The following is a 51,387-nucleotide window of genomic DNA, read 5'->3' on the forward strand; positions in this document are numbered from 1 at the left end:
ATAGTAAAAGAATTATTCGTATGGTTGAAAAACCAAAACGTGAAGAAGCTCCATCTAATTTATCTATTGTTGGTCGTTATGTTTTATCTGAAAAGATTTGGGATGCATTAGCCAAAACAGCGCCAGGTGCTGGGGATGAAATACAATTAACCGATGCTATTGCATTAATGATGGAAAATAATGAGCCAGTAGAGGCCTACCACTTATGTGGTAAAAGTCATGACTGTGGAAATAAATTAGGTTATATGAAAGCGTTCGTTGAATATGGAATGCAGCATGATGCACTGGGAGATGAGTTTACCCAGTGGCTGAAGAAATTATCAGTATCATTGAATTCAGCAAAATAAAATTTCGCAATAAATTTTATTAAAGGCTAACTTAATTTGTTAGCCTTTTTTTATACGTAGAGAAATAAATTATTAACAAAAATACCAGGTATAAAGAGGAGCGCTCTGACTTGAGCTGTTCAGTCTGTACACGTTATAAGTGGTGAGAGTACAAAAATTAGCATACAACTTCATTACATAAATAGAATCACTGAAAAATATTTAAGTTTATCTAATTAAGCTTACATATCTTTACTGCTATGCTTTTATTTATCATGATTATTTGGTAGATGGCGTAATACGTCGTAACAGCTTAAAACAGAACAGTTAATTGAAGTAGGGAGCGGCAGTTATGCGGTTTTAGTGCTAAAGACTGTAGCTATAATAGATAAGGGCTTTTTCTTAGTGCAGGTTAATATAAATAATATATAAAGGATTAAATAAAAACACCCTTATAAAAGGGTGTTTAAAATACATGTTGAGGCTATTAGATTAAGAAATCATCCAAAGATTTGCCTTGTTCTTCAATGGCAACCTTGATTACTGCTGGAGTACGGCCTTGGCCTGTCCAAGTTTTGGTTTCGCCATTTTCATCAACATATTTATATTTAGCTGGACGTGCAGCGCGTTTAGCACGAGTGCTAGTGCTTTTACCTGAATCCATTGTTTGCAGAAGGTCATTTAAATCTACGCCTTGCTCAAGGATCATTTCACGAACTTTTTCCAATTTACGGTTACGTTCTTCTAATTCCGCGCGAGCTTGGCTTTCTTCATCACGACGTTCTTCAACAACGACGGTTAATTTTTCCAGCATTTCTTCTAAAGATTCTAAAGTTACTTCGCGAGCTTGAGCACGAAGAGTACGGATGTTATTTAACGCTTTTAATGATTCGCTCATTTTCCTGGTCTCAAATTATTTGTTGGCATGTGTACAGTAATAATAGAATGCTATTTTAAATTCTGCAATAGCTAAATTACATCCTTAGTTTAAAAGTAATCTTTAACGAATGCAATTTTTTTACAAAAGAAAAATAAACTTTTCGTAGATATATATATAGCTATTATCAATAACTGAACTAAACGAAAAATAGGAATAAGCTAAAATCTTAGTGATTAAATAATTCAAAAAAGAAGAGGAGGGTCTCATTTTACTTTTACTCGGAATGAATTGAAGGGATAGACTCGCTTAAATTTTCTTTTTTTGATGATGTTTTTTAGCGGAATGTGCTTTAGTTGAAACTGTTTATAGTTAATATCAAATTGGTTTTTTTGCCCGCAAGCTAAGCAATATTTGCAATAAGGTATAAGCAATAAGGTATAAACTGAACTGGGAAAAGTTCAATTTTCAATAAGTAAACAGCATCTACACCATTATTGTTAATCCTAAAGCTAGTTTTATGGTAAAATTATTACGTATATTAATTTTGAGGGAACAGCCAAATGGCTCAGCTTTACTTTTATTATTCAGCTATGAATGCGGGAAAATCAACGTCATTATTGCAATCATCGTATAACTATAATGAAAGAGGGATGCGTACGGTTATTTTTACAGCAGAGATAGATAACCGTTTTGAACAAGGAAAAGTCTCATCGCGCATAGGCTTATCAGCGGAAGCGTTATTATACTCAACAACAACAAATATGGCTGAACTGATAAAAAAAGAAAATAGTGAACAAAAAGTCCATTGTGTTCTTATTGATGAATGCCAATTCCTAACAAAAAAACAAGTTGAAGAATTATGTGACATAGTTGATAACGAGGATATTCCAGTTTTATGCTATGGGTTGCGTACCGATTTTGCAGGGCAATTATTTGAGGGCAGCCAATACTTGCTTGCTTGGGCTGATAAATTAGTTGAGCTAAAAACAGTTTGTTATTGCGGACGTAAGGCGAGTAAGGTATTGCGTATAGGAAGTGATGGGGTGCCTGTATATGAAGGCCTACAAGTCGATATAGGCGGTAATGAAAAGTATATCTCTGTTTGTCGTAAACACTATTCAGAAGCAATAAAACAGGCTCAGTTGATGAATGAAGGTGTTATACCTAAGAAACCACTCCATTTTAGGTAAACAGAAATAATCTAGTGTAGAGAATAAAACAGGATTCAGTTATCGGATATTATGGCTATTAATGATATAACTCAGTGAGTTAAATCATTTTATATGATATTGATTTCTACATTTTTATAGCAATTGATTTTAAATAACGAAACAAAAGGCACTGCAATTATTGCAGTGCCTTTATTTTTAAATTATGTGCTAAACATTATTTCTTAGTGTTTTTCTTTTCTGCTTCTTTTTTTACGGTTGATTTTTTCTGAGGGGCTTTTTTTTCCTCTTTTTCAATCACAAGCGCGTCTTGGTGCTCAACAAATTCGCGACCATAATAAGAATCCAGTAATAGCTGTTTAATTTCAGAAATTAAAGGATAACGAGGGTTAGCTCCTGTACATTGGTCATCAAACGCATCTTCAGAAAGTTTATCTACGCGAGCTAAGAAGTCAGCTTCAGTAACACCAGTCTCACGAATAGATTTAGGAATACCTAAATCGGCTTTCATTTCCTCCAACCATGTGAGTAATTTTTCAATTTTCGCAGCAGTACGATCTCCGACGTTAGTGAGTCCCAAATGATCCGCAATTTCTGCATATTGGCGGCGCGCATGAGGGCGGTCGTACTGGCTAAATGCAGTTTGTTTTGTTGGGTTATCATTAGCATTGAAACGGATAACGTTACAAATTAATAGAGCATTAGCGAGACCATGAGGAATATGGAATTCTGAGCCAAGTTTGTGTGCCATTGAATGACATACACCTAGGAATGCGTTTGCAAATGCAATACCGGCAAGTGTCGCACCGTTGTGTACGCGTTCTCTGGCTACAGGATTTTTAGCACCTTCATGGTAACTTGCTGGTAAATAATCTTTTAATAAGCTTAGTGCTTTAAGTGCTTGACCATCAGTAAACTCGTTAGCTAAAACAGAAACATAAGCTTCTAACGCATGGGTGACAGCATCTAAACCACCGAAAGCAGTTAAAGATTTAGGCATATTCATGACTAAGTTGGCATCAACAATGGCCATATTTGGCGTTAATGCATAATCTGCTAATGGATATTTTTGGCCCGTTTTATCATCAGTCACTACAGCAAATGGGGTGACCTCAGAACCTGTACCTGAAGTTGTTGTGATAGCAACTAATTTAGCCTTAACGCCCATTTTAGGGAAGCGGTGGATACGTTTACGTATATCCATGAAACGTAATGCTAATTCCTCAAAATGAGTCTCTGGGTGTTCATACATGACCCACATGATTTTAGCCGCATCCATTGGTGAACCACCACCTAATGCAATGATCACATCAGGTTGGAATGCTTGCATTTGTGCTGCGCCTTTACGGACAACAGTTAATGTTGGGTCTGCCTCAACTTCAAAGAAAACGTCAGTTTCAATGTGATGTTTTTTGAGAACGTTAACCACTTCATCAACATAACCATTATTGAACAGATAGCCATCGGTTACGATAAAGGCGCGTTTTGCACCATCAGTTGCAATCTCTTCAAGGGCGATAGGTAGACAACCACGGCGGAAGTAGATTGAGTTCGGAAGTTTATGCCACAACATATTTTCAGCTCTCTTCGCCACAGTTTTGGTATTGATTAGGTGTTTTGGACCCACGTTTTCAGAGATGGAGTTACCACCCCAAGAACCACAACCTAGAGTAAGAGAAGGGGCTAATTTAAAGTTATAAAGGTCTCCGATACCACCTTGAGATGCTGGCGTATTGATTAAAATACGCGCTGTTTTCATTTTTTGGCCAAAATAGTTAACGCGTTCGTGTTGGTTATCTTGGTCAGTGTATAAACAAGAGGTATGACCGATCCCGCCCATTTCGACAAGTTGTTCTGCTTTGGCAACCGCGTCTTCAAAGTTTTTACCACGGTACATTGCTAATAATGGTGAAAGTTTTTCATGTGCGAACGGTTCTGACTCATCGATGCTTTTTACTTCACCAATTAATATTTTAGTGGTCTTTGGCACGGTAATACCGGCCATTTCAGCAATTTTATAAGCAGGTTGGCCAACAATAGCGGCATTTAAGTTACCATTTTTTAAAATGATATCTTGAACCGCTTTAAGCTCTTTTCCTTGTAGCAGGTAACCACCATGACTTGAAAAACGCTCGCGAACTTGATTGTAGATTTCATCAACGACTACAACGGATTGTTCAGATGCACAAATAACTCCGTTATCGAATGTTTTTGACATCAAGATAGACGCGACAGCACGCTTAATATCTGCGGTTTCATCAATAACGACAGGGGTGTTACCAGCACCAACACCAATTGCAGGTTTTCCAGAACTATAAGCAGCTTTGACCATGCCTGGTCCACCGGTCGCTAAAATCAGGTTAATATCAGGGTGGTGCATTAAAGCGTTGGATAGCTCAACAGAAGGGGAATCAATCCAACCAATAATATCTTTCGGTGCACCAGCTGCAATTGCAGCATCAAGCACAATTTGTGCCGCGCGGTTGGTAGCAATTTTAGCGCGAGGATGAGGGGAGAATATAATAGCATTGCGCGTTTTTAAGCTAATAAGTGATTTAAAAATCGCGGTTGAAGTTGGGTTAGTTGTTGGCACAATACCACAGATAATACCAATTGGCTCAGCAATGGTGATTGTCCCAAATGTTGGGTCTTCAGATAGCGTGCCGCAGGTCTTTTCGTCTTTATAAGCATTGTAGATGTACTCTGAAGCGAAGTGGTTTTTAATCACTTTATCTTCAACAATACCCATTCCAGATTCTTCGACAGCAAGTTTTGCTAGAGGGATACGTGCATCAGCAGCAGCGAGAGCCGCGGCTCTAAAGATTTCATCAACTTTTTCTTGGGAAAAAGTTGCGAATTCACGTTGAGCTTTTTTGACACGAGCAACGAGTTCATTGAGTTCGGTAACGTTAGTTACGGACATATAGATTACTCCTGATAAATGTTAAACTTTTTAAGCCAATGAGCAATGCATCGATAGAACAAGGAAATGCTTAAAGATAAAAGTATAGATGTTATCTATAATAACGCTGCTCATGATCGCCTATTGGCTTAAAAACCTTATTCCGTACTGAGTTAATATCCTAATTAGCTCTGTCTATCAGTTAAGAGTAGATTAACAAAACGGTAATTAAATAAAGTGATCTAGGTCACGAAAATGTCAAGCTGACTCCTTTCAGCACGTGTATTTATGCACAAGTTGAATAAATGTTGTTCATCTATTACTTAATTTAATATTATCAAAACAACTTGTGCAGATAATTTATGTATATCTAACTAAATACTAAGCAAATTTAGCAAGTTAAAGAAAATATTGTTTTGCTCAAGGAAATTAATGACATCGGTGGTAAAATTATAAAAGATATCAATAAATCTCTAAAGAGAACTGCTTAAGGAAATGAATGGGTGAGTAGCGCATTACTTGATTTATCGGGATATATTAAATTTTTTATTGGTTTGTTTGCACTCGTAAACCCAGTTGGCATATTGCCTGTGTTTATTAGTATGACAAACTATCAAAGTAATGCGGGGAGAAATAAAACCAATACTATTGCAAATACATCAGTTGCTATCATTTTATGTACATCACTATTAATTGGTGACTCAATATTGCAATTGTTTGGTATCTCAATTGATTCTTTCCGTATTGCTGGTGGGATCTTGATCGTCACAATAGCGATGTCAATGATCAGCGGTAAAATTGGGGAAGACAAACAAAATAAACAAGAAAAAACAGAAACTGCGGTTAGAGATAGCATTGGTGTTGTGCCTTTGGCTTTACCCCTAATGGCAGGGCCTGGTGCAATAAGTTCTTGTATTGTTTGGTCATCTCGCTGGCATGGGTGGCAAAACTTTTTAGGCTTAGCGTTGACGAGTATCGCATTTGCCTTTTGTTGTTGGTTATTATTCCGCTCAGCGTCTTTATTGGTTCGTTACTTAGGTCAAACAGGGATCAACGTAGTAACGCGTATCATGGGTCTATTACTGATGTCATTGGGTATAGAGTTTATTGTGACAGGTGTTAAGGCCATATTCCCGGGCCTATTGTAATCTAATCTCTTTTCTTTTGATGGCTGCAAACTATATCTATTTGCAGCCATACCTACCGCTAATTACCTCATATTACACACATCAATTTTGCTATACAGATAGCACATTGCTCTTTCTTAAATGGCTTAATAAAACTTTAGCTATTAATAATCACACATAAAAAAAATGATACCTGTAATTATATGTGGCATTTTTTGCTAAAACAGGGATAAAAAGTAAGGAATTGTGAGCTACGTAAATTTATTCACTATTCTAATTGGTGTTTGTTAATGATATGTTTGGAAATCAGCTTAGAGGTTATTTTGTAGTGGATAGTTAACTTAAGTTTAGTGTATTGAAATGTAAGAAAAATTAAATTTTCACTTCTATTTTTTTTAAATTTACTTAAAATTTTTAACTGGTCAATGTTAATTAATTGTTTTAATTGTTTGAGTTCATGAAGTGGATTGCCCATAAGGAAATAGCGGTACCAGGGCTTAAATATCAGCGTAAAGATGGCTGCAAATGAGGTTATAGCGCTATTGATGAATCATGAGGGATAGAATGTTCAAATCAACACTTGGTTTTGGTGTACTTTCTTTATTAGTTGTTACATTACAGGCTAGTGCCACGGAAAAAGTAAAACAGGTTATTACAATTAACAATGGCTCAGAAGTGACATCACTAGACCCCCACAAAGTGGAAGGGGTTCCAGAAGGCAATGTGATATTAAATTTATTAGAAGGTTTAGTGTATACCGATGTAGACGGTAAAGCAGTTCCTGGGGTTGCTAAAAGTTGGAGTAATGAAAATTTCACTACGTGGACTTTTACTTTGCGGGAAGATGCAAAGTGGAGTGATGGGACACCTGTAACCGCTGAAGATTTTGTGTATAGCTGGCAACGTTTATCTGACCCAAATACTGGCTCCCCATACTCCAGTTATTTACAAAATGCGTATATTTTAAATGCAGATGCGATTTTAGCGGGAAAAATGCCGGCAACAGCGCTGGGTGTGAAAGCACTTGACCCGCAACATTTACAAGTTACGTTGAGCCACCCAGTGCCTTATTTCGTTGATATGCTTTCTCATACGTCTATGAAGCCCGTGAATAAGTCAGCAATTCAACGACATGGTGATAAATGGACCCAACCCAAGAATTTTATTGGAAATGGGGCATACGTATTGGATAACTGGGTAGTAAATGAACGTATTGTTATCAAACGAAATCCATTTTATTGGGATAACCCAAATAGCCGTATTGAGCAAGCGACCTTTTTAGCGATTAGCTCCGAAGTGAGTGATATTAACCGTTACCGTAGTGGTGAAATTGATATTTCTAACTCTGCAATCCCACCTGTTTTATATAAAAAAATGCAGCAAGAGAGGCCGAATGAATTGTATGTTCGGCCTTATTTGTGCACGTTCTATTATGAGATAAATAATCAAAAAGCCCCGTTTAATGACCCAAGAGTGCGTGAAGCAATAAAGTTAGGATTAGATAGAGAAACAATAACCAATAAAATTATCGCTCAAGGGCAAAAAGTCGCTTATGGCTTTACGCCAAGTTTTATTAATAATGGTAATTTTGCCTTACCGGAATGGGCAAATTTATCAGCAGAACAACGTTATCAACGTGCTAAAGATTTGCTTGCTGAGGCCGGATATACTAAAGAAAACCCATTGAAATTTGCTTTACTGTACAACACATCAGATCAAAATAAGCAGCAAGCTATTGTTGCGGCGTCCATGTGGCAGAAAAATATTGGTGCGCAAGTGACGCTGCAAAACCAAGAATGGAAAACATCATTACAAAGCCGCCATGAAGGAAATTATGATGTTGCCAGAGCAACGTGGTGTGCCGATTACAACGAGCCAACCGCATTTTTGAACATGATGCTGTCTCAAAATAGTAATAATACCACTTTTTATAATAATCCAGCGTTTGATGCCTTGCTTGAGCAAGCGCTAACAGCACCGGACTCTTCATCTCGCCATACAATTTACCAGCAAGCGGAAGCCTTGCTAGACAATGATTCGGCTATTGTTCCTGTTTATTATCGCGTCAGTGCTCGAATGATAAAACCGAGTGTTCGTGGATTTAAAGGTAATGACCCTCTTGATTATACGGATATTAAACGGTTATATATAAGTGAACCTAATTAATAATATCTAAATAATTATAAAAAGTGTTCATCTACTGGGTGAACATGTATCAACACACAATCATAATAATTATGTATGGGAGTAACCGATAAGATGAGTAAGTTAATCAATAAATCGATTATTGCGCTTAGCGTAACGGCTGGGCTGGCAATGGGCTCTATAGCAACAAGTTTTGCAGCAACGGTTCCTGCGGGCGTTGAACTGGCTGAGAAGCAAGTGATGGTTCGCAACAACGGTTCTGAGCCGCAATCGTTAGACCCTCATAAAATAGAAGGGGTGCCGGAATCTGCTTTAGCAAGAGACCTTTTCGAAGGGATCACAATAGTGGGGCCTGATGGCGAAATTTTACCTGGCTCGGCAACAAGCTGGGAAAATAAAGATTTTACAGAATGGACATTTAAAATTCGCGATGGCGCGAAATGGTCTAATGGTGACCCTGTCACGGCAGATGATTTTGTGTATAGTTGGCGACGATTGGCTGACCCTGATACTGCATCGCCTTATGCAAGCTATTTACAATATGCCCATATTAGTAATATTGACGATGTTATCGCTGGGAAGAAAAAACCTGAAGAACTTGGTATTAAAGCTCTTGATGACAAAACTTTAGTTATTACACTGAGTGAAGCCGTTCCTTATATTCCTAAATTATTAGCTCACTCATCCATGTCGCCAGTCAATAAAAAAGTCATTGAGCAACATGGTACTAAGTGGACGCAACCACAGAACTTTGTAGGTAATGGAGCATATAAATTAAAGGATTGGACGGTAAACGAACGTATTGTATTAGAGCGTAGCCCAAGCTATTGGGATAATGCGAATACCATTATTGACCAAGTGACTTTTTTACCGATTTCTTCAGAAGTCACTGATGTAAACCGCTACCGCAGTGGCGAAATTGATATGACATACAGTAACTTACCTATTGAGCAGTTCAAAAGTTTACAACAAAACATGCCGAATGAGTTACGTGTGAACCCATATCTATGTATTTATTATTATGAAATTAATAATGAAAAACCGCCATTTAATGACCCTCGTGTTCGTGAAGCATTAAAACTATCTATGGATAGAGATACGATTACGTATAAAGTCAAAGCCCAAGGGGATATTCCTGCGTATGGGTTCACTCCACCATTTACCAGTGGAATGAAAACAGAAAAACCGGATTGGTATGCGAATATGACCCAAGAGCAGCGTAATGAAAAAGCGAAACAGCTGCTAGAAGAGGCGGGATATAACAAAGCCAACCCTCTAAAATTCAATTTATTGTATAATACTTCAGACTTACATAAGCGTATTGCCATCGCCGCTTCTTCTATGTGGAAGAAAAATATTGGCGCAGAAGTGAAACTAGAAAATCAAGAATGGAAAACATTCTTAGATAGCCGACATCAAGGTAACTATGATGTGGCCCGCGCAGGCTGGTGTGCGGATTATAACGAACCTTCATCTTTCCTCAATATGTTACTTTCCTACAGCAGTAATAATACTGTTCATTATAAAAATACAGATTTTGATGCAGTGATGAAAAAAACATTGCAAGTCAAAACGGATGATGAACGTGCTGAACTCTATCAACAAGCCGAAAAATTACTCGATAAAGACTCAGGTATTGTTCCTCTTTACTACTATGTTAATACGCGTTTAGTGAAACCTTATGTGGGGGGGTATAGTGGCAAAGATCCATTAGATAACCTGCATACTAAAGATCTGTACATTATTAAACACTAATATAGTTGTTCTGGCTCCATTTATTGGAGCCAGATGTTCGCCTATTTAGGCAATAGAAGTAGGAAAGAGCGATGTTGAAATTTATTATTCGTCGGTTGTTAGAAGCCATTCCGACTCTTTTGGTTCTGATTACCATTTCATTTTTTATGATGCGATTAGCCCCAGGGAGCCCGTTTACGGGTGAACGGAAATTGCCACCGGAAGTGATGGCAAATATTGAAGCTAAATATCATTTAAATGATCCCATGTATAAGCAGTATTTTAATTATTTAATTCAGCTTTCCAAAGGTGACTTTGGCCCATCATTTAAATACAAGGACTACAGTGTTAATGATTTAGTGGCTAAAGCATTTCCTGTTTCTGCAAAATTAGGGGCAACGGCATTCATTGTTGCTGTTCTATTTGGGGTCTCTGCTGGGGTGATAGCCGCACTCAACCAAAATACCAAATGGGACTTTACAGTCATGGGGTTTGCCATGACGGGGGTTGTTATCCCAAGCTTTGTTGTGGCACCTTTATTGGTGCTGATTTTTGCCATTCATTTGAAATGGTTCCCTGGTGGTGGGTGGGATGGTGGAAACCTAAAACACATGGTACTACCAATGGTTGCACTTTCACTTGCTTATATTGCAAGTATTTCCCGTATTACACGCGGTTCGATGATCGAAATTATGCATTCTAATTTTATTCGTACTGCACGTGCTAAAGGGTTACCACTAAGAACTATCATTTTACGCCATGCGCTTAAACCAGCGTTGCTTCCTGTGCTTTCCTATATGGGTCCCGCTTTTGTGGGGATTATTACTGGCTCGATGGTAATTGAAACTATTTTTGGGTTACCGGGGATCGGTCAGCTCTTTGTTAACGGCGCACTTAATCGTGATTACTCACTGGTATTGAGTTTAACAATTTTAGTTGGGGTACTGACAATTACGTTTAATGCGATTGTCGATGTTTTGTACGCAGTTATTGACCCTAAAATTCGTTATTAAGTCGGAGAAACACGATGCTATCGAACCAAAAAAATAGTGAAGCTCTGGCAAACTTTTCAGAGCAGCTAGATATTGAAGGGCGCAGTTTATGGCAAGATGCAAGGCGCCGTTTTATGCACAACCGTGCGGCAATATTTAGCTTATGCGTATTGTTGTTAATTACTCTATTTGTGATTTTTGCTCCTATGATGTCGCCTTTTTTGTACGACGACACCGATTGGGAAATGATGTCAATGCCACCGGATATGGCAACCGGGCATTATTTTGGTACGGATGCTTCAGGCCGAGACCTATTAGTACGTGTCGCGATAGGTGGGCGAATTTCCTTAATGGTGGGGGTTGCCGCTGCTTTAGTCGCAGTCGTGGTAGGCACTTTATACGGTTCATTAGCGGGTTATGTGGGTGGAAAAGTGGATTCCATCATGATGCGTATATTAGAAATTTTAAATTCCTTCCCATTTATGTTTTTTGTGATCCTCCTTGTCACGTTGTTTGGGACCAATATTTTACTGATATTTGTGGCGATAGGAATGGTGTCTTGGTTGGATATGGCGCGTATTGTTCGCGGACAAACACTCGGATTAAAGCGTAAGGAATTTATTGAGGCAGCGCTTGTTTGTGGTGTTAGTACGCGGCAGATTATTCTACGTCATATTGTACCTAACGTTTTAGGTGTAGTAGTCGTTTACGCGTCATTATTAGTTCCAAGTATGATTTTGTTTGAATCATTCTTAAGCTTTTTAGGTTTAGGCACACAAGAGCCGTTAAGTAGTTGGGGGGCGTTATTAAGTGATGGGGCGAACTCAATGGAAGTGACGCCGTGGTTGCTACTGATACCAGCCGGTTTCTTAGTCATTACGCTATTTTGTTTTAACTTCATCGGTGACGGGCTACGAGATGCGCTCGACCCGAAAGATCGCTAGAGGGAATAATATGTTAAATAACTCAATGAAAAGCCCTCTGTTATCCGTGAAAGATCTCAGTGTGACATTTGCAACTCAAGATGGTGAGGTTACCGCCGTAAACAAATTGAACTTTGAATTAAGTGCGGGGGAAACGCTTGGCATAGTTGGTGAATCAGGCTCAGGAAAATCACAAACTGCTTTCGCACTCATGGGCTTACTCGCCAAAAATGGCAGAATTAATGGCTCTGCCATGTTTAATGGCCGTGAGATTTTGAATTTAAGAGAAAAAGAATTAAACCGTATGCGAGCGGAAGAGATTTCAATGATTTTTCAAGACCCAATGACATCATTGAACCCTTATTTGAAAATTGGTACACAGCTGTCGGAAGTTCTCATGTTACATAAAGGCATGAGTAAAAGAGAAGCTTTCGAAGAATCAGTTCGTATGTTAGATGCCGTTAAAATGCCTGAAGCACGTAAGCGTATGAATATGTATCCACATGAGTTTTCAGGAGGAATGAGACAACGCGTCATGATTGCAATGGCCCTGTTATGCCAACCAAAGCTGTTAATTGCTGACGAACCCACGACAGCACTTGATGTGACTGTACAAGCGCAAATCATGACGTTGCTCAATGAGTTAAAACAAGAGTTTGATACTGCAATTATTTTGATCACCCACGACCTTGGGGTCGTCGCAGGGGTATGTGATAAAGTCCTAGTGATGTATGCAGGACGCACGATGGAGTACGGTACTGCGAAGGATATCTTTTATCATCCATCTCATCCATATTCACTTGGCTTGTTAGCTGCTGTTCCGCGCCTCGATGGTGATGACGAAAGTTTAGCTACCATTCCCGGCAATCCGCCTAATTTATTACGTTTACCCAAAGGCTGCCCATTTTCACCTCGTTGCCAATATGCAGTTCAGCAATGTGTTGACCAAGAACCTGCATTAACCACATTTGGTCAAACGCGGTTACGTGCCTGCTTTAAGCCACTGGAGGAATTGGTATGAGTACCCATGAAAATAGGCCAGTTTTACTCGAAGTGAATGGCCTTAAAGTCCATTTTGAGATTCGAGATAAAAAACAGTGGTTTTGGCAACCAAACAAAAGTCTTAAAGCGGTAGATGGCGTAACACTTCGTTTATATGAAGGTGAAACATTAGGTGTAGTCGGGGAATCAGGATGCGGTAAATCCACTTTTGCTCGAGCACTTATTGGGTTAGTTAAAGCGACGGATGGTACGGTAAGTTGGCTTGGGCAGAATTTATTAGGTAAAACTGATAAAGAGTGGCGCAGTGTGCGCAGTGATATTCAAATGATTTTCCAAGATCCACTGGCTTCGCTTAATCCGCGAATGACCATCGGTGACATTATCGCTGAGCCATTAAAAACCTATCATCCTAAAATGCCACCATCACAAATCACAGAAAAAGTGAAAAAAATGATGATGCGGGTTGGCTTATTACCAAATTTGATTAACCGTTACCCCCATGAGTTTTCGGGAGGGCAATGCCAGCGTATTGGTATCGCAAGAGCATTGATTTTAGAACCTAAACTCGTGATTTGCGATGAGCCAGTTTCTGCATTAGACGTGTCAATTCAAGCACAAGTTGTTAATTTATTGCAAGAATTACAACGTGAAATGAAATTATCGCTAATCTTTATCGCGCACGATTTGGCGGTTGTTAAGCATATTTCTGACCGTGTCTTAGTGATGTACTTGGGGCATGCCGTAGAGCTTGGTACCTATGATGAGGTATACAATAATCCCTTACATCCTTATACACGCGCATTGATGTCAGCAGTGCCCGTTCCTGATCCCGATAAAGAAAAAAATAAGGTAATAGAACTTTTAGAGGGTGAATTGCCATCACCCATTAACCCACCTTCAGGTTGCGTATTTAGAACCCGTTGCCCATTAGCGGATGAAGAGTGTGCAAAAACAAGGCCATTATTAGAAGGGAGTTTCAAACATGCGGTGTCTTGTTTGAAAATTGACCCATTGTGATTGTTTTCTCATGATGGGCGAAAGGGAATGGTGTCTAGGGGGCTTCTACTTTAATTAATCCAAAAGGGACGAAAAAGGGACGAAATGTCCCTTTTAATCAACTATTTCTTCCAAAAAATATGGTGAAACGGTTTAGAAGGGTGGCGGCTAATTAATACGCGAGCAAAAATATCGTCTAATTCGGCGTCAGGGCTTTGAGCTAACCCAATAACCACTTCACTTAATTGGTTTAAATTAAGCTCTTCAGTAATCATCTCTTGCCAATTAAGGGTAACAGGAACAATTTCTGCGGCACCTAACTCTTCAAACTGCAAAGCAAAAATTAATTGGTCAGCGGGCTCTAAATTATCCATTGCCCCTTCAAGAAAAAGGTCATAAGCCATTTCAATGATGTCATCTTCATCGATTAAAGGTGTATTTTGTATTTCAGTCATGACCTTTCCTAATTAACTTAATTTATAACAATGGGCTAAAGAAGTAGCAAATGCGTTCAACGACACGGTTCCAGAACGGACGTTGTTCCCATTCTTCAATTTCTAAACGAGTTGAACGCGCAATATAATCATACTGAACTAGCGTGAGATCGCTACCAAAACTTTTATCATCAATGACCACTGTTATTTCAAAATTGAGCCATAAACTGCGCATATCAAGATTTACTGAACCAACAAGGCTAAGCTCGCCATCAACCAAAACACTCTTCGTGTGTAATAAACCATCTTCAAATTGATAAATCTTAACACCAGCAGCTAATAATTCACTGTAAAATGAGCGGCTTGCCCAGCGAACAAGGAATGAGTCATTCTGCCTTGGCATAATAATACTGACGTCGACACCTCGCATTGCTGCTGTACAAATTGCATGCAAAAGGTCATCACTAGGCACAAAATAAGGGGTGGTCATGATCAGTTGTTTGCGCGCAGAGAACATCGCGGTCATCAGTGACTGTTGAATCAACTCATCAGGGAAGCCCGGTCCTGAGGCGATAATTTGTGTTGTATGCCCATTCGCTTGTTCAAAAGGCATAATATTACTGTCAGGCGGTGGTGGGAGTACGCGTTGGCCGGTTTCCATTTCCCAGTCAAAAGCATACACGATACCTAATGTGGTACTCACAGGGCCTTCCATACGTACTAAAATGTCAACCCATTCACCAACCCCTGAATCTTGTTTAAAATAACGAGGGTCAACCATATTCATACTGCCTGTATATGAAATATAGTTATCGATAACCACTATTTTACGATGTTGACGTAAATCCATTCGACGCAAGAAGAAACGCATCAAATTAACTTTTAATGATTCTACAAACTCAATACCTGCAGCACGCATTTTTTCGGGGTAATCGCTACGGAAAAAATGCCAACTTCCCGCGGAGTCCACCATAATCCGGCACTTAACACCGCGTTTAGCGGCATTAAGTAAGGCTTCGGTAACACCGTCGACTAAACCACCCGGTTGCCAAATATAGAAGACCATTTCAATCGAGTGCTGGGCATTGTTGATGTCGTTGACTATCGCTTTTAATGAGTCTTCACAGGTAGTTAAAAGTTGAATTCTATTACCTTTAACACCAGCAATACCCTGGCGCTTTTCAACTAACTGAAATAATGGTTCAGCGACGGGGCTATTATCAGTGGCGAAGATATGTTTTGAAGTTCGTAAGTTTTCTAACCATGTCGCGACGGAAGGCCACATATCATGAGCTTTATCGACTCGACGTTTACCGAGGTGAAGTTCACCGAAGGCGACATAGGCAATAATCCCGACTAATGGCAGAATATAAATGATCAGGAGCCATGTCATGGCTGAGGTGACCGGCCTTCTTTTGACTAAAATGCGGACTGTAATTGCTGCAATAATTAGCCAATATAGGAAGAACAGAAGCCAACTCATAAGTGTATAGACGGTTGCCATAACGGGTCAGATGCCTCACTGATAAGAAAAAGGTTCAAAAAAAGATAGTTTAGCTAAAAAAACTGTTAGTAAAATATCAACTTAATAGAATTTAGCAAAATTCTGCAGTAAAAGCTTCGTGAAATAGAGTAATTTGTTAGGAAAAATAGTTTTGTTAATTGATTTTATCATCATGAAATTAAAGGCAGTGCACCGAAATGACATAAAAAGTTCCTCTTGGTTCTTTTTTTCAAAGGAATATAATATTTTTTTCTAATAATTTTTAGACGATAAAAGGACACAATTAAATGAGACGTAGTAGGCATGAAGTAGGGCGTTGGCGTATGTTAAGACAATCCCTACGTCGCCGTAGACGCTGGCTAGAAGGGCATTCAAGGCGAAACATGCGCATCTATGCAATGCGTAAAATTGACATTTACCATCGTCGGCATTCCCTGCTTTTTACCCAATGGATTGAGTAAGGTTATTACAGCGTACACTCACATTTTTCACTTTGTATGACAAACCTTATTGAATATGATTGCTATTTGCATTTAAACTATCAGTCATATTCTTTTTTGGTAGACAGGTGTAGGGTAGAAATTGCATATGCGTTGGATGCGTTGGACTTTAATTATCGTCGTTTCATTATCTATTCATGCGGGTCTTGCAATGGCATGGATTTTTAATCAACCTAACTTGGTCAGAGACCCTGAACCATTGACGATTTCTATGATTGCTTTTGCCGCCCCTGAACCTGCTTCTGAGCCCGTTGAGCAGGTTGAAACACCGGTAGAGCCAGAACCAGAGCCCGTTATAGAACCTGAACCCGAACCGGTAGTTGAACCTGTTATTGCATTACCTAAGAAGAAACCTGAGGTAAAGAAAAAGCCTAAGCCAAAACAGGAAGAAAAGAAAAAAATTAAAGAAGATGTTAAGCCAGTTGAAAAGCAATTGGCGATGAATAATCTTAAATCAGACGTTACTGCGCCGAAAACGAATAACAGTCCAATTAAAACTGCAAACAATACAGGGGCAAGTAATAGTCAATCGACTAAGAAGGGCGGCCCGAGGGCTCTGCATAAACAAGCTCCTTCCTATCCTGAACGCGCGCGTCGCTTAGGTAAAGAAGGATATGTGAAAGTTCGTTATGATATTGATGATGGTGGACGAGTGACAAATATTGAATTTGTCGAAGCCTCACCTAAAGGTTTATTCGAGCGGGATGTTAAACGTGCAATGAACCGTTGGACTTTTGAAAAGCAACCTGCAAAAGGCTACGTGACTGAAATTTATTTCAAATTAGATGGCACTGTTAGCCAAGTCTAATGGTTAACATTAGGTTGTATAAAAAAGCACCACAGCAATGATGGTGCTTTTTAGTTTTTACATAATGAGTGGAGCAAAAAACTTATGCTTCGTTAGTTTTTTGATCTGAACTCGCTAACTGAAAATGTTGTTTTTCTTTGGGTAATGAACGTGAGGTACTATCATCATTAACTGCGACATAAGTAAATACCGCATCAGTAGCACGATAACGTTGCCCAACAGGCTCCGTTGCGACTTTTTTTACCCAAACTTCAATATTAATGGTAATTGAGCTTTTTCCTGTTTTTAAGCAACGTGCATAGCAGCAAACAACATCACCAACTGCAACGGGCTTTTGAAACTTAATGCCATTAACTGCCACAGTAACAACTCGTCCGAGCGCTATTTCTTTTGCTAAGATAGCCCCACCAATGTCCATTTGTGACATTAACCAGCCACCAAAAATATCACCATTCGCATTAGTATCTGCGGGCATGGCTAATGTACGTAAAACCAACTCACCGTTCGGCAATTGCATATCTGACTCTTATTAAAAGGGTTATTACTTTTGATTTTGCATTTATAACAAATTACATATGCAATAGTAAACCTGAACCATACAGTTATTGATTGATAATAGCTATTTGATTGAATTGCTGCAAAAATAAGACAAATATGGTACCCATTATTAATAAACAGCGTCTAATTCTTGGTAAAAAGATCAACTTTTGCAAAGAAAAAGCAAGAAGTGTTTTTTATATTTAGTCAGTTGATTGAATTGGCTATAATCAATAATATAAATTTTATTGATTAATTTAGAGGTATGAAATGAGATTGTTACTGGCAATATTATTACCTTGGTTGCAATTTTTTACGATAGGGCGCCCCTTTGCTGGGGTCATTTGCTTAATTCTACAGATCACGTTAATTGGTTGGCTACCCGCTGCCATATGGTCGGTATACGCATTATCACAGTACAATACAGATAAAAAAATTGAAAAAGCATTTGGTGACAAGCGCTATTAATAAGAAAAAAAACCTGCTAATCGATAGACAATTAGCAGGTTTTTAACTCTAATTTTTAATTATTCTTCGTGTTTTTCTGCAGGCTCTTTAACCATATTTTTAAAAATATAGACCACACTCAGTACTGTAAATATTAATGTTCCCGCTGTCAGACCAAAGACTTTGAAATTCACCCAAATATCTTGCGCCATCCAGAAAGCAACATAAATGTTTAGTAATGCGCAGAAAATAAAGAATATTGCCCATGCACTATTGAGTTTGTTCCAATAACTATCTGCTAATTTTATTTCTTGATTACTGCCTAACATGCGCTGAATTAGGGGCTTTTCAGTAAACCATTGGCTAAAGAGTAATGCGCCAGCAAACGCAGCATAGATGATAGTGACTTTCCATTTAATAAATGCATCACTGTGGAAAATAAGGGTTAACGCAGCAAAACTCATCACAATTGCACAGGTGATTTTTGCAACTTTCTCAACTTTTTTATAAATAAGGTAGGTTGCTAATAACGCTAAGGGAGTGGTAACCATTAGTGCGCCACTCGCATAGAAAATATCGTATCTTTTATAGACTATAAAAAAGATTACCAAAGGAATAAAATCAATAAGTTGTTTCATAACAGTGAATACAGCGCCTCAACGTAAAGATAATGGAGTAGTTTAACCGATTTTGGCTTTAATTGTTAAAAGTTTGCACCTTTTTACCAATAAACATGTTTTGTTACCAATCATATTTGCACTATTTTACGATTATTTGACTTACTTCTAGATAAACTTTATTAGTTCGGATATAAGTAATACATAAAATAATTTAACTTGCTAATTTATAGGTACTTTTCTCCCATGATAAAGGCAAAGCTATTTGTCTGGATGCCAGGTTTAAAAACGCTATTTAACTATCAACGTACAGACTTAGGCCCTGATATTAAAGCGGGTTTGTCTGTCGCTGCAGTTGCTTTGCCAGTGGCTATTGCCTATGCCGAATTAATGGGGGTGAATGCCATTGTCGGATTATACTCATGTATTTTACCGATGTTTTTCTATGCGTTATTTGGGACGTCAAAACAATTGATTATTGGGCCTGATGCCGCAACATGTGCTGTAATTGCAGCCGCAGTCGCACCACTCGCAATGGGGGATGAAACCGTTCGTTGGCAACTGATTATTGTCATGAGTTTTATGACTGGGGTTTGGTGCTTGATTGCAGCAAAGTTTCGTTTAGGTACCTTTGCTGATTTTTTATCGAGACCGATATTGCAAGGTTTATTAAATGGGGTTGCTCTTACGATTATAGTCAGCCAAATCAGTAAAATATTTGGTATTACGACTTTACCTTCAGGGTTTATTGAACGCTTAATAGCGTTTCCATTAGTGCTAATGGAAACGCATATTCCGACATTATTAGTGGCTATTGCAACATTGGTAATCACCTTAGTGATTAAGCGAGTAAGGAGTAAGTGGCCGTCCCTATTAATTGCAATGGTTTTGGCTACAGCAGCCAGTATTCTATTTAATCTTGAGCAATATGGCATTAGCACGGTTGGGGATTTAGGTGAAGGACTTCCTTATATACCTATGCCAGATTTTCCACCAGGGTTACTCAGAGATCTTGTCATTCCATCATTAAACTTAGCAGTGATTAGCTTTGTAAGCTTTATGATGACAGCGCGAAGTTTTGCAAGCAAAAATGGCTATACCGTGGATGCAGACCAAGAATTAAGAGCGTTAGGGATGGCAAATATTGCTTCTGCTTTTGGTCAAGGTTTTGCAGTGAGTGCTGCGAGCAGCCGTACAGCAGTTAATGATATGATGGGAGGGAAAACACAGTTGGTTTCCCTCGTTGCCGCGGTGACCATCTTAGCTGTTTTACTTTTTTCTATGAATTTATTGGAATATATCCCTATGCCTGCTTTAGGGATGGTTTTAATTATTTCAACTTATTCCTTGCTCAGTTTCCGCAGTATTTTATCAATGCGTAAACGCAATAGAGAAGCTTTTTTCTTATGTGTTTTTACTTTATGCGCAGTGTTGGTAGTTGGTTTGATTAGTGGGGTAGGTTTAGCCGTTTTATTAGGTTTATTACAGTTTATCCGAATTATATTTAGGCCAACAGATCAACTATTAGGCGTTGATGAGCATGGTATGTTGCACTCGATGACATCAGAGAATGATATTCAAGAAGTTGATGGCGTCCTAATTTATCGTTTCAATTCTCCGCTTACCTATTTTAATGTGAATTACTTTAAAGAACGGTTAAATAAACATTTAGATAATCAACGTAAAAGACCCGCTTGGGTGATTGTTGATGCTGCTGTCAGCTTTACGCATAATGATGTGAGCGTATTTTCCACATTGAATGATATTGTGACATCTTTGAAGGCGAAAGGGGTGACTTTGGTATTAGCTGGGCGTAGAACTTCTCTTAATCGTTGGTTAGAACAAAATAAAATCAACCGTTCAGATGATGATTTATTGGTGGTACCGGATATTTATTTTGCGATCCGTTTAATTCAAAGTAAGCAGCAAATTCAAATGAAATGTGTGGAAGAAAGAAAGACACAAGAGAGTGGGAAGGACCCAGGCTCATTAGAATATGATTGCGAAAATCGAATAGGACCAACGAATATTAACTCAGATAAAGTTTAAAAATAACGTAAATAAAAAGGTATCAAATGATACCTTTTTATCAGCGAGATCAATTTTTTGTGATTAGCATATATAAACGATAAAAGTAAATTAAAGCAAATGCGGCTACAACATTATTGAGTAAAAAGGAGATACCATTAATCGCAATATGATTCATATTAAGGTTACCCAATAGAACACTGATAAGCATTTGAACGGCCATCCAAATTAAAATCATCGGTAAAGCGACACGCCAATTTGCATAAGCCAATTTCCAGCTTTTTCCCATCGCACTAAATGGGTTGGTGTTTTCTGTCATTAAAATTGCTGGCGCTAAGGAAAAACCAATGGCTAGCACGATACCAGGTAGAACCATAATTGTGATGCCTAATTGGATAAGCAGCGAGCAAACGACCAACAGAAGAAACATAGAAGGCGCTTTGTTCAGTGATGATGTTATCGCTTGAAGCCCTGTCATATCTTCGCCACGAGACATCCCTGAGATATAGGATAATGTGCCACAAATAAGGAACAAACTGCCAAGAGTGACTGAGAGAATCAATCCAAAAGAAACGCGCAAAATACTACTTTTATCTTCTTCAGATAGATTTAGAATCCAGTCTTGTAACCCCGAATTACCAGATTCAATCATTTTACTTTGTGCTTGAGCAAGAACACCTATCATCTGTTCACTAGGGATCATCATCGCATAGATGACAAGGCTTACCACGGTGGCTAAGAGCACAATGGTGAGGAGGCCACTCAATTGGTTTTTAAAGAAATTGATACTATCACTGATGAGTGAGTTGGCCGAAATGGACATGACACTGCTCCTATCTACAAACGGGATCAAAATTTTAATCTAATTGTAACTGAGTATCACGCCTAGAGGTAGAGAAAGATAAGAAAATTCGGGAGGTTAAGAAAAATATATTGCTCATGATGATCGAATGTAATTAACCCAAGAAATGAATTTATATAAATTGTATTTTTTATGCATGTTTAAGTTTTGAAATAAATATCTATATTTAGAAATCAAATTTTTATTTTGTTAGTTACTTTATAAAAATTGATTTAAATCAAAAATAAAAAAACAATAAATGAAATAATAAATCCATATTTATTGGTTTACCTATAAATTAGTAAAAGATGTGATCTTGATTTGAACATCAATTTAAATAATACGGTATATTTTCCTAAAATAAAAACATAGGAATGGGATTGATAATGAAAAAACTCACTGCGCTTGTATTAGCTGCTGCAACTTTAGCTCCAGCAGTTTCTATTGCTCATGAAGCTGGCGACTTTATTTTCCGTACAGGTACTGCAACGGTACGTCCAAATGCGGGTTCTGAAAATGTATTAGGTTTAGGTTCATTTGATGTTAATAACAATACTCAATTAGGTTTAACGTTTGGGTATATGATCACTGATAATATCGGAGTGGAATTATTAGCAGCAACTCCGTTTGAACATAAAGTTGGCGTAGGGCCTTTAGGTACAATTGCAACTGTTAAACATTTACCACCAACTTTAATGGCGCAATATTATTTTGGTAGTAAAGAAGATAAATTACGTCCTTATTTAGGTGCTGGTGTTAACTACACCTTCTTCTTTGATGAGAAATTTAACTCAACAGGGAAAACTAACGGTTTATCAGATCTTGATTTATCAAGCTCTTGGGGCTTTGCGGCGCAAGCAGGTATGGACTACATGCTGACTGATAACTGGATGTTAAACGCCTCTGTTTGGTGGATGAATATTGAAACAGATGTGAAATTTAAAGCGGGTAATGACACACACAAAATCGATACTCGTTTAGACCCATTTGTATTTATGTTCGGTGCGGGTTACCGTTTCTAAGAATTTGATAGGATGCAATACAGGTAATACCTGAATTCTGAAGGACTAGAGAGAAGTAGGAAATCCGAGAATATTCGTATTCTCGGATTTTTCAATTACCATTAAGCTTGAACATATATTTAACAAATGGTCATCATAAAGAAACAAATCATGATAATGATATTTATAATATATTAATTAGTGTTATAGAGTGATAATAAAGTAAAGGTACTTATTGATTATCTTTATTTAGGGTAATTAATAAAAAAATAAAAATATTAAGACTAATTACCTTGAAATAAAAAAGCCGAATACAGTGGCGTATTCAGCTTTAAGATATTATTCAAATTTACAATATTAAATTACCAAAACCATTGCACGTTTAACCCAGCATTGACGCTACTGGTTTCATATTCATCCGGCTTATAAAGTGGGGCACCTAAGAATAAGTCATAACTAAATATATTAACATTACCTCTCATGCCTATAGCCATTCCTAATAATTGGTCATCAGAATAGAGACCTAACGGATAAACACCGCCGAATACACGTCCATAGTCAAGAGCATAGTATGGATAGATGGAGAAGCCAGGAATATAAAAGTTAAACTCATTGCGTAAGTAAAAACCTTTGTCACCTATTAGGGAAAATTCTTCGTCAAAACCACGAACCGTCCAACGGTTACCTAACGAAAATTGATCTTGAATGGTTAAGCGGTCTCGTGAGTATTGTATAAACAGTTGTGGATTATAACTCATAATAAAATTGTCAAAGGCGAAGGGGAACATTCCTGAAATATCGGCAGTATAAACACGGCTCATTTTGCTGACATCACCATATTTCATATCCCAGCTTTCTTCGGCACCAAACCAAGGTACATTACGTTGGTAATATATTGAAGCATCGATAGTTGAATTATTGATGTTTTGACGGTGGCTAACACCGAGCTTAAGGCTGGTAAGGTCACGTTGTTGGGAAAGTAGGGCGACATCCTCTAATTTATATTTTGATTTTCTTTTAATTAATTGAATTGATGCAGTGTCTTTGAACGTTTGCCCACGCAAGAAAACATTACTCGCCGTAGCATTATAATATTTACTATCACCATAATACTTATAGCTAAATACGGAGTCATTAATAGTTTGTTTATAGTCGCTTTTGCTTGCATACAATGAAAAAAGCCAGTAGTTGTAGGGTACGGCATAATAAATTGCAGTATTACTGGTGCTGTAGCGGGCTTGGTTTTTTAAATTTTTTCCTGCTGAAACATATATTGTGTCGTTTAAACTCGTTAAATTGTTAGCATACAAAGTCACTCCGACTTGATCTTTACCCGTTTGGCGGCTTCCTGAGTTATTGTAATATCCACCTACGTTAAAGTGAGATGATTTTTCTCTTTGTATGGAAATATCAGATGTGGAAAACTCTTTACCCGGTGCTAGCTCTATATTCACTTTAGCACCAGGTATCCGCTCAAGGTTCTCTAAGCCTTGTTCGATGTCACGAATATTCAGAATATCCCCTTCTTTAGCAGGCATAATCGCACCTAATGTAATATAGGTGTCGCTACCTTCTGCAAGTTTTACATTCGCAACTTTACCTGGAATAATCTGAAGCGTTAAAATACCCTCACTGATGTTTTGTTCTGGAATATTAACTCGTGTTGTGACATAGCCTGATTTAATTATTTTATCTTGTAAGCCCTTTGCTAAAGTTTCAACGCCATTAATACCAATGCATACACCAACAACTTGGTTTGCATAAGCTTCTAGAGGTCGCATAGAAGGGAGTTTAGGCTCAGAGAGTAAGATAACCTGTTTCATTTGAAAACAATCTTTCTCATCATCAAAAACTAAAATATTATTTGAACGCTCTCTAGTTTTACCTAAGGCATCTTTAGCTTCTAATTGAGTCTGTTGTTGGCGAGAACGATCTTGGCTAGCTTGGTTATTAATTTGTTGGTCAATAATTTGTGCGGTATTAGCTGATGCAGCTAAAGGCAAAGAAGTTAAAGTTGATAATAAAAAAATAAATCGAAAATTCATGTGCACCACATTAATTTTAATAAAGATTAAAGTTATTTTTATGATATAAAGACTAATAAATTGCCGATATAATTATTTATTAATTAAATACATCAGAATTTTCTTGTTTAATCTCCATCAGTCCTTTGTTTTGAAATGAGTACATGTATATCCCTATAACAAACCTATTGTTAATTTTCTTATTTTATATAATTTAATTATGCGTTAAATTTATAATAAATAAAAATTAATTAAATTGATTGAGTTAGTGTAAATGCTTTTGGGGATTACTACTGAAAATATAACTAATATAATTTAATCTTTGGTGGTTTGATTAATTCTTAATGAAATCAATGCCTAGTAAATACTCTAAATTAGATTAAATAAGTTTTTTTACTTAGAGTTAAACTATTTTGTCTTGCTTTAAAAATAAGTAAACATTAGAAAGCTTTAAGGTTTGTCAATGATATTAAAATAATGGTGTATACTATTTTAATATCACTCCATATTGGCGTAATAAAATAAGGAGGCTAGTAGCCTCCTTATTTGACCTAATTAATAATAATAAGGTGTATTTAAAACAATCATTGAACCTAGGATTTGTCCAGTAGGGCTATTGTAAATTATAGGACTTGTAATCGTAGTTTTGTTCATTGAACTTAAGCGTCCAGTGTTATTATCTACGCGAGTAAAGGCATCAATGTTTAAATCTTTGCCAGCATGAATTGAACCTGATTTGGTATTATCTAGCTTATTAAGATCTAAATTGACATCATTAGCACCTTGAATTTTTCCGCTACGGTTATCAAGGTCATTTCTTAGTGTAATATTAATATCGCCTTTATTTCCAGCCTTTTCCTGTGCATCTGAAACAATCACACCAGAGTTGTTATTTATGCCATTTGCTTTGATAGTAATAGAACCATCTTTGGTATAAATACCACCCGTTTGGCCGGAAACACCGTATTTGCTAGCATAAGCATTAAAACCGCTAGCATAGCTGTTATCTACAGTTGTTGCATTAACTACGACATTAGAATCAGCAGAAATTAAACCTCTGAGGTTGTTTAAGTAAGTTGCTTTAATGTCTATATTATTTCCTTTGATAAAACCATATTGGTTGTTAAGGGAATACACATCAAACTTGGACTTACCTGCACCAGAAATTAGTGAACCTTGGTTATTAACAACATGAGCATTAATATTTAAGGCTTTTCCACTATCAATTGAAGAATAACCATTATTTACTAGGTTACTTCCCAAGGTGATATTGATTGGGCCATTGTTAGATTTAATCAATGAGTTACTATTTTGTAACGTAATAGTATCTATATCGATTCTTCTTTTTGCTGAAATTTGAGAGTTATTATTATTAGTGACAGTATTACGAGCATTTATTGTAATATCACGACCTAATAATGTTGAGTTATCGTTTGCTAGGGTGGTTGTTTCTATAGTTAAACTACCATTACCACCTGCTCGAATTCCTCGTTCGTCTGCATTAACAACATTACTACGTAAGGTATAGTTATTATCAATCTTGCCTGTTGCACGGATTGCAATATTTCCACTATTAGTTTTGATTGAACCATTAGTATTAACAACATTTGCAGTTGAGATATTCATGTCTTTTTGAGCATGGACAATACCATTTCGGTTATCAATACTCGAAGCTGAAGCGAGTTTGAGATTACCGCCATTAGACTTAATCTGTCCATTCACATTACTTAGAACTAATCTTTGAGAATCAATATCAACATCGCCATTAGCTATAATAGTGGAATTATTATATAACCCATTGGTTTTTATATTGATGTTTCCATTGGCATTTACTTTTCCGCGTTGGTTATACACTAAGCCAGTTGAATCAATATTAACTCCACCGATTCCGGCAGCTAGGTTTCCGTTATTGGAAACACCAGTTCCACTTTCAGTTGAAATTAAGGTAATTTTGTCAGCATACATACCACCCATGGCGGCTACATCGACACCAATTCGAGTTGCATTTCCAACGCCTTGAACTTTAGTCACGAAATTACCTTTGGCATCGACAAAGTTATTACCTGCGACGACATTAATTTCTTTAGCGTGGATATCACCTTGGATCACCGCAGAACGAGCGATGATATCCGTCGGGGAGTCTGATTTTAAGCGGCTATTAATAATAATTTGGCCTTTTTCAACGTTATAGCCAAGAACTTCACCGCCAGCAACAATTGGTTTACCCGTTGTTAGAGTTACTCGGTCTGTGTTGATAAAACCACAATTATTACATGTGATACCAGATGCGTTAGCAACGATAACTTGTGCTTTATCACCTGCAACTTCAATCATTCCGCCTAGGGTACTTGCCTTATATGAATTAACTTCATTCAAAATGACTTTTGCAGGGCCATTACCATTATTTAAATTTAGGTTTCCATTGATTTGTCCGCCTAAACTGGTATTCGTATTTGTTGCGCTATTATTTAAAATAACCCCTTTTTGGTCAACATCAAATTGGCTATAAATGTTATGTGAGACACCTTTGTCACTAGCTCCTTTAATATGAACGATAGTCGGGCCATTACTTTGATTTATTACACCAGCACCATTTGTATTAACAACGGCGCCGTGAGCAACAGATATTGACCCTAAAATAACAGATACACTTAAAAAGAGTGGTTTGATTTTCATCATAGGATGAGTGGTAGGCTGTTTCATAAATATCCCTAAAATAGACTATAGATAAAATTAAAAATAGCTAAATAAAATTCCATTAAAGCATGAAGATTATCCGTGATATTTGTTTTTATTAAAATTTAATTGTACTTAAGTTGAATCATACGGGTGCAAATAGCTTAAAATAATTATATTCTGATATAAATGGTGTTTTATATTTAGTGACTGATTATTGTTAGTAAAATCAATAGATAAGGTTTACTCTGCTGTGGATTTGATAGGGGGATTTACCAGTGTGTAAATACGTAAGTATTATTTTTTATATTAATGGATTCGATTAGTAAATATTATGATTATTAAATTTTAGATATTTAATCAATAGCTAATTAATAGTTAATTGATATCTATTATATTTAAATTGGTTTGAAATTTAATTATAGAAGGCTAGGTAAAGTTTATTTAAGACTATTTTTTATAATTTTAAGTAACCAAGCCATTAATTTTAAATATGACTTGATTACTATTTATTCCTTATCTATTTTTGTGTTGCTGCTTTCATTTTTGCAACGAATTCAGTTAATGATTTAAGCATAACGTCAGGGCGATGTAGGTTATTTTCAATAATTTTAACCACAGCTGAACCTGAAATTGCGCCTGCAGCACCATTTTTAATCGCTTCTTCGACTTGCTCAGGTTCTGATATTCCAAAACCTTGTAGGGCGGGAGCCGCTTTATATTGGTTTAATTGACTCAATAAGTGAGTCAATGGCATTTCTGCTCTTTTTTCAGTACCTGTCACGCCTGCACGAGATAATAAATAAGTATAACCTTGGCTATATTTCCCGATCTGTTGCAGTAGCTCATCATTAGCATTTGGTGGGCAAATAAAAATGGGTGCAATATTGTGAGCTAGCGCCGCTTCGCGAAATGGTTTTGATTCAGACATAGGGACATCTGCAACTAATACAGAATCAACACCTGCTTTTTCGCAGCGAATATAAAAATTTTCAATACCATTCGTAAAAACTAAATTTGCATAGACTAATAAGCCAATAGGAATAGTAGGGTGTTTTTCTCGAATACGACGGAGTAGTTCGAAACAAATTGTTGGGGTAATTTCACTTTCAAATGCACGCAAATTTGCATTTTGGATAGTTGGGCCATCTGCCAGTGGATCAGAAAATGGAATACCAATCTCTAATGCATCAGCACCACCAGCAATCAAAGCATCGACAATTTTTAATGATAACTCAGCATCTGGGTCACCTAAAGTGACAAATGGAACAAATGCGCCTTGGTTATTCTGAGCTAAACGTTCAAAAAGTTGGGTGTAGCGTTCCATTAGATTTCTCCTTTGCTGGCTAAAATATCATGTACCGTAAAAATATCTTTATCACCACGGCCAGACAAATTGACGATTAATAACTGTTCTTTATTAGGTTCTTGCTCTGCCATTTTTAATGCATAAGCGAGTGCATGAGATGATTCTAATGCAGGAATAATCCCTTCTTTACGTGATAATAATTTAAAAGCATTTAAGGCTTCGTCATCAGTAATGGAAACATATTCAGCACGACCGATACTGTTTAAATGGGCATGCTGAGGGCCAACAGATGGAAAATCTAATCCTGCAGAGATAGAATAGGATTCTTCAATTTGACCTTCATTGGTTTGCATCATTGGCGATTTCATACCGAAATAAATCCCGACACGGCCATGTTTTAACGGGGCACCATGTTGGCCGGATTCAATACCTAATCCAGCAGGTTCCACACCGATTAGTTTCACATCTTCTTCTGGAATAAAAGAGGCAAATAAGCCGATTGCATTTGAACCACCACCAATACAGGCAACGACAGCATCAGGTAAACGGCCTTCTTTTTCGAGAATTTGTTGTTTTGCTTCATCACCAATCATACGTTGGAACTCACGTACAATTGTTGGGTAAGGGTGTGGCCCCGCCGCGGTTCCTAATAAATAATGAGCTTTATCATAGCTGCCAGACCAGTCCCTTAATGCTTCATTACAGGCATCTTTCAATGTGGCTGAACCGCTGTAAACTGGAATAACTTCAGCGCCCATTAATTTCATTCGAAATACATTGGGAGACTGGCGTTCTACATCTTTGGCGCCCATATAAATACGGCATTTCATGTTCAGTAATGCACAAGCCAGTGCTGTCGCAACGCCGTGCTGCCCAGCGCCTGTTTCTGCAATTATTTCAGTTTTTCCCATTCGCTTAGCAAGTAGTGCTTGGCCTAACACTTGGTTAGTCTTATGGGCACCGCCGTGCAGTAAATCTTCTCGCTTTAAATATAATTTTGTTTTTGTACCTGCGGTTAGATTTTTACATAACGTTAGCGCAGTAGGGCGACCTGCATAGTTTTTTAGTAAGTCGTGAAACTCACGAATAAATTCATCATCATTCTGTGCGTCGATAAACGCGTCTTCTAATTGGTTTAATGCAGGAATAAGAATTTCTGGGACATATTGCCCACCAAACTCGCCAAAATACGGATCTAATTTGCTCATTATTTATTGTCCATTTTATCAGTTACATTAATTGGTGTTGGAGTCTTTCATTTCGTTGTGTATTGATGAGCCGTTGATTTGGCTAACAACGTTGACAACACCAAATTTATTTTTTGTTGACTTTTTATACCCGGTTCAATTTCAACCCCTGAATTAAAGTCTAATCCGTTGCACAGTAACTTAGCTGCGTCTAAGCAGTTATCAGGGGTAAGCCCCCCCGCTATCATTAATTTCTGTGTTGTGGACGAGGGGATTGCTGACCAATCGAAGGTTTTGCCAGTACCACCAGAGCCATTATCCAGCAATAACACATCAATACCTTGTGTGTCGTAGTCATTTAGAGTTGTTCGTGACATATCAAGCGCCTTCCAAACTTCACAGTAGTTTGGTAAAAATGTTTTTAACGTATTGATATAAGAAGTATCTTCTTCACCATGTAATTGTACCGCAGATAATGCAAGTTGCTTGGCGATATGGGCAACAAAATCCGCGGACTGATTGCGGAAAACACCGACATATTTTAAAGGCGCTGCATGGATGATATTCTGCGCTTGTGACAATGTCACTTTTCTAGGGGAAGTTTCAGCAAAAATTAATCCACCATAGTGTGCTCCCGCTTCAAATGCGGCTTTTGCATCTTGCTCGCGGGTTAAACCACAGACTTTATGTTCTCCCACTAACAAGTTTCGAATGGCTTTATCTAGGTCAGCTTGCTCCATTAAGGCGCTACCGATTAAAAAACCATTCGCAAATTGTTTCAGCGACTGAATATGTTGGTGTTGATGAATACCTGACTCACTGATCACAATGGTACCCTGCGCTAAGCGGGGTGCGAGTTCACGAGTTCGGTTTAAATCAATAGAAAGGTCACGTAAATCACGGTTATTGATACCAACAACCTTGGCTTGTAACCGAATTGCTCTCTCTAATTCTTCCTCATTACTGACTTCCGTTAATATTCCCATATTAAGTTGATGAGCGACTTCTGCTAACGCTTTATATTCATCATCATTTAAGACAGATAACATGAGTAAAATGGCATCCGCTTGGTAGTAACGTGCAAGGTAGATTTGGTATGGGTCAATGATAAAATCTTTGCATAACACGGGTTGTTTTACGGTATTACTGACAATCGTTAAGTAATCCATATTCCCTTGAAAATATTTTTCATCAGTAAGAACGGAAATCGCGGATGCGTAGGGCGCATAAGTTTTAGCTATCACAGCGGGGTCGAAGTCAGCACGAATCAACCCCTTTGAAGGCGATGCTTTTTTGCACTCTAAAATAAATACAGGGCGTTTTGCGCTTAGTGCGTTATAGAAACTACGCTGGCTAGGTTGAATACCAGCAATAAAGCTTTCTAATGGCTGCTTGGCTTTGCGTTCGATTAAATAATCAACTTTATCATCAACAATTTTTTGTAAGACTGTCGCTTTCATTTTATTGGTTCCTTGCCGCGAGTGCTGTGACGCGGTCAAATGCTTTACCGCTACGAATAATTGCGAGTGCGTGTTCGCTGTTTTGTTTTAAGTCTTCATGGCCATTAATACGCATCAACATGGCGACATTGGCCGCTACAGCAGCTTCGTGAGCAGCTTGCCCATGGCCTTGAAGCAAGTTACTAAGTAATAAGCGGTTTTCATCTGGTGTTCCGCCTTCTAAGTCACGTAATTGATACGGTGCTAGCCCAAAATCATCTGCAGTTAATTGGTAATGTTGTACTTTGCCATCTTTTAACTCAGCGACTTGAGTTACTGCATGTAATGAAACCTCATCCATCCCTCCACTGTGTACCACAGCTGCACGGGTGAAACCAAGCATCTGTAATGTTTCAGACACCGGTTTTACTAATGATTCTTGGTAAACACCGATAAGGGCAATTGGCGGACGAGCTGGATTAATTAATGGCCCCAATACATTAAATAACGTTCGGGTTTTCAATTGAGTGCGTACAGGGGCCGCATGGCGGAAACCACTATGGTATTGCGGTGCAAATAAAAAACAAACACCAAGCTCATCTAATGCGTCACGAGCGCTTTGCGCACTGAGATCAAGAGCGATACCAAAAGCAGCCAGTAAATCTGAAGAACCTGAACGGCTCGAAACACTACGATTACCATGTTTGGCTACTTTAATACCACATTCAGCAGCAACAAAGGCACTTGCTGTTGAAATATTAATACTATTTGCACCATCTCCCCCTGTACCAACAATATCACTGAATAGGTAGTCAGGGCGGGGAAAGGGTTGTGCATTTTCTAAACAAGCTAGAGCGGCACCCGCAATTTCTTGTGGTTGTTCGCCACGCATTTTCATACTGATTAACACAGCGGCTAACTGAGGTTCTGTTAATTCACCTTGAATAATGGCATTAAACAAGTACTGGCTTTCTTGTTGAGTTAGCGGCTGCGCTTTAAATAATTTATCATAAATATTTTGCATAATTGGCTCTTTAGTATTCCGTTAGTGCGAATGAGTGGATTCGATTGCATTGGGAGTAGAAAGAGCCCATGCCACGGTGTTTTCTAACAACTGTTCACCTTGGGTTGTTAAAATGGATTCTGGGTGAAATTGGAATCCACAAACTCTATCGCTATCATTACGTACAGCCATGACCATGCCATTTGACTGGGCACAAATGGTCAAGCTCTTCGGAATTTGGCTACCAACAAGAGAGTGGTAGCGAGCCACTGATATTGGGTTTTCAAGGTGGTTAAACATGGCTAATCCATCATGTGTGGCTATTGAGGATTTACCATGCAAAATTTCACCTGCAGCAGAGACAGTTCCACCATAGGCCTCAACAATAGCTTGGTGACCTAAGCAAATACCGATAACAGGAATTTTGCCTTTTACGCGCATCAATATTTCTGGCATTGAACCTGCTTCACTAGGTTTTCCTGGACCGGGTGATAAGACTAAAATAGGTGAAACCATTTGATTTAATACAGATAAAATATGTTCTGCACTGACGGTATTGCGATAAATAACCACCTGATGTCCACCCGCACGTAGTTGGTCTACCAGGTTATAAGTAAAGGAGTCAACGTTATCGAGCAGTAAAATATTCGCCATTAGAATAACTCCTTAACTTGGTGTGCTTGGGCAATTGCACGGATCACAGCACGTGCTTTATTACGGGTTTCATCTGCTTCTGCTTGAGGTATGGAGTCTAGAACGACACCACCTCCCGCTTGTACAGTGGCAATGCCATTTTCTACGTAGGCGGAGCGAATAACGATGCAAGTATCAAAATCACCATTTCCTTGAAAATATCCTACAGCCCCCCCGTATGATCCTCGGCGCTCTTGTTCATATTGCGCAATCAGCTGCATTGCTTTTACTTTTGGTGCACCCGTTAACGTTCCCATATTCATACAGGCTTGATATGCATGAAAAACATCTAAATCTTGGCGTAATGTTCCCACGACATGAGAAACCAAATGCATCACGAAAGAATAGCGGTCAACTTTAGTTAGGTTGGCAACATAACGGCTACCTGCTTCACAAATACGTGCTAAATCGTTACGTGCTAAGTCAACGAGCATGATGTGCTCAGCAAGCTCTTTCTCATCAGAACGCATGGAAAGCTCAATTCGGCTATCTAAATCAAGGTCTAATTCACCTTGGGCATTTCGTCCACGAGGGCGGGTTCCGGCGATTGGATAAATTTCTACTTTGCGATTTGCTGTCGCATATTTGAGTGCGCTTTCGGGGGAAGCCCCAAAGAGTGTAAATGCGTCATCTTGCATGTAGAACATGTAAGGACTTGGGTTTTGTACTTTGAGTTTTTGGTACGCAATTAAGGGATGTGAGCACGGCATCGTAAATTTACGAGAAGGCACAACCTGAAAAATATCCCCACGGTATATGGCTTCTTTTAGTGAGGTGACAATTTCCCCATATTCTGGGTCATTTTTGTTTACCGAGACGGCAAATTCAGGCGCAGTTGCTAAAGGAAGTGCTGGCAAGAATGGACGGCACGAAGCGATAATTTGTGCGTGACGCTGCGTAACTGTTTCGACATCTTGCTCATTTTGCGTAAATAGGCAACTTTTTAGGCGTGCAGCCTGATTTTGATGGTCGATCACTAAATAATGCTCAGCAACAAAAAAACAGTAATCAGGGCAGTGATTAACGGTATTTACCTTGGGTAAATCTTCAAAGCTCGCGACTAAATCATAAGCAAACAACCCACCAACAAACAGATTTTCAGGTTTTGTGGAATAGGCTTGTGCAAGAGCGGGTAGTGCACGTAAAACGTCTAAGCTAGATGCAGCCTTCAGGCGGCTATCTTCGTCTAAATCTTGTGCAGGCTGGCTGAACGTTACCGTCAAACTATTTTCTTGCATGCTATGATGCATGATTAAATCTGTTAATTGAGCTAACAGTTTAGGTAATAAGGCCTGGCCATTTGGCGTCAACGCTTCTATTTCAACTTGCTGGCCAAAAGCACGAATACGTAGCGCGCTGTTGACAATCAACAAGCTTTGTAAGTTGGCTTTATTATTAATTTCAGCGGATTCCAACAGCATTGTTGATGGAACTTGATGACACAAATGATTAAATAATAATGTTGGGTCAGGCTGATAATTAATTGGGCTATCCAGATACTTAAAATGTGCTAATGTGGTGTTTTGTTCGTTCATTATGTTGCCTTACGCTAATTTTTGACATAAAAAAACCCGCCTAGGAAGGGCGGGTTTGGCACTGAAACATACAATAACTATGCGCGTGCGGCTTCCGCCCAATTTGGGAAGTCACGCCACCAACGATTTGATAAGTTTAATAAAGTCATTGTATGCCTCACTGGATAAACTGATTATTTTTAGCTTTAGCTGTCTTGCGTACTAGTTAACTGGATCGCACTATTTATGTCAAGGACTTTATTAATTTATTAGGAAAAATAGTTTTTCATGGAAATAGGAGAAGATATCAATATGCCGACAGCCTCGTCGCCATTAGTGACTCGCTATGACTTACATAGCCATACGAATGCTTCGGATGGTGACCTCACTCCTGCTGAGTTAATCGAACGTGCAGTGGAAAAAGGGGTTAATATTTTAGCGATTACCGACCACGATACCTGTGAAGGTGTATTAGAGGCTCGCCGCTATCTTGCTGAACATGAGCGGCCAATTGAGCTAGTCAATGGCGTTGAAATTTCGACACTTTGGGAGAATATTGAAATACATATAGTGGGCTTAAATTTTTCGCCTTCACATCCCGCGATGGTTCAATTGTTAAAAACACAATCTGAGCATCGTTTAGAGCGTGGTATTGAGATGGGCAGGCGGTTACAAAAAGCAGGCATTGACGATGCATGGGAAAATGCACAACGTATTTCTGGTGGTGGGCAGGTAACGCGGGCACATTTTGCACAATATATTGTGAAAATAGGTAAAGAAAAAACGATTAATAATGTATTTAAACGTTTTTTATCGAAAGGGAAAACAGGGTATGTGCCTGCGAAGTGGTGCACAATTCAAGACTCAATTGACGCAATCCATGCCGCAGGGGGAATTGCGGTATTAGCGCATCCGTCTAAATATCAATTATCCAATAAATGGTTAAAACGGTTGGTTGCGTATTTTAAACAGTGCGGTGGTGATGCTATGGAGGTTTCTCACTGCCAGCAACCGCCAAATGAAAAGCAATATTTAGCAGAATTAGCCAATAATGCTAATTTGTATACATCCGTTGGTTCAGATTTTCATCGACCTTGCTCTTGGATAGAGCTTGGCAGAAATTTATGGTTGCCCGATGATGACAAGGCTGTTTGGACACTTTGGGATACAGTAAAAACAGCTAATTAATTGATGTATTAATAATGCAGTGTAAAATAATTATTATAAGTGATGATTTATTAATGAGTAAGTCATCTTATGGAATTCAAAGATAGTAGCATTTATAGGTATTTTTGCCGGGTGATGCTGTCGATACCCAAAAATTAGAGGTATGTATGAGCCAGTTTTTTTATATCCATCCGGACAATCCTCAGGCAAGACTTATTAGCCAGAGTGTTGAAATTTTAAATAAAGGCGGAGTGATTGTTTATCCTACAGATTCAGGATATGCCATTGGATGCCGTTTAGAAGAAAAAGATGCTTTACAACGTATCTGTCGGATTCGTCAGCTTGATGCTAACCATAATTTCACATTAATGTGCAGAGATCTCTCTGAGCTATCGAATTATGCGCATGTTGATAACACTGTCTTCCGTTTAATTAAAAATAATACACCAGGTAATTACACCTTTATTTTGCGGGCAACGAAAGAAGTTCCACGGCGTTTAATGAATGAAAAACGTAAAACTATTGGTTTACGTGTACCGTCGAACCCGATAGCTCGAGATTTACTCGAAGCTGTTGGTGAACCTTTGATGTCAACTAGTTTGATTATGCCAGGCGATGATTTCACTCAATCAGACCCTGAGGAAATCCGTGATTTACTCGATAAACAAGTCGATTTGGTGATACATGGTGGTTATATTGGGCAAAAACCAACAACTGTGATTGACTTTACTGATGATACGCCTGTTGTGGCGCGAGTCGGAACAGGGGATCCAACGCCTTTTGAGTAGGTATAAATATATCGAAGCTTAAGATTCAGTACTGAACTAACTAAAATTGTATTGAATGTGCAATATACAGATAAGTAATAGGGGTTCAGGACAAACCTGTGTATAATGCGCGGGTTTTCAAATTCATTATTGTTTGGCGCGGCAAAAATAGCGCGCCAAAAAGATATTTGACGCCTGTGAAGGCGACAGCAGAGGGTTACATGAGCGTAAAACCGCAAAAAACTGAAAAATTACAGAAAATCCTTGCTCGTTCAGGGCATGGTTCTCGTCGAGAAATCGAAACATTCCTGCAAGCGGGTCGTATTAGTGTTGATGGCAAAATTGCTACACTAGGGGACCGTGTTGAAGTCACACCAGCAACAAAAATTCGTTTAGATGGTCGTTTATTAGCAATCAAAGAGCCTGAAAAGGAAATCTGTCGTGTAATGGCTTACTACAAGCCAGAAGGTGAGTTATGCACACGTCATGATCCTGAAGGGCGTCCAACTGTTTTTAACCGTTTACCACGGTTAACAGGGGCGCGGTGGATTGCTGTTGGCCGTTTGGATGTTAACACTAGTGGTTTATTGTTATTCACAACAGACGGTGAGCTCGCTAACCGTTTAATGCACCCTAGCCGTGAAGTTGAACGTGAATATGCAGTGCGTGTGTTTGGTGAAATTAACGATGCAAAAATTCGTCAATTAACACAAGGTGTACAGTTGGAAGATGGCCCAGCCTCTTTTAAAACGGTTTCTTACCGTGGCGGAGAAGGGATGAACCAATGGTTTAATGTCACCTTAACTGAAGGACGTAACCGCGAAGTTCGTCGCCTTTGGGAATCTGTTGGTGTACAAGTCAGCCGTTTAATCCGTGTGCGTTATGGTGATATCGACTTACCTAAAGGCTTACCGCGTGGAGGATGGACGGAACTTGGTTTAGAGCAAACCAACTATCTCCGTGAGCTGGTGGAACTGCCGGTGGAAACGGAAAGTAAGGTTGCGGTTGAGCGCGATCAACGTCGCATTAAAGCAAACCAAATTCGCCGTGCGGTTAAACGCCATACACAAGTCGCATCGCGTCCGGCATCAAAACGTCAATCATCAAGACCAACAGCGAAACGTCGTACTCGCATCTAAATTTGCTATTCTTTATTCAGTATAAAAACGCAGAGCGTAATTTCTCTGCGTTTTTTTATGTGATCACGCCAATAATCATCCACTCCAGTAATCACCAATCTTATAAATTCATCTTTCAGTAATAGTTATATGCCACATAGATAATTAGAAAATTAATGGTCTAGTTCACATTATTATGAAACCTATTAATAATAGATAATGTTTATGAGATGTTTGTCTCATTTTAATGTAATAAAAAGTCTTAGTATGCCCATTCTTATGAGATGTAACTCACAAAATGTTGGGTTGCTAACTGATAATAAAGATAAATTTACAGATAAACCTATTACTTACCCAGTTTATCCAGATAAATAAAGAATGGTTTAAGTGGATAAACCTGAATAAGGACAAAACATGAAAAAAATAACACTGACTTTGAGTGCGATTACATTGGCATTGAGTTTTACGGCAACCTCTCAAGCAAAAATTCCAATGCCAGAAACCGTAAGCCCCGGCGTTACCGTTGTTGAACTTGCTCAACAACAGCCTATTCATTGGGTTTCCATCGAACAAATTAAACAAAGCCTAGAAGGGAAAGCACCTATGGCTGTTGGGTTTGATATCGATGATACGGTGTTATTTTCAAGTCCAGGTTTTTACCGTGGTAAATTAGAGTTCTCACCTAACGATTTTAGCTACCTCAAAAATCAACAATTTTGGGAAAAAATGAATAATGAGTGGGACAAATTCAGTATGCCAAAACAAGTGGGTATTGATTTAGTCAAAATGCACTTAGAGCGCGGTGACACTGTTTATTTCATTACTGGCCGTACGAAAACAAAAACGGAAACAGTGACGAAATATGTTCAAGAAGGTTTAGCGATACCTGCGGATAAAATGCAACCTGTTATTTTTGCGGGTGATGAACCAGGGCAAAATAATAAAGTGAGCTGGATGCGTGATCACAAACTTACCATATATTATGGTGATGCTGATGCCGATATCGCAGCAGCACATGAGTTAGGTATTCGCGGTGTTCGTATTCTACGTGCGGCAAATTCATCTTACCAACCATTACCAAAAGCAGGTCGCTTTGGTGAAGAGGTTGTGATTAATTCAGAATATTAATTCAACAAGTGCAATGCAAATAATAAATATCCTCCGACTAATGCCGGAGGATATTTATTCAAACACTCTACGAATAGAATCTTCCCCTAACCGTTGGCGAGCCTGAACAACATCACCTGGTGAAACGTAAGGTCATTTACTAGATAAAACAATTTCTAGATGGAGAACGAGTTGAGCCATGGAAAGTGAGCGAAAAAGGGGCATTCCTATTACAGCTCATATCATCATTTCCATCGGAATTCTTTTGGCGGGAAAGCCTGAGCAGACTCGAAAGCTGGCTAAGTAACATAAAAAATCCGTAATCTTGGGATAATTACGGATTTTTGTAGATCGGTAGGGGCGTTAAACTGATTATTTAGCTCTTAACTGATCGGCATTAGGTAAATTACCCCTTTATTGCATAACTTAATAATAATTGTCTGTATTGATGATTACTTCACCGCCTAATATTTTACCATCTGGGCTGTTATAAACCATAGGTGCAGTGACGCGAGTTTGATTTTTTGATGAAATAGTACCGTAAGGATTAAATAAAGCAGTTTTTGCATTTATAGTTGCGTTATAATCAGCACTAATTAAACCGTGGTATCCGTTATCAATAATATCTGCATTTAATTTTAAATTATTAAAAGCTGAAATTGTACCGTTTGAATTATACAGATTTTCATTGATATTCATTTGAATATCACCAGAAGCTAACGTTTTTTCAGTCCAGTTAGTTTTAACCTCTCCTATATAATTGTTAAAGGTATTTGCTTTAATATTGATAGAACCATCAACTGCATTTATTCCTGCTTTATCATCTGTGACACCGTATTTTTGGGCATGATTGGAAAAATCTGAACTCCAACGGTTGTCTAGTTCGTTTGTTTTGATTACTAAATTACCATTTGTACTAATTAAGCCTTCTTTATTAATTATTTTATTTTCTGCATTGATATCTAAATTAGTTGCGTTGATATAACCTGCAGTGTTATCTAATTTATCGGTATTGATGGTAGATTTACCTGCCTTGGAAATAATAGCACCAGAGTTGATAAGTGATGGTGTCTCGATAGTTAAAAGACGACCACTTTCAATCGCTGAGTCTTTACCATTAGTTAATGACTTTTCTGCAATTAGATCCATTCTTCCATTCGTGGTTTTGATTGAAGAAGTGTGGTTATTTATTTCCTCACTTTTTAAGTTCATACGTCTTTTTGCATTAATTAACGCATTATTTTTGTTTTCAATAGAAACAGCCGCCTCAATTGTAATATCACGACCAGTAAGTAAAGCATCATTATTGTAAACAATGCTACCTGAATTAATGTTTAATTCATTACCGGCTGAAATTACACTTTTAATAGAATTAGGAAACATATTGGATGAATTTTCAACATTATTAACTGTTTTGATGTTCATATCACCTTTGGTGGCCTGTATTTTACCGCCATAGTTGCCAATCATGTTAGCGTCAGCATTTAAATTTTGATTTGCAGTGATCTCGCCACCAGAATAGTTAAGGATATAGCCATCAGTATTGATATTAATATCGCTGTTTTTTGATTTAATAGCCCCTGTATTTTCAATTCCGCTTAAATTGTGCGCATAGGCAGGATTACTGGTTGCGGTAATATTTACGTCACTAATAGCATCCATTGTTTTATAATTGAAAATATTACCATTACTGGCAATTCGTAAACCATCATCACCAGCGGAGATAATGCCTTTGTTGCTAATAGCGCTATTATTTCCAGTGGATATCAGCGTGATTTTATCTGCATACATGCCACCTAATGCTGAAATATCGATAGCAATATTTGGAGTGTTAGTATTGGAACTTGCAGATTTTATAAGTTGTCCATTTTTACTAATAACATTGGTACCTGTAATTATATTTATCTCATCAGCATTCATCTTACCCGAGATAGCAGCTGTTTTTGCTAAGATATCAGTAGGTGAGTTTGAATTAAATTTATCAGTAATGACGATTTGACCTTTGTCAACATTGATAGTGAAATCACCATTAAGTTGTGGTGTTATTTTCCCTGTCGTGAGTGTTGCTCTATTTGTGTTAATGAAACCACAATTATTACAAGTAATACCTGAAGCATTGGCAACAATAACTTGAGCACTATTACCAGCAACTTCAATCATTCCATTTAATTGGGTTGCTTTATTAGAATTAACTTCATTTAGAATAACAGTTGCAACATTACCTTGAAGATTGCTGTTGGCTTTAATATTACCTGCTAATTGCGTATTAATATCTGCTTTACTGTTATTGAGTACGACACCTTTTTTGTCAACATCAAATTTACTATAAATATTATGAGAAACACCATTATTAGATGGAGTCTTTATATTTACAATAGTTGCGCCATTTGGTGCTTTAATGACACCAGCGCCATTGGTGTTAACAATATCTGCTTGCGCAATAGAAATTGTACCTAAAAAAATGGAAATTCCTAAAAAAACAGGTTTTAATTTTAGGGTAGGATGGTTGTAATATTCTTTGTTATTTTGTTTCATATTAATCTCTAATTTATCGATAGATATAAAATACGTAGATGATAAATAAAATAAGCTATAGGATTGTACGTTAATAAAAATTTAAATAAAAATTAATTCTTTTTAAGACTATGCAATTGACGTCAATTAGATGTTATATCTATAAAGGTGAAAAAATGGGTATTTATCACTTGGCTTGTAAAATTTCCTTGTATATTCAATATGTAAACTTTACTCTAAAATGGAGATCGTATACGTTATTACTTAAGTGAGTTCTCCTATCTATTGTGACTTTACAATAAGCATAGATAAGATATGTTTAACACTTATTATTATTGTTGTTGGGTAGTGGCATTTGGCTGTTATATATTAGGTTTTAATTTCGCCACTTATTAATTATTTGTTTGTGTTTGTTTCGGTAGATATAGTGTGAGAATATTATTTAGGCGCGGTCGGTAATAAGCCCTTATAGGGCTAGAATAAACCACCCGCTATGCGAGTGGTTATGATTGTAATATATTAGTTTGTCACAACTGCATCAATAATCACACGGTTACCCGTGATGCTTCCAGTCGTTCCATTACTTACTATAGGGCTGGTGACTTTAGTCGTGTTAGTAGAACGTAAAGCACCATATTGGTTGTTAATACGATTTTTTGAATCAATGGTGAGATTTTTCCCTGCGGCCACTGTTCCTGAATAGTTTTCTAATGTGCCAACATCCAGTTTCTGGCTATTAGCGCTTTTGATTTCTCCATAATTATTATTGAGTGTTGCTTTGAGCTTAACATCAATATCATTACGTGCAGCGGTATTATTTTCTACATTTGCAGCAATAGAACCATAGGTATTATGTAACGTATCACCTTTAACTTTAATAGTTCCATTATTGGTTTGTAGGCCACCATTTTGGTTTGTTAGTCCAAATTTAGTATTAATGAGTTTAAAGTCACTACTGTAACTGTTGTTCAAATAACTGGTTTCAATATCGAGATTATTTTCTGCATTAATTAACCCTGCTTGGTTATCAATACTATAGGCTTTAATCGTAAGATTTTGTCCTTTGATATAGCCAGAACGGTTGTTCATTGAATTAGCATTAATGACGGATTTGCCGTTATTCGAAACAATCGCTCCGGTGTTATTGAGCTGGTTAGCATTGATATTCATCAAGCGACCACTATGAATGGTTGACGTTCCCGCATTAGTGAGTGATACCGACGCATCTAAATTCATCTGGCCATCAATGGCATTTATTTCAGAATTAGTTTGCGTTAAGTACATCGTACTGATGTCTGCATGGCGTTGTGCAGTAATTTTGCTATTTGATGTGTTATCAATTGCGGATTGCGTGCTGATTTTGCTATCTCGCCCTGCAGTAATATTGGAGTTTTCATTCACAACACGAACGGCATTAATCGTTATATCACGCCCGGCATTGAATCCTTTTCCTGGATCATTTGGATTGGCGAGATTGTCCCTGTTGTAAATTGTACTCATGGAATGAATGTCGATATTACCTTTAGTAGACTGAACGATACCATTATCATTTACAAATGAATCAGAGAGTGTATTAACATTCTGCAGAGCGATTATCGAACCACGATTGTTGCTTAGTGTACCTAATGTACTTAGATTAATATCATTGTTATAGGATGTGATATCACCATTATCATTATTAATTACTCCCGTTCCTGCAACGGTAATATTGACGTTTTTATTACCCGCAATGCGACCGTTATTGGTAAGGCTTGCTGCTTTAATATCAATATCACCCGCTGCGTTCATATTACCATTGGTATTATTCACCGTTCCTGCGGTATCAATAGAAATTGAGCCATTATAGGTACCAATATCCCCTAAATTACTGACACCAACGCCAGTTTCAGTGGCTATTAATGAGATTTTATTGGCATACATACCGCCAATCGACGAAACATCAATCCCAACAGTGGGTTTTGTTCCAATTGCAGCGGCTGTACCCGTCACATCCCCAGCCGAATTGACGTGATTACTTCCAGCTATCACATTGATGCGCTGTGTATCAATAATGCCATTAATGGCCACCGAACGTGCAATTAAATCTGTCGGAGAATTGGTATCTAATCTCCCATTGATGGCAATTTTACCTTGCTGCACATTATAGTTAGCAATGGAGCCATCATTTGCTAGCTCTACTTTACCGGTTGTCAGTGTTGTACGATTGGTGTTGATAAAGCCACAGTTGTTACATGTAACTCCGGACGCATTAGCAACGATTACTTGCGCTTTGCCACCTGCAACCTCAATCATGCCATTTAATGTGGTTGCCGCATTTGAATTTATTTCGTTTAAGATAACTTTAGCTCGCCCGCCAGCAACATTGGTATTGCCACCAATTTTGCCGCCAATGAGCGTATTAGAATTTTTTGCACTGTTATTTAAAATAACGCCTTTTTGGTCAACATCGAATTGGCTATAGGTATTATGGGAAACACCAGCCTGGCTTGGTTTATTAATATAAACGACAGTCGGCCCATTACCTTGATTTAATATACCAGCCCCATTAGTTGGTGTAATTGCCGCTTGAGCAACAGTAGTAGTTCCAACGATTATTGAAACACACAAAAAGAGTGGATTAAATTTCATTTTTGTGAAATTTAAATGAGAATTTGAAACATTTTTCATATATATCCCTTAAATAAAATAGAAAAATCTAAGATAACTAACAATCCATTATTGCAGTTTAATTATGCTTAAATAGAAAACTAAATAAAATTAATAATGTTAACATGGGTAAATATATCGTTATTCATTGATAACTAACTAAAACTGAATAAAAGCGGAGTAATATCTATTTTTATAGATTAGTTTGTTTTTTTATCAATAGGTTGTGTTTACGCATTTTTAGCCTGTTAGGAGGATTTTACTCACGTAGCAATACGTAATCATTTTAATTAAAGAGGAGATTTTCAACAAATAGCATTAATTATTTTTATATTTATTCTTTATCGTTATAAAATAATTGTGATACTTGATGAACAAAAGTTAGCAAAAAACTCATACTACCAAAAAATATTTTCCAATATGGAGTTCACACTAAATTAGTGTTACCAATGAAAAGTATTAAATAACTTTTTTATAGGTTAACTGATGGCTTAGTTAGAAAAATAGCTAGTGAAATAGATTAGAAGTGCAATAATAAAAAATAACGCCTTATTATTGCACTTTGTTATCGGATGATTACCAATCAATCCCTTTTTGAGCTTTAATCCCAATATCAAATGCATGTTTCACTGGGCGCATTTCTGTTACTGTATCAGCTAATTCGATTAAATCTCGGTGGCAACCTCTGCCAGTGATCACAACAGATTGATTGGCAGGGCGGCTTTGTAATGCTTGGATCACTTCTGCTAATTCGAGATAATGGTAATTTACCATGTAGGTGAGTTCATCTAAAATGACTAAATCGTACTGTGGGTCACTTAATAATTGTTTGGCGTAGTGCCAAGTTTCTATACAGGCGAGGGTGTCTGTCTCTTTGTTTTGAGTTTCCCAAGTGAACCCTGTGGACATAACATAGAAGGGAACGCCTTGGGGTTCTAACAGCTCACGTTCACCATTATCCCAGCCACCTTTAATAAATTGAACAACAGCGGCTTTTTTACCATGGCCTACTGCACGGCAAACAGTACCAAATGCCGCTGTCGTTTTGCCTTTTCCATTTCCAGTAAAGACAATAACGATACCCCGTTCAATTTGAGCGGCTTCAATTCGTGCATCCACTTTTTCTTTTAAACGTTGTTGACGTTCTTCGTGTCGGCTTTGAGACATCATTTTTACTCCGCAGCACCGGGCTTGCGTCCGGGTTGTGCATCATAGCTACTTCCTGTTTTACGCAGGCTATCATCACCCATCAAATAGATATAAATAGGCATGATATCAGCAGGAGTTTTCAATTTAAGTGGATCTTCGTCAGGGAATGCGCTTGCTCGCATAGAGGTTCGAGTTCCACCTGGATTAATACAATTTACACGAAGATTACTGTGCTTATACTCTTCGGATAGAATTTGCATTAAACCTTCTGTCGCAAATTTAGAGACAGAATAAGCCCCCCAACCGGCTCGACCTTGTTTACCTACACTTGAACTGGTAAAAACTAACGAGGCATTAGGCGCTTTAAGTAATAGAGGGAGCAAAGCTTGAGTTAGCATAAATGTGGCATTAACATTTATTTGCATCACATCATGCCATAGGTCACTGGGTTGCTCAGAGATAGGGGCTACTACACCAAGTATTCCCGCGTTGTGTAAAACGCCATCTAAATAAGGCGTTATTGACGCAACTTGCGAAGCGAGTGTATGGCAGTCATCAATTGTTGCGGTTAATAAGTCTAATATAAAGCAAGGTGGATTCTTTCCATCTAAAGCCGCTATTTCATCACTAACTGATTGTAATTTATGCAGTGTTCTACCAACAAGAATAAGGGATGCACCATAGCGCGCATAAGTGAGAGCGGCTTCACGGCCAATGCCATCACCGGCACCTGTCACGAGAATAGTTTTACCTTTCAATAGGTCTTGTCTAGGCTGATATTGGAGCATATTCTTTCCTACTATTGTGATTAGCATGTATGGTTATCATCGCACTGATTGTGATAATTGGCTAATCTAACATAGTATTAACAAGGTTTGTCGTGCCAACTCTGTTTTTTTCTGGTTGTTTGCGCGTAATCGTGAGATTATTTTTGTATTGAAGATAAATATCAAAAGGATCAGATTGTGGAGTATTTCTCATTGTATGGGCTATTTTTAGCAAAAGTCGTTACGATTTTGGTAGCGGTGGTTTTGCTGGCTGTTTTTGTGTTTGGCGTAGGTATGCGCAGACAAGGAGCAAAAGGTGCTTTGAAAATCACAGATTTAGGTGAAAGCTATCGTGAGCGTCAGCGCCAAATGCAACAGATAAAAATGAATGAATCAGAACATAAGGCATGGCTAAAAGCATTTAAAAAACAGCAAAAAGCAAAATCAAAAAGTGAGAAAACTGGGGCTAAATTAGGCCAAACAGGGGTTAAAAAGCCTTGCTTATATGTCTTAGACTTCAAAGGTAGTATGGATGCACGTGAAGTTGCCTCTTTACGTGAAGAGATCAGTGCAATTCTCGCTGTTGCAGACCAACAGGATGAGGTTTTGTTAAGACTTGAAAGCCCTGGTGGGATGGTTCATGGTTATGGCTTAGCGGCTTCACAATTACTAAGAATCAAAGAAAAAAATATCCCACTGACTATTGCGGTAGATAAAGTCGCTGCGAGTGGTGGATATATGATGGCGTGCATCGCAGATAAAATTATCGCAGCGCCATTTGCCATTATTGGTTCGATTGGTGTTGTCGCTCAAATTCCAAATATTCATCGGTTATTAAAAAAGCATGATGTTGATGTTGAACTTCACACCGCTGGCGAATATAAACGTACATTGACCATGTTAGGTGAGAACACGGAGCAAGGTCGTAAGAAATTTGTTGAAGATTTAAATTCAACACATGAATTGTTTAAACAATTTGTTCATCAAAATCGCCCATCTTTAGATATTTCTGCAGTTGCAACAGGGGAGTATTGGTATGGTTCACAGGCGCTTGATAAAGGGCTTGTGGATAATATTGGTGTGAGTGATGATTTTATTATTAATGCGATTGATACTAAGGAAATAGTTAGTATCCGTTATGTATTAAGTAAAAAAATGATGGATAAGTTTATGGGAAGCGCGGCAAAGAGCGTGGATAATTTATTATTGCGCTGGTGGCAGCGTGGGCAAAAACCACTCTTGTAATTTCGAATTTTGCCTAGCGAATAAGCGTTTTTAAATCTACTATTAATTTACCGGCTTTTTAGCCGGTAAATTATATACAAAGAGCAAACGTGTTAATTAGTTATTATCACTCAATTGGTATTGTTCTGATAGTACATGAGCAAGGTGTTTGTACATATTAAAAGCAGCGGTACTCTTTAAGGTAGGGATATTGTTCTCATCTAAGAAGAACTCCCCTTTAAATACCAATGTACCTCGATGCTGCTCTACAGTATCAACAAACATACCATGAATATAATCATCATGTTTCTTTATGATATCATTAGCTTTTTCAAGTAACTCTTTTTTTGTGATGAACGGTAAATTGTCTTGCATAACTTGGCTTCCTTGAAAAAATAATTGGTTGCTTCTAGCATTTTATCAGGTAGAGTGTGTGGTTTTCAATTGTGACTAAACATCTTTATATGGTTAAAATCAGTCGACTAGAAGACACTTTGTGCCTTTTAGAATAACGTGATTGAGTTTATAAGTTTTGTTTCAACACAAATAATTGTTTAAAAATATATTGATATATTGTGATTGTGTCGCAATATAAAAAAGAGATTCTCATTTTGCGCATTTTAATGTAGAAATGCGCCATTGTTGATATTTAGGTAAAGGTAAATATGGGTAAAGCTCTTGTTATAGTGGAGTCCCCGGCAAAGGCCAAAACGATTAATAAGTATCTTGGCAGTGGCTACGTTGTAAAAAGCAGCGTTGGCCACATTCGTGATCTGCCGAAAAGCGGCTCTGGTTCACAAACCGGCTCACAAAAGAGTACAGGCTCATCTACCGACAAAACAAAGAAAGTGAAAAAAGATCCGCGTGACGCATTAGTTAAGCGCATGGGGATTGACCCTTACCATGGTTGGAAAGCGAATTATCAAATTCTACCAGGTAAAGAAAAAGTGGTCTCTGAACTTAAATCACTAGCGGAGGATGCTGATCACATCTACCTCGCAACGGACTTGGACCGAGAAGGGGAAGCTATTGCGTGGCATTTGCGTGAAGTGATTGGTGGAGACGATTCTCGTTTTAGTCGTGTTGTATTTAATGAGATCACCAAAAATGCGATCACTCAGGCATTTGATAGCCCTGGGGAATTAAATATAGATAGAGTTAACGCACAACAAGCGCGTCGTTTTATGGACCGAGTTGTGGGTTACATGGTTTCTCCACTGTTGTGGAAAAAAGTGGCTCGTGGCTTATCTGCTGGTCGTGTTCAATCAGTTGCAGTGAAACTGATAGTTGAACGTGAACGGGAAATTAAAGCCTTCGTTCCTGAAGAATATTGGGAACTGCATGCCGACTTAGCCGATAAAGATATCGCTAATTTGCGTATGGAAGTCACTTCACAAGGTGGTAAGGCATTTAAGCCAGTCAATAAAGCGCAAACAGAGGCGGCGGTTAAATTACTGGAAAATGCCCGTTTTGCGGTTACTGACCGTGAAGATAGGCCGACATCCAGTAAACCGAGCGCACCGTATATCACCTCAACGCTACAACAAGCTGCTAGTACCCGTTTAGGTTTCGGCGTGAAAAAAACCATGATGATGGCTCAGCGTCTTTATGAGGCGGGTTACATCACTTATATGCGTACTGACTCAACAAACTTGAGTCAAGATGCACTCGACATGGTTCGTGGCTATATTAATGATAATTTTGGCGCGAAATACCTGCCAAAAGATGCCAATGTGTATAGTAGCAAAGACAATTCGCAAGAGGCACACGAAGCCATTCGTCCTTCTAGTGTCGATGTTTTACCTGAGTCACTAAAAGACATGGAGAACGACGCGAAAAGGTTGTATCAATTGATTTGGAATCAGTTTGTGGCTTGTCAAATGACACCTGCGAAATATGATTCAACAACCTTAACAGTCAAAGCAGGGGATTTTGAACTAAAAGCCAAAGGGCGTACTCTGCGCTTCGATGGTTGGACGAAAGTCATGCCTGCACTGCGTAAAAATGATGAAGACAAAACGCTGCCACCAATACAAGTTGGTGCGGAGTTGTCTTTGGTTGAGCTATTGCCTAGCCAACACTTTACTAAGCCGCCGGCACGTTTTAGTGAAGCGTCCTTAGTTAAAGAGTTAGAAAAGCGTGGTATTGGCCGTCCTTCAACGTATGCAGCGATTATTTCGACGATCCAAGACAGAGGTTATGTCAAAGTTGAAAACCGTCGTTTCTATGCAGAAAAAATGGGTGAAATCGTCACAGACCGCTTAGAGGAAAACTTTAACGATCTGATGAACTATGATTTTACTGCACGTATGGAAGACCAACTGGACCATGTTGCAAACCATGATGCCGAATGGAAAGCCGTATTAGATGAATTCTTCTCTGATTTTAGTAAGCAGCTCGATGTTGCTGAAAAAGAACCAGAGGAAGGGGGAATGCGCACCAACCCAATGGTAATTACCTCAATCACTTGCCCTGATTGTGAGCGCCATATGGGTATTCGTACCGCATCAACTGGGGTATTTTTAGGTTGCTCTGGTTACGCATTACCACCCAAAGAGCGTTGTAAAAAAACGATTAACCTTATCCCTGAAGACGAAGTCCTTAATGTCCTTGAAGGGGATGATGCGGAAACTAATGCGTTAAGAGCCAAACGCCGCTGTCCAAAATGCGGCACCGCGATGGACAGCTATTTGATTGATAATGGCCGTAAATTACATGTTTGTGGTAATAACCCTGCGTGTGAAGGTTATGAAATCGAAGAAGGCGAGTTTCGTATTAAGGGTTATGACGGCCCGGTCATTGAGTGTGACAAGTGTGGCTCAGAAATGCACCTGAAAATGGGGCGTTTTGGTAAGTACATGGGTTGCACCAACGAAGAGTGTAAAAATACGCGTAAAATCTTACGAAGTGGTGAAGTGGCACCACCGAAAGAAGATCCAGTGCCATTGCCGGAACTTCCATGTGAAAAATCTGATGCGTATTTTGTGTTACGTGATGGTGCTGCTGGCGTTTTCCTTGCGGCGAATACATTCCCTAAATCACGAGAAACACGTGCACCACTAGTGGCAGAATTACAGCGTTTTAAAGACCGTTTACCTGAAAAACTCGCTTATTTAGCTGAAGCACCGGCTGAAGACGGTGAAGGTAACCCAACTGTCGTCCGTTTTAGTCGTAAAACGAAACAACAATATGTTTCTTCAGAGAAAAACGGCAAAGCAACGGGTTGGAGTGCATTCTACGTTGACGGTAAGTGGGAAGTAAAAGAAAAGTAATAGCTCTCTTTTGTTTCCAAACAAAAAAGCCAATCATTTAATTAGATTGGCTTTTTTATTAACTTGTCAATTTCATATCAATGCCTATCAGTGAATAACCCGCTGTTATACTGTCCATTCCTTTATTTCTTATCGTTCACTGTGATATAGCCACCAATTTTTAACTAAACTCAAATGTAGCACCAAAGTGATAACTAATTTGTGTTAACTTAAGATAGAGTCGTTGTAGTTATCAATTGGCAGTAATAATCCTTACCTTGCTGAAATATTTAGGTAAGTCGATGGAATGATAGATAAAAGTTATCCACCGGAGGCAAAATGAAGTTAAAAATGTGTTTACTGGCTGCATTATTGACAGCGGGGACAGCGTACGCTGCTCAGTCTACTGTTGTATTAAAAGAAGCGACACCCACAGGTGATGGTAAAGCAATAGGTGAGGTTGTTATCTCAGAAACGGAATATGGATTACTGTTCACGCCTAAATTAACAGGACTACAAGCAGGCATTCATGGCTTCCATATTCATGAGAACCCAAGCTGCGAACCTGCAGAAAAAGACGGTAAATCGGTACCTGCATTAAAAGCAGGTGGTCATTTAGACCCAGCCAAAACAGGCGTTCATAAAGGCCCTTATGATAACACAGGGCATTTAGGCGATTTACCCGGCCTAGTTGCCGATAGCCAAGGTAATGCTAATTATGCGGTGCTAGCGCCACGTTTAAAATCACTCAAAGATGTTCAAGACCGCGCATTGATGGTGCATGTGGGTGGTGATAACTATTCTGATAATCCAGAAGCGTTAGGCGGTGGTGGGGCTAGGATGGCCTGCGGCGTCATCAAATAATACGCGTCATATTTCAAAGCTGTGGCGTTGTTAGCTGCGCTTGCTAACCCTAGTC

39 protein-coding genes, 1 pseudogene and 1 other annotated feature (1 of these 41 cut by a window edge) are annotated in these 51,387 nt (G+C 38.3%); of the genes and pseudogenes, 21 read left to right on the forward strand and 19 right to left on the reverse strand.

Annotation, left to right across the window (positions count from 1 at the left end; translation table 11 throughout):
* Window positions 1-347, forward strand: partial view of a UTP--glucose-1-phosphate uridylyltransferase GalU gene (gene galU / locus PR834_RS01645; protein ID WP_036957689.1) — the final stretch only. 574 nt of this gene lie to the left of the window's left edge; the window shows 347 of its 921 coding nt (coding positions 575-921); the start codon falls outside the window, past its left edge; it ends in the stop codon at window positions 345-347.
* 466 nt (window positions 348-813) lie between these two features.
* Here galU and hns read toward each other — a convergent pair whose 3' ends face one another.
* Entirely contained in the window at window positions 814-1,224 is a 411-nt protein-coding gene (gene hns / locus PR834_RS01650; protein ID WP_004254106.1) for a histone-like nucleoid-structuring protein H-NS, read from the reverse strand.
* A 542-nt stretch (window positions 1,225-1,766) separates the two neighbouring features.
* On the opposite strand from hns, the gene PR834_RS01655 reads away from it, so the two are divergent.
* On the forward strand, window positions 1,767-2,396 hold the full coding sequence (locus tag PR834_RS01655; RefSeq protein WP_004254108.1) for a thymidine kinase: 630 nt from the start codon (window positions 1,767-1,769) through the stop codon (window positions 2,394-2,396).
* A gap of 196 nt (window positions 2,397-2,592) precedes the next feature.
* On the opposite strand, the gene adhE is transcribed toward PR834_RS01655, so the two are convergent.
* Entirely contained in the window at window positions 2,593-5,298 is a 2,706-nt protein-coding gene (adhE, locus tag PR834_RS01660) for a bifunctional acetaldehyde-CoA/alcohol dehydrogenase (protein WP_004254110.1), read from the reverse strand.
* 482 nt (window positions 5,299-5,780) lie between these two features.
* Here adhE and PR834_RS01665 point away from each other — a divergent pair, with 482 nt between their 5' ends.
* The 7 genes from PR834_RS01665 (at window position 5,781) to oppF (ending at window position 14,217) form a co-directional block, all read left to right on the forward strand.
* Window positions 5,781-6,425 (forward strand): YchE family NAAT transporter, encoded by a 645-nt coding sequence (locus tag PR834_RS01665; protein ID WP_004254112.1) that lies wholly within the window; start codon window positions 5,781-5,783, stop codon window positions 6,423-6,425.
* Window positions 6,426-6,956: 531 nt separating this feature from the next.
* On the forward strand, window positions 6,957-8,570 hold the full coding sequence (locus PR834_RS01670) for an ABC transporter substrate-binding protein (protein WP_442959641.1): 1,614 nt from the start codon (window positions 6,957-6,959) through the stop codon (window positions 8,568-8,570).
* Window positions 8,571-8,663: 93 nt separating this feature from the next.
* A complete protein-coding gene (gene oppA / locus PR834_RS01675) occupies window positions 8,664-10,304 on the forward strand; it encodes an oligopeptide ABC transporter substrate-binding protein OppA (RefSeq protein ID WP_272536339.1) in 1,641 nt (546 codons plus the stop codon).
* 71 nt (window positions 10,305-10,375) lie between these two features.
* Window positions 10,376-11,296, forward strand: a complete 921-nt coding sequence (oppB, locus tag PR834_RS01680) for an oligopeptide ABC transporter permease OppB (protein WP_094960523.1) — start codon at window positions 10,376-10,378, stop codon at window positions 11,294-11,296.
* Between the two features lie 14 nt (window positions 11,297-11,310).
* Window positions 11,311-12,219, forward strand: a complete 909-nt coding sequence (gene oppC / locus PR834_RS01685; RefSeq protein ID WP_004254117.1) for an oligopeptide ABC transporter permease OppC — start codon at window positions 11,311-11,313, stop codon at window positions 12,217-12,219.
* A 10-nt stretch (window positions 12,220-12,229) separates the two neighbouring features.
* Window positions 12,230-13,219, forward strand: a complete 990-nt coding sequence (locus tag PR834_RS01690; RefSeq protein ID WP_036957694.1) for an ABC transporter ATP-binding protein — start codon at window positions 12,230-12,232, stop codon at window positions 13,217-13,219.
* Window positions 13,216-14,217: a murein tripeptide/oligopeptide ABC transporter ATP binding protein OppF gene (oppF, locus tag PR834_RS01695; RefSeq protein WP_272536340.1), complete on the forward strand. Its 1,002-nt coding sequence runs from the start codon at window positions 13,216-13,218 to the stop codon at window positions 14,215-14,217. Before PR834_RS01690 ends, oppF begins: the two co-directional genes overlap by 4 nt.
* Before the next feature lie 101 nt (window positions 14,218-14,318).
* Here oppF and PR834_RS01700 read toward each other — a convergent pair whose 3' ends face one another.
* Complete coding sequence (locus PR834_RS01700) at window positions 14,319-14,651, reverse strand: HI1450 family dsDNA-mimic protein (RefSeq protein ID WP_004254123.1); 333 nt, start codon at window positions 14,649-14,651, stop codon at window positions 14,319-14,321.
* 22 nt (window positions 14,652-14,673) lie between these two features.
* Window positions 14,674-16,134, reverse strand: a complete 1,461-nt coding sequence (gene cls, locus PR834_RS01705) for a cardiolipin synthase (protein ID WP_094960524.1) — start codon at window positions 16,132-16,134, stop codon at window positions 14,674-14,676.
* A gap of 287 nt (window positions 16,135-16,421) precedes the next feature.
* Here cls and PR834_RS01710 point away from each other — a divergent pair, with 287 nt between their 5' ends.
* On the forward strand, window positions 16,422-16,595 hold the full coding sequence (locus PR834_RS01710) for a YciY family protein (protein WP_004254127.1): 174 nt from the start codon (window positions 16,422-16,424) through the stop codon (window positions 16,593-16,595).
* A gap of 127 nt (window positions 16,596-16,722) precedes the next feature.
* Window positions 16,723-17,442: a TonB family protein gene (locus PR834_RS01715; RefSeq protein ID WP_036957695.1), complete on the forward strand. Its 720-nt coding sequence runs from the start codon at window positions 16,723-16,725 to the stop codon at window positions 17,440-17,442.
* 82 nt (window positions 17,443-17,524) lie between these two features.
* Here PR834_RS01715 and yciA read toward each other — a convergent pair whose 3' ends face one another.
* The gene (yciA, locus tag PR834_RS01720; protein ID WP_004254136.1) at window positions 17,525-17,959 is read right to left on the reverse strand and encodes an acyl-CoA thioester hydrolase YciA; all 435 of its coding nucleotides are present in this window, start codon (window positions 17,957-17,959) and stop codon (window positions 17,525-17,527) included.
* 290 nt (window positions 17,960-18,249) lie between these two features.
* On the opposite strand from yciA, the gene PR834_RS01725 reads away from it, so the two are divergent.
* On the forward strand, window positions 18,250-18,447 hold the full coding sequence (locus PR834_RS01725; protein WP_004254139.1) for a YqaE/Pmp3 family membrane protein: 198 nt from the start codon (window positions 18,250-18,252) through the stop codon (window positions 18,445-18,447).
* A gap of 59 nt (window positions 18,448-18,506) precedes the next feature.
* On the opposite strand, the gene PR834_RS01730 is transcribed toward PR834_RS01725, so the two are convergent.
* Window positions 18,507-19,064: a septation protein A gene (locus PR834_RS01730; RefSeq protein ID WP_004254142.1), complete on the reverse strand. Its 558-nt coding sequence runs from the start codon at window positions 19,062-19,064 to the stop codon at window positions 18,507-18,509.
* A gap of 225 nt (window positions 19,065-19,289) precedes the next feature.
* On the opposite strand from PR834_RS01730, the gene PR834_RS01735 reads away from it, so the two are divergent.
* Window positions 19,290-21,092 (forward strand): SulP family inorganic anion transporter, encoded by a 1,803-nt coding sequence (locus tag PR834_RS01735; RefSeq protein WP_196724934.1) that lies wholly within the window; start codon window positions 19,290-19,292, stop codon window positions 21,090-21,092.
* Between the two features lie 49 nt (window positions 21,093-21,141).
* On the opposite strand, the gene PR834_RS01740 is transcribed toward PR834_RS01735, so the two are convergent.
* On the reverse strand, window positions 21,142-21,894 hold the full coding sequence (locus PR834_RS01740; RefSeq protein WP_096863786.1) for a YciC family protein: 753 nt from the start codon (window positions 21,892-21,894) through the stop codon (window positions 21,142-21,144).
* Between the two features lie 404 nt (window positions 21,895-22,298).
* Between PR834_RS01740 and ompW the strand changes: the two genes are divergently transcribed.
* Window positions 22,299-22,934 carry an outer membrane protein OmpW gene (ompW, locus tag PR834_RS01745; RefSeq protein WP_004911104.1) on the forward strand — a complete coding sequence of 212 codons (636 nt, stop codon included), beginning with the start codon at window positions 22,299-22,301 and terminating at the stop codon, window positions 22,932-22,934.
* A gap of 341 nt (window positions 22,935-23,275) precedes the next feature.
* Here the strand turns inward: ompW and PR834_RS01750 are convergent, their stop codons facing one another.
* The 7 genes and pseudogenes from PR834_RS01750 to PR834_RS01785 all read right to left on the reverse strand — a co-directional run bounded on the left by PR834_RS01750 (window position 23,276) and on the right by PR834_RS01785 (window position 34,779).
* Window positions 23,276-24,958, reverse strand: a complete 1,683-nt coding sequence (locus PR834_RS01750; protein WP_004254154.1) for a ShlB/FhaC/HecB family hemolysin secretion/activation protein — start codon at window positions 24,956-24,958, stop codon at window positions 23,276-23,278.
* A 534-nt stretch (window positions 24,959-25,492) separates the two neighbouring features.
* The gene (locus PR834_RS01755) at window positions 25,493-27,640 is read right to left on the reverse strand and encodes a two-partner secretion domain-containing protein (RefSeq protein WP_112307130.1); all 2,148 of its coding nucleotides are present in this window, start codon (window positions 27,638-27,640) and stop codon (window positions 25,493-25,495) included.
* A 493-nt stretch (window positions 27,641-28,133) separates the two neighbouring features.
* Entirely contained in the window at window positions 28,134-28,940 is an 807-nt protein-coding gene (gene trpA / locus PR834_RS01760) for a tryptophan synthase subunit alpha (protein ID WP_112307129.1), read from the reverse strand.
* Window positions 28,940-30,130, reverse strand: a complete 1,191-nt coding sequence (gene trpB, locus PR834_RS01765; RefSeq protein WP_094960531.1) for a tryptophan synthase subunit beta — start codon at window positions 30,128-30,130, stop codon at window positions 28,940-28,942. Before trpB ends, trpA begins: the two co-directional genes overlap by 1 nt.
* A gap of 47 nt (window positions 30,131-30,177) precedes the next feature.
* On the reverse strand, window positions 30,178-31,569 hold the full coding sequence (gene trpCF / locus PR834_RS01770; RefSeq protein ID WP_153673375.1) for a bifunctional indole-3-glycerol-phosphate synthase TrpC/phosphoribosylanthranilate isomerase TrpF: 1,392 nt from the start codon (window positions 31,567-31,569) through the stop codon (window positions 30,178-30,180).
* A 1-nt stretch (window position 31,570) separates the two neighbouring features.
* A pseudogene (trpD, locus tag PR834_RS20410) lies at window positions 31,571-33,205 on the reverse strand (bifunctional anthranilate synthase glutamate amidotransferase component TrpG/anthranilate phosphoribosyltransferase TrpD).
* Window positions 33,205-34,779, reverse strand: a complete 1,575-nt coding sequence (locus tag PR834_RS01785) for an anthranilate synthase component 1 (RefSeq protein ID WP_096863782.1) — start codon at window positions 34,777-34,779, stop codon at window positions 33,205-33,207. Before PR834_RS01785 ends, trpD begins: the two are co-directional and overlap by 1 nt.
* Window positions 34,780-34,805: 26 nt before the next feature.
* Window positions 34,806-34,907: a sequence feature (Trp leader region), on the reverse strand.
* A 139-nt stretch (window positions 34,908-35,046) separates the two neighbouring features.
* Here PR834_RS01785 and rnm point away from each other — a divergent pair.
* From rnm to aphA, 4 genes are all read left to right on the forward strand, one after another.
* Window positions 35,047-35,946: an RNase RNM gene (rnm, locus tag PR834_RS01790; protein ID WP_405127817.1), complete on the forward strand. Its 900-nt coding sequence runs from the start codon at window positions 35,047-35,049 to the stop codon at window positions 35,944-35,946.
* Window positions 35,947-36,092: 146 nt separating this feature from the next.
* Window positions 36,093-36,713 (forward strand): L-threonylcarbamoyladenylate synthase, encoded by a 621-nt coding sequence (locus PR834_RS01795; protein ID WP_036957701.1) that lies wholly within the window; start codon window positions 36,093-36,095, stop codon window positions 36,711-36,713.
* A 200-nt stretch (window positions 36,714-36,913) separates the two neighbouring features.
* Entirely contained in the window at window positions 36,914-37,831 is a 918-nt protein-coding gene (gene rluB, locus PR834_RS01800; protein WP_036958116.1) for a 23S rRNA pseudouridine(2605) synthase RluB, read from the forward strand.
* A gap of 393 nt (window positions 37,832-38,224) precedes the next feature.
* Window positions 38,225-38,938, forward strand: a complete 714-nt coding sequence (gene aphA / locus PR834_RS01805; RefSeq protein ID WP_272524997.1) for an acid phosphatase AphA — start codon at window positions 38,225-38,227, stop codon at window positions 38,936-38,938.
* A 405-nt stretch (window positions 38,939-39,343) separates the two neighbouring features.
* Here the strand turns inward: aphA and PR834_RS01810 are convergent, their stop codons facing one another.
* From PR834_RS01810 to PR834_RS01825, 4 genes are all read right to left on the reverse strand, one after another.
* Window positions 39,344-41,452, reverse strand: coding sequence for a two-partner secretion domain-containing protein (locus PR834_RS01810; RefSeq protein WP_136135093.1), 2,109 nt, complete (start codon window positions 41,450-41,452; stop codon window positions 39,344-39,346).
* Between the two features lie 498 nt (window positions 41,453-41,950).
* A complete protein-coding gene (locus PR834_RS01815) occupies window positions 41,951-44,098 on the reverse strand; it encodes a two-partner secretion domain-containing protein (protein WP_196724932.1) in 2,148 nt (715 codons plus the stop codon).
* A 555-nt stretch (window positions 44,099-44,653) separates the two neighbouring features.
* Window positions 44,654-45,244, reverse strand: a complete 591-nt coding sequence (cobO, locus tag PR834_RS01820) for a cob(I)yrinic acid a,c-diamide adenosyltransferase (RefSeq protein ID WP_262960415.1) — start codon at window positions 45,242-45,244, stop codon at window positions 44,654-44,656.
* Between the two features lie 5 nt (window positions 45,245-45,249).
* Window positions 45,250-46,014, reverse strand: coding sequence for a YciK family oxidoreductase (locus PR834_RS01825; protein ID WP_036957702.1), 765 nt, complete (start codon window positions 46,012-46,014; stop codon window positions 45,250-45,252).
* A gap of 177 nt (window positions 46,015-46,191) precedes the next feature.
* Between PR834_RS01825 and sohB the strand changes: the two genes are divergently transcribed.
* Entirely contained in the window at window positions 46,192-47,238 is a 1,047-nt protein-coding gene (sohB, locus tag PR834_RS01830; protein WP_004254182.1) for a protease SohB, read from the forward strand.
* Window positions 47,239-47,334: 96 nt separating this feature from the next.
* Here sohB and PR834_RS01835 read toward each other — a convergent pair whose 3' ends face one another.
* Entirely contained in the window at window positions 47,335-47,592 is a 258-nt protein-coding gene (locus PR834_RS01835) for a DUF2498 family protein (protein ID WP_094960535.1), read from the reverse strand.
* A 290-nt stretch (window positions 47,593-47,882) separates the two neighbouring features.
* On the opposite strand from PR834_RS01835, the gene topA reads away from it, so the two are divergent.
* Window positions 47,883-50,489 (forward strand): type I DNA topoisomerase, encoded by a 2,607-nt coding sequence (gene topA / locus PR834_RS01840; RefSeq protein WP_004254195.1) that lies wholly within the window; start codon window positions 47,883-47,885, stop codon window positions 50,487-50,489.
* A gap of 318 nt (window positions 50,490-50,807) precedes the next feature.
* Window positions 50,808-51,332 carry a superoxide dismutase family protein gene (gene sodC, locus PR834_RS01845; RefSeq protein ID WP_004254197.1) on the forward strand — a complete coding sequence of 175 codons (525 nt, stop codon included), beginning with the start codon at window positions 50,808-50,810 and terminating at the stop codon, window positions 51,330-51,332.
* Window positions 51,333-51,387 lie beyond the last annotated feature (55 nt).

It is taken from the genome of Providencia sp. PROV182 (genome assembly GCF_028480325.1).
In the GTDB taxonomy this organism is placed as follows: domain Bacteria; phylum Pseudomonadota; class Gammaproteobacteria; order Enterobacterales; family Enterobacteriaceae; genus Providencia; species Providencia hangzhouensis.

Coding starts and splice junctions, on each gene's coding strand:
- yciA (WP_004254136.1), bottom strand. CDS start 17,959: ATGCAATTGCCGAACGGTGAGTTGGTTTTACGTACATTAGCCATGCCC.
- PR834_RS01700 (WP_004254123.1), bottom strand. CDS start 14,651: ATGACTGAAATACAAAATACACCTTTAATCGATGAAGATGACATCATT.
- PR834_RS01785 (WP_096863782.1), bottom strand. CDS start 34,779: ATGAACGAACAAAACACCACATTAGCACATTTTAAGTATCTGGATAGC.
- ompW (WP_004911104.1), top strand. CDS start 22,299: ATGAAAAAACTCACTGCGCTTGTATTAGCTGCTGCAACTTTAGCTCCA.
- oppF (WP_272536340.1), top strand. CDS start 13,216: ATGAGTACCCATGAAAATAGGCCAGTTTTACTCGAAGTGAATGGCCTT.
- oppA (WP_272536339.1), top strand. CDS start 8,664: ATGAGTAAGTTAATCAATAAATCGATTATTGCGCTTAGCGTAACGGCT.
- topA (WP_004254195.1), top strand. CDS start 47,883: ATGGGTAAAGCTCTTGTTATAGTGGAGTCCCCGGCAAAGGCCAAAACG.
- trpB (WP_094960531.1), bottom strand. CDS start 30,130: ATGAGCAAATTAGATCCGTATTTTGGCGAGTTTGGTGGGCAATATGTC.
- rnm (WP_405127817.1), top strand. CDS start 35,047: ATGGAAATAGGAGAAGATATCAATATGCCGACAGCCTCGTCGCCATTA.
- PR834_RS01750 (WP_004254154.1), bottom strand. CDS start 24,958: ATGAATTTTCGATTTATTTTTTTATTATCAACTTTAACTTCTTTGCCT.
- adhE (WP_004254110.1), bottom strand. CDS start 5,298: ATGTCCGTAACTAACGTTACCGAACTCAATGAACTCGTTGCTCGTGTC.
- oppC (WP_004254117.1), top strand. CDS start 11,311: ATGCTATCGAACCAAAAAAATAGTGAAGCTCTGGCAAACTTTTCAGAG.
- aphA (WP_272524997.1), top strand. CDS start 38,225: ATGAAAAAAATAACACTGACTTTGAGTGCGATTACATTGGCATTGAGT.
- PR834_RS01815 (WP_196724932.1), bottom strand. CDS start 44,098: ATGAAAAATGTTTCAAATTCTCATTTAAATTTCACAAAAATGAAATTT.
- oppB (WP_094960523.1), top strand. CDS start 10,376: ATGTTGAAATTTATTATTCGTCGGTTGTTAGAAGCCATTCCGACTCTT.
- PR834_RS01670 (WP_442959641.1), top strand. CDS start 6,957: ATGAGGGATAGAATGTTCAAATCAACACTTGGTTTTGGTGTACTTTCT.
- cls (WP_094960524.1), bottom strand. CDS start 16,134: ATGGCAACCGTCTATACACTTATGAGTTGGCTTCTGTTCTTCCTATAT.
- hns (WP_004254106.1), bottom strand. CDS start 1,224: ATGAGCGAATCATTAAAAGCGTTAAATAACATCCGTACTCTTCGTGCT.
- trpCF (WP_153673375.1), bottom strand. CDS start 31,569: ATGAAAGCGACAGTCTTACAAAAAATTGTTGATGATAAAGTTGATTAT.
- cobO (WP_262960415.1), bottom strand. CDS start 45,244: ATGTCTCAAAGCCGACACGAAGAACGTCAACAACGTTTAAAAGAAAAA.
- PR834_RS01810 (WP_136135093.1), bottom strand. CDS start 41,452: ATGAAACAAAATAACAAAGAATATTACAACCATCCTACCCTAAAATTA.
- PR834_RS01735 (WP_196724934.1), top strand. CDS start 19,290: ATGATAAAGGCAAAGCTATTTGTCTGGATGCCAGGTTTAAAAACGCTA.
- sodC (WP_004254197.1), top strand. CDS start 50,808: ATGAAGTTAAAAATGTGTTTACTGGCTGCATTATTGACAGCGGGGACA.
- PR834_RS01725 (WP_004254139.1), top strand. CDS start 18,250: ATGAGATTGTTACTGGCAATATTATTACCTTGGTTGCAATTTTTTACG.
- PR834_RS01655 (WP_004254108.1), top strand. CDS start 1,767: ATGGCTCAGCTTTACTTTTATTATTCAGCTATGAATGCGGGAAAATCA.
- PR834_RS01755 (WP_112307130.1), bottom strand. CDS start 27,640: ATGAAACAGCCTACCACTCATCCTATGATGAAAATCAAACCACTCTTT.
- PR834_RS01835 (WP_094960535.1), bottom strand. CDS start 47,592: ATGCAAGACAATTTACCGTTCATCACAAAAAAAGAGTTACTTGAAAAA.
- trpA (WP_112307129.1), bottom strand. CDS start 28,940: ATGGAACGCTACACCCAACTTTTTGAACGTTTAGCTCAGAATAACCAA.
- PR834_RS01825 (WP_036957702.1), bottom strand. CDS start 46,014: ATGCTCCAATATCAGCCTAGACAAGACCTATTGAAAGGTAAAACTATT.
- PR834_RS01715 (WP_036957695.1), top strand. CDS start 16,723: ATGCGTTGGATGCGTTGGACTTTAATTATCGTCGTTTCATTATCTATT.
- rluB (WP_036958116.1), top strand. CDS start 36,914: ATGAGCGTAAAACCGCAAAAAACTGAAAAATTACAGAAAATCCTTGCT.
- PR834_RS01795 (WP_036957701.1), top strand. CDS start 36,093: ATGAGCCAGTTTTTTTATATCCATCCGGACAATCCTCAGGCAAGACTT.
- PR834_RS01690 (WP_036957694.1), top strand. CDS start 12,230: ATGTTAAATAACTCAATGAAAAGCCCTCTGTTATCCGTGAAAGATCTC.
- PR834_RS01710 (WP_004254127.1), top strand. CDS start 16,422: ATGAGACGTAGTAGGCATGAAGTAGGGCGTTGGCGTATGTTAAGACAA.
- PR834_RS01730 (WP_004254142.1), bottom strand. CDS start 19,064: ATGAAACAACTTATTGATTTTATTCCTTTGGTAATCTTTTTTATAGTC.
- PR834_RS01740 (WP_096863786.1), bottom strand. CDS start 21,894: ATGTCCATTTCGGCCAACTCACTCATCAGTGATAGTATCAATTTCTTT.